We start from the raw sequence: 48,496 nt of genomic DNA on the forward strand, positions 1-48,496 counted from the left end.
CGGGCGCGGCTGCGGCCGGCTTGGCGGCGCCGGCGCCTTCATTGATCTGCCCGAGCAGCGCGCCGACGGCGACGGTCTCGCCGTCCTTGGCCGCGATCTCGCCGAGCACACCGGCGGATGGCGCCGGCACTTCGATGGTGACCTTGTCGGTCTCGAGCTCGACCAACGGTTCATCCACGGCCACTGCGTCGCCCGCCTTCTTGAACCAGCGGCCGATGGTGGCTTCCGTCACGGACTCACCCAGCGTCGGAACACGAATTTCAGTCATGATATGGTTTCCTTGGTATCCTTAAGCGTCATCAATTCCAAAGCGGTCATCGCCCGCCTTGTGCGCAATTGCGCACTTGGTGCGGGCGATCCAGTACGCCGGAACGGCCATGATTGAGTTCTAACGGCGCGGCGTACTGGATGCCTCGCCCGCGTGCGCAATTGCGCACAAGGCGAGGCACGACGGATTCTTAGTTCAGCGCCTCGTCCAGCATCGCCTTGAGCTGCGCCAGGTGCTTCGACATCAGACCGGTGGCGGTTGCTGCCGACGCCGCACGGCCGGCGTAACGCGGACGCCGGTTCGGCGCATGGATCTGGTTCAGCACCCATTCGAGATAGGGCTCGATGAAGTGCCACGCGCCCATGTTGCGCGGCTCTTCCTGGCACCACACGACTTCGGCGTTCTTGAAGCGTATCAGCTCCTGCACCAGCGCCTTCAGCGGCACCGGATAGAGCTGCTCGACGCGCAGGATGTAGATGTCGTCGATGCCGCGCTTCTCGCGCTCCTCGTAGAGATCGTAATAGACCTTGCCCGAGCACAGCACGACGCGGCGGATCTTGTCGTCCGGCGCCAGCTTGATCTTCTCGTCGGGCAGCATCTGCGCGTCATCGTACAGGATGCGGTGGAAGGTCGTGTCCTTGCCGAGCTCGTCGAGCCGCGAAATCGCGCGCTTGTGGCGCAACAGCGACTTCGGCGTCATCATGATCAGCGGCTTGCGGATCTCGCGATGCAGCTGGCGCCGCAGCACGTGGAAGTAATTCGCCGGCGTGGTCGGATACACCACCTGCATGTTGTCTTCGGCGCACATCTGCAGATAGCGCTCGAGCCTGGCCGAGGAATGTTCCGGCCCCTGCCCTTCATAGCCATGCGGCAGCAGGCAGACGAGACCGGACATGCGCAGCCATTTGCGCTCACCCGACGAGATGAACTGGTCGAACACCACCTGCGCACCATTGGCGAAGTCGCCGAACTGCGCTTCCCACATTGCGAGGGCATTCGGCTCGGCCAGCGAATAGCCGTACTCGAAGCCGAGCACCGCCTCTTCTGACAATAGCGAGTTGATGACCTCGTAGTGTCCCTGGTCGTGGCCGAGATGGTTGAACGGCGTGTAGCGGCTCTCGTCTTCCTGGTCGATCAGGACCGAATGGCGCTGCGAGAAGGTGCCGCGCTCACTGTCCTGTCCCGACAGGCGGACATGATGACCTTCCTGCATCAGCGTGCAGAACGCCAGCGCCTCGCCGGTCGCCCAGTCGATGCCGACGCCATTGTCGATCGCCTTGGCGCGGTTTTCCAGGAAACGCTGGATGGTGCGGTGAACCCGGAAACCATCAGGCACCGTGGTGATCTTGCGGCCGATATCCTTGAGGATGCCGATATCGACGCCGGTGACACCGCGCCGCGCATCCTCTTCCTGGTCGGCGACCTTGAAGCCGGCCCATTTGCCGTCGAGCCAGTCCGCCTTGTTGGGCTTGTAGCCGGAGCCTGCCTCAAGCTCGGCATCCAGCCGCGCGCGCCAATCGGCTTTGGCCTTGTCGACCTCGCCTTCGGTCAGCACACCCTCGGCGACCAGCCGCTTGGCATAGAGCGAGAGCGTGGACGGATGCGAACCGATCCGCTTGTACATCACCGGCTGGGTAAAGCCCGGCTCGTCGCCCTCGTTGTGGCCATATCGGCGGTAGCAGAACATGTCGATGACGACAGGCTTGTGGAATTTCTGCCGGAACTCGATCGCGACCTTGGCCGCGAACACGACGGCTTCCGGATCGTCGCCATTCACATGAAAGATTGGCGCGTCGATCATCTTGGCGACGTCGGACGGATAGGGCGAGGAGCGCGAATAGCGCGGATAGGTGGTGAAACCGATCTGGTTGTTGACGATGAAATGCAGCGAACCACCGGTGCGGTAGCCCTTCAGGTCCGAGAGGCCGAAGCATTCCGCCACCACGCCCTGGCCTGCGAACGCCGCGTCGCCGTGCAGCAGCAGCGGCAGCACCGAAATGCGCATGTCGGGCGGATCGCCGTGCTGGTCCTGCTTGGCGCGCACCTTGCCGAGCACGACCGGATCGACGATTTCCAGGTGCGACGGGTTGGCGGTCAGCGACAGATGGATCTTGTTGCCGTCGAACTCGCGGTCGGACGACGCGCCGAGGTGATATTTGACGTCGCCGGAGCCTTCGACGTCCTCGGGGTTGGCGGAGCCGCCCTTGAACTCGTGGAACAGCGCGCGGTGCGACTTGGCCATCACCTGGGTCAGCACGTTGAGGCGGCCGCGATGCGGCATGCCGAGCACGATCTCCTTCACGCCGAGATTGCCGCCGCGCTTGATAATCTGCTCCAGCGCCGGGATCAGCGACTCGGCGCCGTCAAGGCCGAAGCGCTTGGTGCCGGTGAATTTGACGTCGCAGAATTTCTCGAAGCCCTCGGCCTCGATCAGCTTGTTGAGGATGGCGCGACGGCCTTCGGGGGTGAAGCTGATTTCCTTGTCCGGCCCCTCGATGCGCTCCTGGATCCAGGCCTTTTGCGCCGCGTTCGAGATGTGCATGAATTCGACGCCGAGCGTCTGGCAATAGGTGCGCTCGCAGATCGCGACGATCTCGCGAAGGTTGCCGTATTCGAGGCCGAGCACGTGGTCGAGGAAGATCTTGCGGTCGAAATCGGCCTCGGTGAAGCCGTAGGTGCGCGGATCGAGTTCCTCGCGGTCGCGCGGCGCCTCGATGCCGAGCGGGTCGAGCTTGGCGTGGAAGTGACCGCGCATGCGATAGGCGCGGATCAGCATCAGGGCGCGGACGGAATCGCGCGTGGCCTGGTTGACGTCGGCAGGGGACAGCTCGGCACCCTTGGCCTGCGCCTTGGCGGCCAGCTTGGCGCCGACGGCCTTCTCGACGGTGATCCAGTTGCCGTCCAGCGCCGAGGTCAGCTCGTCCTGCGGGGTGAGGGGCCAGTTGTCGCGGCCCCAGGACGGGCCCTCGGCGTTCTTCTGGACGTCGGCCGGGGTGTCTTTCAGGCTCTTGAAGAATTCCTGCCATTCGCTGTCGACAGAGCCGGGGTTCTGCTCGTAGCGGGCATAGAGCTCGTCGATGTAGGTGGCGTTGGTGCCCTGCAAAAAAGAAGAGAGGGCAAATGCTGCGTTCGCGTCCTGGCGAGACATGTTGGCGTCCTGGTAATTGTCGCTTTGCGCATGGAAAACGGCGCTTTAGCCGGTCCGGAAGCCCGAACCAGCTCGGTAAGAAGCTGTACCCTATTTAGGCGGGATATTCCCGCCTAAAAGAACCAAGGACTGAATTAGGATTTCAACTTTTCGGCAAGGGTATGTCCGAGCCGTGCCGGCGACGGAGACACCGTAATTCCGGCGGCTTCCATGGCCGCCGTCTTGGATCCGGCGTCGCCCTTGCCGCCGGAGATGATGGCGCCGGCATGGCCCATGCGGCGGCCGGGAGGGGCGGTGACGCCGGCGATGAAGCCCACCATCGGCTTCTTCCGGCCACGCTTGGCCTCGTCCTTGATGAACTGGGCGGCGTCTTCCTCGGCGGAGCCGCCGATTTCACCGATCATGATGATCGAGGTGGTTTTCTCGTCCTTGAGGAACATCTCCAGCACGTCGATGAATTCGGTGCCCTTGACCGGGTCGCCGCCGATGCCGACCGCCGTGGTCTGGCCGAGGCCCTCCTGGGTGGTCTGGAACACGGCTTCATAGGTCAACGTGCCCGAGCGCGAAACGATCCCGACGCTGCCCGGCTTGAAGATGTTGGCCGGCATGATGCCGATCTTGCACTCGCCCGCGGTCATCACGCCCGGGCAGTTCGGCCCGATCAGGCGCGACTTCGATCCGGACAGCGAGCGCTTCACGCGCACCATGTCGAGCACCGGAATGCCCTCGGTGATGCAGACGATCAGCGGAATTTCCGCATCGATCGCTTCGCAGATCGCGTCCGCCGCGCCCGGCGGCGGAACGTAGATCACACTGGCGTCAGCGCCGGTCTTCTCGCGCGCCTCGCGAACGGTGTCGAACACCGGCAGGCCGAGATGCTGCGAACCGCCCTTACCGGGCGAGGTGCCGCCGACCATCTTGGTGCCGTAAGCGATCGCGGCTTCCGAATGGAAGGTGCCGTTCTTGCCCGTAAAACCCTGGCAGATGACTTTGGTATTCTTGTCGATCAGAACGGACATGGTTGAGCACGCTTTCGTGGGTGACCGGGAACGATGGGTTTAGTGAATGCGCCGGTAGATGCCGGTGAGCACGTCGGCCCATCCCTCGGCATCAGGCGAGAACTGAATCTTCATGGTGTAGCTGTTGTCGTCGACGACTTCGTAGACGTGGCGTGCATTGCCGCGCAGCGAGCCGCGCACCAGGGTCAGCTTGTTGCCGACCCAGGCGCCGGAGGCCGGCGCCGGCGAATAGTAGCCGAGCGAATCGTGCCAGAACAATTTGTAGGTCCGGTCCTCTCGGTCGTAGGTGAACACGCCGTGGGTGGCGAAGGTTTCCTTGCCGTCGCGCATCTGGCGGGTGTCCTGGATCAAATAGAAGCCATTGAGACCGATGCGCGCGATAACATGCGAGGTCGCCGGACCGCCCGCGGTCCAGCGCGACGGATAGACCATTTCCTCGCCGGCCCATTCGCCCGCGAGTGCCGCGAGCTTCTGATGCTCCGGAAGCGGTGTCGGTGCGGCGAGATGGTCAGCCATCGCTAGCCTCCCTTGACGGCTTTCACGATCTTCTGTGCGGCGTCGTCGAGATTGTCGGCCGACACCACGTTGAGGCCGGACTGGCTGATGATCTTCTTGCCGGCTTCGACATTGGTGCCTTCGAGCCGCACCACCAGCGGCACTTGCAGGCCGACCTGCTTCACCGCGGCGACCACGCCCTCGGCGATGATATCGCATTTCATGATGCCGCCGAAGATGTTGACCAGGATGCCCTTCACGTTCGGATCGGCGGTGATGATCTTGAAGGCGGCCGCCACCTTTTCCACGCTGGCGCCGCCGCCGACGTCGAGGAAGTTCGCCGGCTCCATGCCATAGAGCTTGATGATGTCCATGGTCGCCATGGCGAGGCCGGCGCCGTTGACCATGCAGCCGATGGTGCCGTCGAGCGCAACGTAATTGAGATCGTATTTCGACGCCTCGATTTCCTTGGCGTCCTCTTCGGTCTCGTCGCGCAGCGCGGCGACTTCGGGATGGCGGTACATGGCATTGTCGTCGAACGACACCTTGGCGTCGAGCACGCGCAACTGGCCCTGCTTGGTGACGACCAGCGGATTGATTTCCAGCATCGCCATGTCCTTGGCGGTGAAGGCGTTATAGAGCTGCGCCACCAGCTTCTCGGCTTGCTTGGCGAGATCGCCGGAGAGTTTGAGCGCCTTCGCCACCGTGCGGCCGTGATGGCCCATGATGCCGGTCGCCGGATCGACCGAGAAGGTCACGATCTTTTCCGGGTTGTTGTGCGCGACTTCCTCGATGTTGACGCCGCCCTCGGTCGAAACCACGAACGACACTTTGGAAGATTCGCGATCGACCAGGATCGAGAGGTAGAACTCCTTGTCGATGTCGGAACCTTCCTCGATGTAGAGGCGGTTGACCTGCTTGCCGTGCGCACCGGTCTGGATCGTGACGAGTGTCGCGCCCAGCATCTGCTTCGCGAATTCATTGACCTCGGCGACTGACTTGGCGATGCGGACGCCGCCCTTGTCGCCGGCGGAAGCTTCCTTGAACTTGCCCTTGCCGCGGCCGCCGGCGTGGATCTGGCTCTTCACCACCCAGATCGGGCCGGGGAGCTGCTTGGCGGCGGCTTCAGAATCCGAGGCCTTCAACACAGCCACGCCGCGCGAAATCGGCACGCCGAATTCATGCAGCAGAGCCTTGGCCTGGTATTCGTGGATATTCATCTTGGACGCTCCCCAAAACCCTTAAGCGGCGAGTTCTACAGTTCACCGGCATTGGTAGTTGGCATACCATATACCAAGATAACTGCAACCCTGAAAACGCTTTCGCCCCGTCAAGGGGCGAAAGCAGAGCAAAATCAACGACCGAGCAGGTCGGGCGCGATCTTCTTGCAGGCGTCGACCAGCCCCTGAACCGCGCCGACCGACTTGTCGAAGGCTTCGCGGTCCTTGCCGGCGAGTTCGATCTCGACGACGCGCTCGACGCCCTTCGACCCGATCACGACGGGAACGCCGACATACATGTCCTTCACGTTGTATTCGCCGTTGAGATAGGCGGCGCAGGGCAGCACGCGCTTCTTGTCCTTCAGATAGCTCTCGGCCATCGCGATCGCGGACGCGGCCGGGGCGTAGAAGGCCGAGCCGGTCTTCAGGAGGTTGACGATTTCGGCGCCGCCATTGCGGGTGCGGTCGACGATCTCGTCGATGCGCGCCTGCGACGTCCAGCCCATCTTGACGAGGTCGGGCAGCGGAATGCCGGCGACGGTGGAATAGCGGGTCAGCGGCACCATGGTGTCGCCGTGGCCGCCGAGCACGAAGGCGGTGACGTCCTCGACCGAGACGTTGAATTCATCGGCGAGGAAATAGCGGAAGCGTGCGGAATCGAGCACGCCGGCCATGCCGACCACCTTCTTGTGCGGCAGGCCGGAAGCCTTCTGCAGCGCCCACACCATCGCATCCAGCGGGTTGGTGATGCAGATGACGAAGGCGTCGGGGGCATATTTCTTGATGCCGGCGCCGACCTGCTCCATGACCTTCAGATTGATCGACAGAAGATCGTCGCGGCTCATGCCGGGCTTGCGCGGCACGCCGGCGGTGACGATGCACACCTTGGCGCCATCGAGCGCCTCATAGGAATTGGCGCCGGTGAGATTGGAGTCGAAACCGTCGACCGGGGACGACTGCGCGATGTCGAGCGCCTTGCCCTGGGGGACGCCTTCGGCGATGTCGAACAGCACGACGTCGCCGAGCTCCTTCAGGCCAATGAGGTGAGCCAGCGTTCCGCCGATCTGACCGGAGCCAATCAAAGCAATCTTGTCGCGCGCCATGGGAAATTTGTCCTTCTAAGACGAAGAGTGAGGGGGTGGATTAGTCAGCCGGATGGCTTGCTATCCCTTTCGATTGACCGGTTCAAGACGGGGCACGCCCAATTCTAAGGCCCTGCCTTGAATTCGGTCAGGTATGCCACGGGTGCCCTGCCCCCGTCGCCCACCACCGTCATTGCGAGGAGCGAAGCGACGACGCAATCTATCTATCCCCGCATGGAGAGGTGGATTGCTTCGCTTCGCTCGCAATGACGGCGGAGAGATTAGGTTTCCACTAAACCCGTGCTCGATCCGCTCGCTGCAGAATCCTTCCGCCCGTGCGGAAGCGCCAGGTACGATTCCGAGCTCATCTCGATCAGCCGCGAGGCGGTTCGCTTGAACTCCATGGCCTCAACGCCCTCGGTCGCCAAGTACAGCGACACCGGATCGGCTTCGGCTGAGGCCATCAGCTTCACGGCATTGTCATAGAGCGTGTCGATCAGCGAGATGAAGCGCTTGGCGGCGTTGCGCTCGGCGTAATCCATCACCGGAATGCGGTCGATCAGGATGGTGTGATAATCATGCGCGAGCCGCAGGTAATCCGATGCGGCCAGCGGCTTTTCGCAGATGTCGGCAAAGGAAAACCGCGCGACGCCATGCGCCGAACAGGGCACGCGCAGCACGCGGCCCTTGATCGCGATATCGCGCGGCCTGCAGGGCGCATTGCCGGTCATCCTGCGCCAGGCGCGGTCGAGCGCGGCGCCGGCTTCGTCATCCGGCGGCACCAGCCACATCTTCACGCCGGCGAGTTTTTCCAGGCGGAAATCGGTGCGGGCATCGAGCCGCAGCACGTCCATGCGATCCGAGATCTGCGTGATGAAGGGCAGAAACAGCGCGCGATTGAGGCCGCCTTTGTAGAGGTCTTCGGGCGCAACGTTCGAGGTCGCCACCACCACGGTGCCGAGATCGAACAGTTTTGAGAACAACCGACCCAGGATCATGGCATCGGCGATGTCGGTGACGTGAAATTCGTCGAAGCACAGCAGCCACGCCTCGTCGAAGATGGCGTTGGCCGTCAGCTCGATCACGTCGCCGTCGGCGATTTCGCCGCGCGCGATGTTCTGGCGATAGGCGTAGATCTTCTCATGCGCCTCGGCCATGAATTCGTGGAAATGGGCGCGGCGCTTGTGCTGGACCGGCGAGTGCTGAAAGAACAGATCCATCAGCATGGTCTTGCCGCGGCCGACCTCGCCATGAACGTAAAGCCCGCGCGGCGGCGCTTCGCTCTTGTCGCCGAAGAGACGGCCGAGCAGGCTGAGCTTCTTCGCCGGCTTGTAGCTGGAAAGCCGCTCTTCAAGCGCGGCGAACGCCTCGGCGGCGTCCGCTTGCGCGGGATCGGCCTCGATCGCGCCGGAGGAAACCAGCGCCTGATACTGTGCGTGGAACGAGGTGGGGTCGGTCGACAGCATGGCCCCCTTTCGGCCTCAAGCGGGCGGAAATTGCAAGCCGAGAATTGGTGCTGGGGGTATGCAAACACTGCTCGTCATGCCCGCGGAAGCGGGTATCCAGTACGCCGCGGCTTCTCGGTTCTATCGCAGGCGTCTCTGGCATACTGGATCGCCCGGTCAAGCGGGCGACGACATCTGGTCTCCTTCACGCACTGAGCGCGTAGGAATCCTCGACCACATAGGGCCCGCCGCCGGTGGACGCACGTGACGAGAACAGCACGAAGCGCGAGGCCATGAACGTCCGGCTCGGAAAGTAGCCCCGCACCGAAAGATAATCGGCGACGTCCTGGCTCGACGCATCGTGCAGCCGCGCCAGCGTCACATGCGGGGTGAATTTGCGCCCCTCGGGATCGAGACCGATCCGCTGCATCAGCCGTTCAAGCTCGGCCTGCAGCTCGATCAGCGGCCGGCTCGGCTCGACGGAGGCGACCACCGCACGCGGTTTCTTGCCGCCAAAGCTCTGCAGGCCCTGCACCTTGACCTCGAACGGCTTGCGGTTGACCCGAAACAGCATCGAGGCGATTTCATTCGCCGACATGCCGTCGATGTCGCCGATGAAGCGCAAGGTGACGTGGTAATTTTCGGGATCGATCCAGCGTGCGCCGGGAAGGCCGCCACGCAAATTGGAAAGGCTCTGGCCGATCTCGGCCGGAATTTCCAGTCCAGCAAACAAACGCGGCATCGCATGACTCCCGATGCTTGGGCATGACCTTGAAAAGGACCATGTCCTGTAACAGCGCCCGGTGACGAATCACCGATAGTTATTTTCTACCCGACTTATGTGACTCTGCGAAGCACGCGGGCCGCGCACACCGCATTGCTACGGGAAAACCTTTGGGTAACGTTATCAATTGCTGCTTTTTTCAACTCCGCTGCCCGGAGATCGTGCCTAGAAATGCTTCCACCATAGGCAGAATATTCTTCACGATGATATCGACACCCTCGGCGGTCGGATGGATTCCGTCGGCCTGGTTGAGCTTGGCGTCGGCAGCGACCCCCTCCAGGAAAAATGGGTAGAGCGGCACGCCGAACGATTTCGCAAGCTCTGGATAGATGGCGTTGAAGCGCGCCGCATAGTCGCTGCCGTAATTGGGCGGCGCCACCATTCCGCACAAGAGAACGGCGATGTTGCGCGCCTTCAGCCGGGTCAGGATGTCGGTCAGGGCGGCGCGGGTGACGGCGGGATCGATTCCACGAAGAGCGTCGTTGGCGCCGAGTTCGACGATCACCGCCTCGGTTCCTTCCGGGATCGACCAGTCCAGCCGGTCGCGGCCGCCGGAAGTCGTGTCGCCGGACACCCCGGCGTTGGTCACGTCGACCTTTATCCCCTTGTCAGTCAACGCTTTTTGCAGACGGGCCGGGAACGCCGCCGGCGCAGAAAGGCCAAGGCCGGCGCTCAGGGAATCGCCGAGAACGACCACTTTAACGGGTTTGGCGGGGGCTGTGGCCGGGGTCTGGGCCCAGACCGGCCCAGCCGTCATCAAAGCCATAATCAACACGCGTATGTGCGCAAACATCCATTTCAAGCCCTCGACCCGAGCGGCGGAAGTGCCATATGACCGAGCCATGGACAGTCTCATCGAACCCTCTTCGCTGACCGGCCTCGAGCCGGACACCATTTCCATTTCCAACGTCAACCTCTCGCTCGGCACCGGCGCCGCCCTCGTTCATATCCTGAAAGATATCAGCCTTCGTGTGGCATCGGGCGAGGCGATCGGCCTGATCGGACCTTCAGGCTCGGGCAAATCGACCTTGCTAATGGTGATGGCGGGGTTGGAACGTCCTGACAGCGGAGAGGTGGTGGTGAACGGCACGCCGTTCAATGCCCTCGACGAGGATGCGCTGGCCCGCTTCCGCGGCCGCCAGGTCGGCATCGTGTTCCAGTCGTTTCATCTGATCCCGACCATGACCGCGCTGGAAAACGTCGCGGTGCCGCTGGAGCTCGCCGGTAATCCCGACGCGGCGAAGCGCGCGGCGAAGGAGCTCGCATCCGTCGGCCTCGGCGAACGCCTGCATCACTATCCGACGCAACTCTCCGGCGGCGAACAGCAGCGCGTGGCGCTCGCCCGCGCGCTGGCGCCCGATCCCGCCATTCTCGTTGCCGACGAGCCAACCGGCAATCTCGATGAAGCCACCGGAAAGCAGATCGTCGACATGCTCTTCACCAAGCATGCCGAGCGCGGCATGACGCTGGTGCTGGTGACGCATGACAGCTCGCTGGCGCAGCGCTGCGACCGCGTGGTGCGGCTGCGCTCGGGCCGGATCGACAGCCACTCATGACCACCGTTTCCGAACCCGTCTATCGCAGCCGCGCGTCGTCGCTGGCTCTCCGTTACGCGCTGCGCGAATTGCGCGGGGGCTTGCGCGGCTTCTACGTCTTCATCGCCTGCATCGCGCTCGGCGTCATGGCGATTGCCGGCGTCGGCTCGGTCGCCGCGAGCCTCGGTGAAGGTTTGACGCGCGAGGGCCGTACGCTGCTGGGTGGCGACGTCGCTTTCTCGCTGATCCAGCGCGAGGCCAAGCCGGAGGAAATCGGCTTCCTGCGGGCGCGCGGCCAGGTGTCAGTGGCGGCCGCGCTGCGCGTCATGGCCCGCAGCAGTGACGGCAAGCTGGCGCTGGTCGAGCTCAAGGCCGTCGACGGCAACTACCCGATGCTCGGGGAAGTGACGCTCGAACCCAAAATGCCGATGGCGGATTTATTGGCTGAACGCGACGGCGCATTCGGGGCCGCGGTCGATTCCACGCTGCTGGCGCGACTCGATCTCAAGCTCGGCGACCGCATCACCATCGGCAACGCCACGTTCCAGATCCGCAGCGTCGTCGGCGCCGAGCCGGACAAGCTGGCCGGAAATGTCGGGCTGGGCCCGCGCGTTCTGGTCAGCGAGGCGAGCCTGCGCGCCTCCGGATTGCTGCAGCCCGGCAGCCTGGTGCGCTGGATCTACCGCGTGAAGCTGCCGAACAACGCGGCCGACGATCGTGCCGCGACCCAATTGATCGAGAGTGCGCGGAGCGCCCTCCCCGAGGCCGGCTGGTGGATCCGCAGCAGCAGCAACGCCTCCCCGCAACTCGAACGCACCATCAACCGCTTCAGTCAGTTCCTGACGCTGGTCGGCCTCGCCGCGCTCCTGGTGGGCGGCGTCGGCGTCGCCAACGCGGTCAAGAGCCATATCGATCGCCGACGCGACGTCATTGCCTCGTTCAAGGCGCTGGGCGCCACGGGACGCGACGTCTTCACGATCTATCTGACGCAGGTGGTCCTGCTCGCCGCGGTCGGTTCGGTGATTGGACTCGCGGCCGGCGCGGCTCTGCCGTTCCTCATCGTCGGCGTGTTCGGCAAGCTGCTGCCGCTGCCGGTGATCCCTGCTTTGCATCCGGACGAATTGGCGCTGTCGTTCGTCTACGGCCTGCTCACCGCACTAGCCTTCGGGTTATGGCCGCTCGGCCGGGTGCACGACGTGCCGGTTGCGGCGCTGTTTCGCGAGGAAGTGGCGCCCGAATGGCACCGGCCGCGCTGGAGCTATCTCGCGCTGATGGCCGCAGTGATCGTGCTGCTGGTCGCCGTCGCCATCGGGCTTTCCTACGACAAGCGGGTTGCCGCCGTGTTCGTCGTGTCCTCGGTTGCGGTATTCGCGCTGCTGCGCGGCGTTGCCGCCGGGCTGATGGCGCTGGCACGCCGGATGCCACGCAGCCGCATCACCATGCTGCGGCTGGCGATCGCCAACATCCACCGGCCCGGCGCGCTGACGCCCTCGGTCGTGATGTCGCTCGGGCTCGGGCTAGCCGTGCTCGTCACCATCACCCAGATCGACGGCAATCTGCGCCGGCAATTCCTGGCCGCGCTGCCGGAACGTGCGCCCTCGTTCTATTTCATCGACATCCCGACCGCCGACGCCGACCGCTTTGGCGCCTTCCTCAAGCAGGTCGCGCCGCAATCGACGGTTGAAGACGTGCCGATGTTGCGCGGGCGCATCGTCGCGGCCCGCGGCGTCAAGGCCGACGAACTCAATCCGTCGCAGGATTCCGAGTGGGTGCTGCAGAGCGACCGCGGCCTGACTTACACCAACGAAGTTCCCAAGGGCTCGAAGGTGGTCGAGGGCGAATGGTGGAGCGCGGACTATAAGGGGCCGCCGCTGGTCTCGCTGGAGAAGAAGATCGCCGACGGGCTGAAGCTCAGAATAGGCGACGAGATCGTGGTCAACGTGCTCGGCCGCGACATTCCGGCCCGGATCAGCAATCTCCGCAACGTCGACTGGCAGGGGCTCGGCATCAATTTCGTGCTGGTGTTCTCGCCCAACGCCTTCAAGGGCGCGCCGCACAGCCATGTCGCGACCCTGTCCGAGGTCCACCCGGACCCGGCAGGCGACGCCCGGATCATCAAGCAGGTGGCGGACGCCTTTCCGATGGTAACCAGCGTGCGGGTCCGCGAAGCGCTGGAAACCATCGGCACCGTCGTCACCAACCTCGTGCTCGCCATCCGCGGCGCCAGCGCCGTGACGCTGATCTCGGCGATCCTGGTGCTTGGCGGCGCGCTCGCCGCAGGCCATCGCCACCGGGTCTACGACGCGGTGATCCTGAAGACCCTGGGCGCAACCCGGGCGCGGCTGCTCGGCGCCTACGCACTGGAATACCTGATGATCGGCCTCGCCACCGCGGTGTTCGGCGTCATCGCAGGCTCGATCGCGGCGTGGCTGATCGTGACCCGGCTGATGACGCTGAGTTTCATCTGGCAGGCCGGCAGCGCGGCCGGCGTGGTCATCGCCGCCCTGATTGTCACGGTCGGGCTGGGGCTCGCCGGGACGTTGCTGGCTTTGAACCAGAAACCCGCCAGCGTGTTGCGGAATTTGTGACAATTTGTAGCGGCGGAAAGCCGGGTTAACACAGCCTTTACGCGCAAATGGCAGGCAGAAGCGACATTCAGCCGCGCGTGGAAGCTTGCGTCGAATGTGTTAGTTTCCCACATACCAGCCAAGATCAGTGGCCGGGTTCATGACGTGAAATTAACGTCGGCAGATCGGGACATCTGAGCTAAGAAATCTAACCGGCACCGCAAACCCCTTGCGCTCCGCCGGGCAACCAACGGGAATTCGACCATGTCGGACCTAGACCGTAACTACGTATCTCCTTTCGGCCGGGCCGCCGGACGCGTTGACGCAGCGGCCGTCGATGCCGGTCTGCGCGCCTACATGCTGCGCATCTACAACTACATGAGCATCGGCCTGGCCATCACCGGCCTTGCGGCGCTCGGCGTCTACATGGCCGCCGTGACCACCGACCAGGCCGGCGCCGCCGCCCGGTTCGGCAATGCCTTCCTGACTCCGTTCGGCTACGCGATGTATGTCAGCCCGCTGAAGTGGCTGTTCATCCTCGCGCCGCTGGTGATGGTGTTCGCGATCTCGGCCGGCATCAACCGGCTGCGGCCGGCGACGGCCCAGATGCTGTTCTGGGTGTTCTCGGCGCTGATGGGCATTTCGCTGTCGTCGATCTTCCTGGTGTACACGCACACCTCGATCGTGCGGGTGTTCTTCATCACCGCGGCGACCTTCGGCGCGCTGAGCCTCTATGGCTACACCACCAAGCGTGACATGAGCGGCATGGGGTCGTTCCTGTTCATGGGCCTGATCGGCATCATCATCGCGAGCCTGGTCAACCTGTTCCTGGCGAGCTCGATGCTGCAGTTCATCGTCTCGGTGGTCGGCGTGCTGGTGTTTGCGGGCCTCACCGCCTGGGATACCCAGCGGCTGAAGAACGACTACATCTACGGCTACGCCGCTGAAGGCGGCGAGATTGCGGAGAAGGCGGCGATCTCGGGTGCGCTGTCGCTCTACCTGAACTTCATCAACCTGTTCACGCTGCTCCTGCAGCTCCTCGGCCAGCGCGACTAGTCGTCGCCGACCAGGATCACAAGTTGAAGCCCCGGCCTCGCGCCGGGGCTTTTCTTTTGACCAATGCGCGTCATGCCCGGGCCTCACCCGGGCCATGACGGAAAGAGCGTTGATCCGGACCTGTCTGCTGGTATCTTTTTGCCATGCCCGCTCCTGAGAACGCCCGCTTCTGAAATGTCCGCTCCTGAAATCCGGCCCGCCACCGAGGCCGACCTCCCCGCCATCACCGACATCTACGAACACGCGGTGCGCTACGGCACCGCAACGTTCGAACTGGTCCCGCCCGACCTTGCCGAAATGACGCGGCGGTTCAGGACGCTGATGGACGGCGGCTTTCCCTATTTCGCCGCCGTCGTCGAAGGCGAGGTGATCGGTTACGCCTATGCCGGGCCGTACCGGCCGCGGCCGGCCTACCGCTTCTCGGTGGAGAACTCGGTCTATCTGAAGCCTTCGACCCACCGGCGCGGCGTCGGCTTTCAGCTAATGCAGCGGCTGATAGCCGAATGCGAGGCACGCGGTTTCCGGCAGATGATCGCCGTCATCGGCGATTCCGCCAATGCCGGCTCGATCGGCGTTCACACCAAATGCGGCTTCCAGATGGTGGGAACCTTCCAGAATGTCGGGCTCAAATTCGGCCGCTGGCTGGATACGGTGATGATGCAGCGCGCGCTGGGCGAAGGCGCGACGACGGTGCCGAAGGATTGAGAGTAGGTATTCGCTGCCGACCTCATGGTGAGGAGCGCGTCTTCGCACGTCTCGAACCATGAAGCCCCGATGCGGCCATCCTTCGAGACGGCGCTCCGCGCCTCCTCAGGATGAGGTCTGTGCTTCCTAAACCAGCGCCAGCTTGCGGTCGATCACCAGCAGCACGCGCTCGAGCTCGTGGCCGCGGCGCAGGATCAGCCCGGTCGCCGAGATCACGCTGTACATGCCCTGCTTGCGTGCGAGCCGCGGGTCCTTCTCGATGCGATAAAGCGGGACTTCGGAAGCGCGGCGGAACACCGAAAACACCGCACGATCTTTCGTGAAGTCGATGGCGTAGTCGCGCCACTCACCGTCGGCGACCATGCGGCCATACAGATTGAGGATACGGTTGAGTTCGAGACGATTGAAAGTGATCCGATTCGGCGGGGGAACTGCAGTGGCGGGGCGCGCCACTGCACGGCTCGCGCTTGGATCGGTGTCCTCCGATATCGGGTTCATGGAGCGCCTCCTGTCATCCGACCGACATGATCGCGCTAACCACGAAAAGCCGCAAGGGGGCCGGGAAATGCGAGGGGAACCGCATGGAACCGGAAATACCGATCCCCGGGGATTCACGGGATCGTTAGCGGAATCTTATTGCTGCCCCACTTCTGCCAACCGCCTGCCCCGCTGGATTGCGAAAAAACAATCCTGCGTTGGCCCGGTCCTTTCGGTTCCGGATTCCTCAGCCCCCAGCCCCCCGGGGCCGTCGGGATCGGGCCTGTTCGCAGAAGGGAGTTAATCCCGATACTGGGCCAACGAAAGTTGGTCCTTTTTCGTTTGTAGTGACCGATTCGACGAATGTCAGCCGTCACTCCCCCGCGCGAAAACAAGAGCTCTCACCTGCAATTGGGATATCAGCGAAGGCTCGTGGCCGGATCGAGCCAACGGGTCGCGCGAGCGCATGCCCGAAGACAGGCTCCGCATAATCCAGGAGTCTTAGCCGCGGCGACACTGGTCCCGGATTGCGCTTCGCTCCATCCGGGCTACACGAGTTGTGCGCTGATCAATGCAGCGCGGTGTAGGCGGCGCCGAGCATCGCGCCCGGCTTGTCGCGACTGCCGTCCTGGACATAGACGACCGCACCATCGACGCCGTCGCGGGAAATATTTTCCAGCGGCACCGTCCAGCTTCCCGAGCTGCCGTTCCAGTCGCCGACCTTCACGAGACTGCGCACCACGTTGTAATAGGTGATCTGCTGGCCGCGGTTCTCGCCGCGTCCGATCGAAATCGGCACCGCCTTCGAGACCGAGCAGAGCCAGATTTCGCCACGGCCCGGCGTCGGCACCTTGCTCGCATCGACCGAGACGTTGAGCGACTTGCCCGACAACGTCATCGTCACCGGCACCGACATCACGCCTTCGGTCTTGCTGGTGGTCTTGATGGCGCCGTCGATGGCGGCGCGATCGCTGCCGATCACTTGCGCGGAGCCATTGACGATCATCTGCGGCGTGTAGAGGTTGCGATCGCCGCGCACGTGCGAATAGGCTTTCTGACGCGCGCTGAACCGCGAGTCCGCCAGCGTGTCCTTCCAGCCGAGATAATCCCAGTAATCGACCGGCATGCTCAGCGCGATCACCGACGGATCCTTGGCCAGTTCGCCGACGATCTTGTCAGCCGGCGGACACGACGAACAGCCCTGCGAGGTGAACAGTTCAACGACGGCGCGCGGATCGGCATGAGCCGGGCGGATGACCGCGATGATCGCACAGACGCCTAGCGCGCCGGACCATCGCGAAATGTTGTAGGCCATTATCGCTGACATGCTGCGAACCGGCGGTAGTGTTTTTGATCCGTATTTATACGGGGCATGATGCGAACTCCTGAATGCGTGCCCCAGACGCGCGAAAGCGGCCTTTTCATAGGCCGCCTTCTTTCTTGTCGCCACTCACTTCGAAGTGAGGCACCGATCACAAATCCGCGTTTCAAAGCGTTTTCAAGCGAAGTGGTTACCGGTTCGCGAGAAGAAAACGCGTAAAGAGAACTCTACGCCGCGAGTTTGCGCAGCACATAATGCAGAATGCCGCCGTTTCGGTAGTACTCGAGCTCGTCGAGGGTATCGATGCGGCACAGCAGCGGCACGCGCTGCAGCGAACCGTCGCCGGACACGATCTCCGCCGTCAGCGTCTGACGCGGCTTCAGGTCGCCTTGCAGCCCCCGGATCGTCACCGTCTCGTCGCCCTTGAGGCCGAGCGATGTCCACGACGTGCCGTCCTCGAAGGTGAGCGGCAATACGCCCATGCCGACCAGGTTGGAGCGATGGATGCGCTCGAAGCTCTGGCAGATCACGGCGCGAACGCCGAGGAGGCGGGTGCCCTTCGCGGCCCAGTCGCGCGAGGAGCCGTTGCCGTATTCGGCGCCGGCGAACACCACCAGTGGCACGTTCTCCTGCTGGTACTTCATCGCGGCGTCGTAGATCGACATCTGCTCGCCGTCGGGCCAGTGCTTGGTGAGGCCGCCTTCCGGAATATTGCCGTCGGCGCCCTTGAGCATGAAGTTCTTGATGCGGATGTTGGCGAAGGTGCCGCGCATCATGATTTCGTGATTGCCGCGCCGCGTGCCGTACTGGTTGAAGTCGGCGGGACGCACCTGATGCTCTGAGAGGAATTTTCCGGCAGGCGAAGTCAGCTTGATCGAGCCGGCTGGCGAGATGTGGTCGGTGGTGATCTTGTCGCCGAACATCGCCAGAATCCGCGCATCGACCACGTCGACGACGGGATCGGGCTGCTTCTTCATGCCCTCGAAATAGGGCGGATTCTGCACATAGGTCGACGACATGTTCCAGCGATAGGTCTCGCTGTCGGTGGTCTTGATCTTGCGCCAGTTGGTGTCGCCCTTGAACACGTCGGCATAGCGCTTCTTGAAGATCGTGGCCGTCACGAACTTCTTCATGAAGGCGTTGATCTCCTTAGTCGTCGGCCAGATGTCCTTCAGGTAAACCGGCTTGCCGTCCTTGCCGGTGCCGATCGGCTCGACCGCGAGGTCCTTGGTCACGGTGCCCGCGAGCGCGTAAGCCACCACCAGCGGCGGCGAGGCCAGATAGTTCGCCTGCACGTCGGGCGAGACGCGGCCCTCGAAGTTGCGGTTGCCCGACAGCACGGCCGCGGCGACGATGCCGTTGTCGTTGATCGACTTCGAAATCTCCTCCGGCAGCGGGCCCGAATTGCCGATGCAGGTGGTGCAGCCGAAGCCGACCAGATTGAAGCCGACCTTGTCGAGATCCTTCTGCAGACCCGAATTGGCGAGATATTCCGCGACCACCTGGCTTCCGGGCGCCAGCGAAGTCTTGACCCACGGCTTGGCCGTCAGTCCCTTGGCGGCGGCGTTGCGCGCCAAGAGGCCCGCGCCGATCAACACGCTCGGGTTGGAAGTGTTGGTGCAGGAAGTGATCGCGGCGATCACGACGTCGCCATGGCCGAGATCGAAATTGCGGCCCTCGACCGCATAACGGTTCTCGGCCCCTTCGGGCTTCTTGTATTCGCCGGCAAGCGCGGTGGCGAAGCCGGTCGAAACCGCAGGCAGCGCGACGCGGCCTTCGGGACGCTTCGGGCCAGCCATCGACGGCACGACGTCCTTCAGGTCGAGCGTCAGCGTTTCCGTGAAGACCGGATCTGCGGACTTGGCGGTGCGGAACAGGCCCTGCGCCTTGGCGTAAGCCGAAACCAGCGCGACGCGGTCAGCCTTGCGGCCCGAGGTCTTGAGATAGTCGATGGTCGCAGCGTCGACCGGGAAGAAGCCGCAGGTCGCGCCGTATTCCGGCGCCATGTTGCCGATGGTCGCCTTGTCCGCGACCGAGAGATAATCAAGGCCGGGGCCGAAGAATTCGACGAACTTGCCGACCACGCCCTGCTTGCGCAGCATTTGCGTGACCGTCAGCACCAGGTCGGTCGCGGTGACGCCTTCCTTGAGCTGGCCCTTCAGCTTGAAGCCGACGACTTCCGGCAGCAGCATCGACAGCGGCTGGCCGAGCATGCAGGCTTCCGCCTCGATGCCGCCGACGCCCCAACCGAGCACGGCGAGGCCGTTCACCATCGTAGTGTGCGAGTCGGTACCAACAAGCGAATCCGGATAGGCGACCTCGAAGGTGCCGGTCTTCTTGCCGACCGTCATCTTCTCCTTCTTGGTCCAAACCGTCTGCGCGAGATATTCGAGATTGACCTGGTGGCAGATGCCGGNTGCCGGGCGGCACGACGGAGAAATTCGAAAACGCCTTCTGGCCCCACTTCAGNGAATTCGTAGCGTTCCTGGTTCTGCTTGTATTCCTCGACGACGTTCTTGCCGAACGCCTTGTTGTCACCGAAGAAGTTGACGATCACGGAGTGGTCGATGACGAGATCGACCGGCACCAGCGGGTTGATCTTCTCGGCATCGCCGCCGAGCGCCTGCATCGCGTTGCGCATCGCGGCGAGATCGACCACCGCCGGCACGCCGGTGAAATCCTGCATCAGCACGCGCGCCGGGCGGAACGCCACTTCATGCTCGAGCTTGCGCTTCCTGAGCCACTTCGACACCGCGACGATGTCTTCCTTCTTGACCGTGCGGTCGTCCTCGTTGCGCAGCAGGTTTTCCAGCAGCACCTTCATCGAATAGGGCAGCTTGGAAATTCCCTTCAGACCGTTCTTCTCGGCGGCGGGCAGGCTGTAATACACGTAGGTCTTGCTGCCGACCTTGAGGGTCTTGCGGCATTTGAAGCTGTCGAGCGAGGTCATGTCAGGAAATCCCAAATCCTAGTTATACCCGGCAAGGGTATTTAAACACCGTCGGCGTTAGGCTGGCTCTTGGCTTGCAGCCGCCGATTGTGTGCTGCATCAAGTTCCGGGCTTATAGAATCTTTCTAGAAGCGCCGCCACACCGACAAACGTGCTGCAGCAATGCGGTACCCACAAATTCTGACGCGGTACCCATCAATTTCAGAGGGCTGTGACGACGTAAAATGCGGCTCTCGGGACGCCAAATCGACTGTATCAGGGGCGGCCGCGGGGTGTTCTCCGGCCTCGATTTCGAGGCCTCGTCCGGCGAGGTGCTCGCCGTGGTGGGACCGAACGGCTCCGGCAAGACCTCGCTGTTGCGCCTGATCGCAGGGTTATTGGTCCCGGCGGGCGGATCGGTCGCGCTGGAAGGCGGCGACGCCGAGCTGACGCTGCCGGAACAGGCCCATTATCTCGGCCATCGCGACGCGCTGAAGCCGGCGCTGAGCGTGCACGAAAACCTCTCGTTCTGGCGGGATTTTCTCGGCGGAAAGACCGGCGATGTCGGCCAATGCCTCGCCGCCGTGGGCCTCGGCCACGCCACCCACCTGCCCGCGGCCTTTCTCTCGGCCGGCCAACGGCGCCGGCTGTCGATCGCCCGGCTCATGGTGGTGCGGCGGCCGGTGTGGCTGCTGGACGAGCCGACCTCGGCGCTCGATACTGCCGGCCAGGCCCTGTTCGTGGGCGTGATGCGGGATCATCTCGCCGGCGGCGGGATCGTCATCGCCGCGACCCATGCCCCGCTCGGGATCGAGACCAGGGAACTGCGGATGGGGAGCGCTACATGACCGCCCTCGCCGCGCTGATTCGACGGGACATCAAAATCGCGCTCCGCGTCGGCGGCGGGGCGCTGATCGGCGTGTTGTTCTTCCTCACCGTAACCGTGCTGATGCCGTTTGCGATCGGGCCCGACCTGCCGCTGCTGACGCGGCTCGGACCTGCGATCCTCTGGCTCGGCGCGCTGCTCGCCAGCCTGCTCACGCTCGATCGTCTGTTCACGGCCGATCATGAGGACGGCTCGCTCGACCTGATCGTGATGGGCCGGACGCCGCTGGAACTGGCCTGCGCGGCGAAGGCGCTGGCCCACTGGCTCGCGGCCGGCGTGCCGCTGATCGTGGCAACGCCCGTGCTCGGGCTGTTGCTCAATCTCGACGCCTCGGCGACGTCGGCCGTGGCGCTGACGCTTCTGGTGGGAACGCCGGCGCTGACTTTCACGGGCATGATCGGCGCGGCGCTCGCCGTGACATTGCACCGCGGCGGCCTGTTGCTGGCGGTGCTGGTGCTGCCGCTGTCGATCCCGGTACTGATCTTCGGCGTCGCGGCGTCGCAGGCGGCGATTACGGGTCCGCTGCCGTTTGGAACACCGTTTTCGATCCTGTGCGCGCTGTCGCTGGTCAGCCTGGTGGTAGGACCGTTCGCCGCAGCGGCCAGCCTGCGGCATGGCCTGGACTGACAATGACTTGACGCCGATCAACTCTCGCGGAGGCGACATGAAACAAAACAAGCCGCATTGCCTGCCCCGCCGCTGACGACTATCAGGATGCCATGACGCTGATCGACCTCGCCAATCCGACGAAATTTCTCGCGCTGACGGCGCGCGTGCTGCCATGGCTGGCGGGCGCGACCGCGATCCTGCTGCTGGTCGGTCTCTATCAGGCGGCGATGGCGCCCGATGACTACCAGCAGGGCGCCACCGTGAAGATCATGTTCATCCACGTTCCCAACGCGTGGCTTTCGATGTTCGTCTGGGGCGTGATGAGCCTGAGCGCGCTGGGCACGCTGGTGTGGCGGCACCCGCTCGCCGACGTCGCGGCCAAGGCCGCCGCCCCGATCGGCGCGGCGTTCACCTTTCTCGCGCTCGTCACCGGCTCGCTGTGGGGCCGGCCGATGTGGGGCACCTATTGGGAGTGGGACGCGCGGCTGACCTCGGTGCTGATCCTGTTCCTGATGTATCTCGGCCTGATGGCGCTGTGGCGCGCGGTCGACGATCCGTCGCGGGCGGCACGCGCCGCCGCTGTCCTGACGCTGGTCGGCGCGCTCAACCTGCCGATCATCAAGTTCTCGGTGGACTGGTGGAACACGCTGCATCAACCGGCCTCGGTGATGCGCATGGGCGGCACGTCGCTCGACAAGGCATTCCTGATTCCCCTGCTGGTGATGGCGGTCGGATTTTCTTTGCTGTTCGTCACGCTGCACCTGGCGGCGATGCGCAACGAGATCCTGCGTCGGCGGGTGCGCAGCTTGCAGATGATGCAAGCCAGCCAGCAGGCGGCGTGACGCGATGTCGCTCGGCCCCTATACGTCCTTTATCGTGACGTCCTACACACTGGTGGCGGCGGTCGTGCTGCTTCTCATCGTCTGGATCGCCATCGACTATCGTCATCAGAAGGAGCGCCTGCGCCAACTCGATGCCTCCGGCGTGACCCGGCGTTCCGGCCGCCAGGCGACGGACGTTCGATGAGCGCGCCCGCAACATCGGATCAACCGCGCCGCTGGCGCTGGGTGGTGGCGCTGCCGCTGATCGCCTTCATCGCCATCGCCGCACTGTTCCTGCTGCGGCTCTACGGCGGCGATCCCTCAAAAATCCCGTCTGCCCTGATCGGCCGTCCGGCGCCGCAAACCACGCTGCCGGCGCTCGAGGGCCTCGTCCATAACGGCGTTCCCGTGCCCGGGCTCGACCCTGCAATGTTCAGGGGCAAGGTTTCCGTGGTCAATGTCTGGGCCTCCTGGTGCGTGCCCTGCCACGACGAGGCGCCGCTATTCACCGCACTGGCCAAGGACACGCGGATACAGATCGTCGGCATCAACTACAAGGATTCGGCGGACAACGCCCGCCGCTTCCTCGGCCGCTACGGCAATCCATTCGCCGCCGTCGGCGTCGACGGCAACGGCCGGGCCTCGATCGAATGGGGCGTCTACGGCGTGCCGGAAACCTTCGTGGTCGGCCGCGACGGCACCATTCGCTACAAGCTGGTCGGGCCGGTGACGCCGGCCAATCTGGATAGCGTGCTCAAGGTCGAGATCGAGAAGGCGTTGAAGGCAGGATCGTAACCACGGGCCTCATGGCTCTCCCAGCGATGCGAAGCATCGTCCGAAGACGCGTTTTTTGTTCCTCACCCTGAGGGCTAAATATTTTTCCGCTTTTATCTGCCGTTCATTTCGCAGACATGGCGCCGCCACGAATTCGAAGCTAGCTTTTATAGCGTTACTTAAACCGTCCTTGGAGGGACACCCTATGCGTCATTTCACGCTCGCTTCTCTTCTCGCCACCGCGCTCACGCTCGGCCTGCTGACGGCAACGCCGTCGATGGCCCAGAGCACACAGCCCGCGGCCAAGTCCGAAAGCAAGATGGCTCCCGCGCCGAAGGCCTCGGAGTCGAAGATGGCGCCCGCGCCGAAGGCCGAACTGCTCGACATCAACTCCGCGACCGCCGACCAGCTCGACGCGCTGCCGGGCGTCGGCAAGGCCTATTCGGCAAAAATCATCGCGGGCCGTCCATACAAGGGCAAGGACGAGCTGGTGCAGAAGAGCATCGTCCCGCAGGCGACCTACGACAAGATCAAGGACAAGATCATCGCCAAGCAGAAGAGCTGAGGGCTCTTGCCTGAACCTCTCCCCGCTTGCGGGGAGAGGTCGGATCGCCTCGGCAATGCGAAGCATTGTCCGGTGCGATCCGGGTGAGGTGGTACAGGTCTATCGATAGAGCACAACTCGCGGAGAGGCCCCTCACCCCAACCCTCCAAGAGCGAGCTTCGCTCGTCTCGACCCCGCAAGAGCGGGGCGAGGGAGCAAAGCAGCGCAAGCGGTGGTACCTCACCCCTTGCTCACATCTCCTGCTTCCGCCTCGCTGGCTTCGAGCGAAGCCGGCTCCAGGTGATAGCGCTTGATGACCGGCATCTGGAAGATCGCAAAGACCATCGTGATCGGGATCGCGCCGAACACCTTGAAATTCACCCAGAAGTCGGTCGACTGCGTGCGCCAGATCAATTCGTTCATCATCGCCATGGCGAAAAAGAACAGCGCCCAGCGCATGGTCAGGATGCGCCAGCCCCGCGGCGTCAGGTTGAACACCTGATCGAACAGGATCGCGATGAACGAGCGGCCAAACAAAAGACCGCCGCCAAGGATCACCGCGAACAGGCCGTAGACCATGGTCGGCTTGACCTTGATGAAGGTCTCGTCGTGCAGCACCAGCGTCAGCGTGCCGAATACGAGCACGATGACCGCGGTGACGACAGCCATGATCGGCACGTGCCGCACCACCACATAGGAGGCGATCATCGCCGCCACAATCGCCACCATGAAGGCGCCGGTTGCGACGAACAGGTTGAACTTGGCATTGGCGACAAAGAACACGATCAGCGGACCGAGTTCGGTCGCGAGCTTGAACATCGGATGCGGCTGGGTCTTGTCCATATTAACTTTCAATTCCCGCAATCGCGTTGGCGAAATCCCGCGCGGTGAACGGCGCGAGATCGTCGACGCCTTCGCCGACGCCGATGAAGTGCACCGGCAGTTTGAACTTCTCCGCCAGCGCCACCAGGATGCCGCCGCGCGCGGTGCCGTCGAGCTTCGTCATCACGAGACCGGTGACGCCAGCCGTACGATGAAACGCCTCGACCTGCGACAGCGCATTTTGTCCCACCGTGGCATCGAGCACGAGCAGCACCGCATGCGGCGCTGACGCATCGACCTTCTTGATGACGCGAACGACCTTTTCCAGCTCGTTCATCAGTTCGGCCTTGTTCTGCAGCCGTCCCGCCGTATCGACCAGCAGCACGTCGATTTTTTGTTCCTTTGCCGCGCTCAGCGCGTTGAAGGCAAGGCTTGCCGAATCCGAACCCTGCGCGCCCGCAATGACCGGCGATTTGGTGCGCTCGCCCCAGACCTTCAATTGCTCGATCGCCGCGGCGCGAAATGTGTCGCCGGCCGCCATCATCACCTTGCGGCCCTCAGCGCTCAATTTCGCGGCAAGCTTGCCGATGGTGGTGGTCTTGCCGGAACCGTTGACGCCGACGACGAGAATGACGAACGGCTTTTGCGCGGCATCGATCTCCAGCGGCCTGGCCACCGGTGCCAGCACCTTCTCGACTTCGCTCGCGACGACCGTCTTTACTTCGTCGGCCGAAATCGCCTTGTCGTAGCGGCCGGCGCCGACCGCGTCCGCGATCCGGACCGCGACGGCGGTACCGAGATCGGCCCGCAGCAGCACATCCTCGATATCGTCGAGCATGGCGCGGTCGAGCTTGCGCTTGGTAACGAGGTCGGCAACGGCGTTCCCGAGCGAACTTGACGTCCGCTTCAGGCCGCTCGAAAGCCGCCGCCACCAGCTCAGTTTGGGGGTTCCGGGAGTGGTATCGCTCATGTCGGGGACGTGTTAGCGGTTTCGCGCCATGAGCGGAAGTCACAACAAATCGTTTGATAGTTCAGGGGCATCCTTTGATGTTCCAGGATTAACGGCGGAAGAAATCCAGGCCCGCGTGCTCCATCGCGACGGGTTGATGCTGGTCATCGACAAGCCGGCGGGGCTGCCGGTACATCGCGGTCCCAAGGGCGGCGCCAATCTGGAGGCGTCGTTCGATGCCTTGCGATTCGGCCTGCCGCGGCCGCCGGTGCTGGCCCACCGGCTCGACAAGGATACATCAGGCTGTCTGGTGCTGGGACGCCATCGCAAGGCCACCGCCTCGCTCGGCCTGTTGTTCAAGCACGGCAAGGTCGGAAAGACCTATTGGGCCGTCGTGGAGGGCGGGCCTGCCGAGGATGAAGGCACCATCGACATGCCGCTGGGCCGCCTCAATGCCGAGCGCGGCTGGTGGCAGAAGCCGGATCCCGAAGGTCAGAAAGCCATCACCACCTGGAAAGTGCTCGGCCGCGGCGATGGCCTCGCCTGGCTGGCACTGGAGCCCGTCACGGGCCGCACCCACCAATTGCGCGTGCACACGTCCGCGACAGGCTGGCCGATCGTCGGCGACAATATCTACGGCAACGGCCCGCGCTTCGGCGAGCCGATCCTGCATCTGCATTCCCGCGAGATCGTGATTCCGATTTCGAAGAACAAGGAGCCGGTGCGCGTGACAGCGCCGGCGCCGGAGCATATACGGGAGCGGCTCAGGAAGTGCGGGTGGAATGGGGAGTGATGGATTCGCAGGGGCGCCCCAATCAGCGCTGTCATCATCCGCGAACGCGGATGATCCAGTATTCCAGAGACGTCTGTGATTAGCCGAGAGGCCGCGGCGTACTGGATCGCCCGGTCAAGCCGGGCGACGACGGCGGAGTTTGCGGCTTACACCGTCAACCGCGCAGCATCGTGCCCCTTGATAGCGAGCGGCATCACCATGCCCGGTATTTCGCCACTAATCGCCACCGGCAGGAAATGCTCGGTTCGTCCCTGCGTCGCGCTCTCGATCAACACCTGACGCGTTGAACCGACGTCTTTCGCCAGCCGTCGCTGCAACGCTGCCTCACCCGCAACCCGTAGCCGCCTCGCGCGGCTCTTGATTGCTTCGCCCGCCACCTGCGGCATCCGCGCGGCCGGCGTCCCCGGCCGCTTCGAATACGGAAATACGTGCAGGAAGGTGAGATCGCACTCACCCACGAGGTCCTGCGAACGCGCGAACATTTCTTCGGTTTCCGTCGGGAATCCCGCGATGATATCGGCGCCGAGCGTGATGTCCGGGCGCAGCCGCCGCACCTGCGCGCAGAACTCGATCGCGTCTTGCCGAGAATGCCGGCGCTTCATCCGCTTCAGGATCATGTCGTCGCCCGATTGCAGCGACAAATGCAGGTGCGGCATCAGCCGCTCATCCGCGGCGATGACATCGAGCAGATCGCGATCGGCCTCGATGGAATCGATCGACGAAATCCGCAGGCGCTTCAATTCCGGCACGTGCCGCAATATCTGCCTGGTCAATTGCCCGAGCTTTGGGGCCCCCGGCAGATCGGAGCCATAGCTCGTCAGGTCGACGCCGGTCAGCACGATCTCGGCGTGGCCGCGCTCGACCAATGCACGCACCTGATCCACCACCGCGCCCATCGGCACCGAGCGCGAATTGCCGCGGCCGTAAGGAATAATGCAAAACGTGCAGCGATGGTCGCAGCCGTTCTGCACCTGTACGAAGACGCGCGGCAGGCCGGCCTTGAAGCCGTCAAGCAGATGCGGCGCCATTTCCCTGACCGCCATGATGTCGGCGACCGCGATTTTCTCGCTCGTCCCGATACCGAAGCCACCATCGAACGCCGCCCGCGCATCGCGCCAGGCCTCACCGCGCATCTTCTCGTCATTGCCGACGACGCGATCGACTTCGGCCATTTCGGCGAACATTTCGGCTTGCGTCTGCGCCGCGCAGCCGGTGACGACGATGCGCAGATGCGGCCGCTCGCGCTTCAGCCGGCGGATCGATTGCCGCGCCTGCGCCACCGCCTCGTTGGTGACAGCGCAGCTATTGATGACGATGGTATCGGAAAGGCCCGCACGCTCCGCCTCGCGAGCGATCACCTCGGATTCGAACGCGTTGAGACGGCAGCCAAACGTGAGGACGTCGACGCTCATGATCCCTAAGCGACGCTGGCGAACAGTGCCGGATCGAAGCGGCCTTCATATTCGAAATCGGCCGTGCCGGTCATCAGCACATGATCGTCGCGCTCGCGCCATTCAAGCGAAAGCTTGCCGCCGGGCAACGTGATCTCGACGGTGCGATTGGCGCGCTTCAGCCGGGCGGCGGCGACCGCGGTGGCACAAGCCGCCGAGCCGCAGGCCCTGGTCAATCCGGCGCCGCGCTCCCAGGTGCGGATCGTGATGTGATCGCGATCGACGATATGGGCGAGCGTGATGTTGGCGCGATCGGGAAAGATCGGATGGTTTTCCAGCAACGGCCCGAAGCGCTCGAGATCGTAGGCGTTGACGTCGTCGACCCAGAAGATCGCGTGCGGATTGCCCATCGAGACCACCGAGGGCGAGTGCAGCACCGGTGCGTCGATCGGCCCGACTTGCAACTCGATATAGCGGGTGTCGCGAAATTCTTCCGCCAGCGGAATATCCTGCCAGCCGAACTTCGGCGTGCCCATGTCCACGGTATAGAGGTCCGGCGCCGGGCCCTGCCAGCAGTTCAATAGCCCGGCGCGGGTCTCGAAAGTCACGGCGGTCTGGCCGGTCTTCTCGAACAGCCGGCGCACCACACAGCGCATGCCGTTACCGCAAGCGCCGGCTTCCGAGCCGTCGCTGTTGTAGATACGGATGAAGGCCTCGGTGCCCGAGAGCCGCGGCGGCTGCAATACCATCAACTGGTCATAGGGCACGCCTGCCGGCGAGGCCACGGCGCGGGCGTCTTCCGGCGTCACGGCGGCCTTCGAACCCGCCTTGGAATCGCGCAGGTCGACCACGACGATTTCGTTGCCGATACCGTTCATCTTGGCAAATGCGTGGTTGGCCAGCGCGCTCATGGAATTTCCCAATTTATGCCGCCCTTATATGGCGAATGATGGTCAATTGCCTAGTACGCGGGGGCATATGACGCATCTGTCATGGGACGAATGCGGACCTTGCGTGTTAGGGAAATGACACATTCTGGCTGACGCGGACCGGGGACATGCCGCCGCCAGGTGGGGGTGGATGGAGAATACCTGAAATGAAGCTTACAAGCACTTTCCGTGCGGCCGTGGCCGCGCTCTCCATGGTTGCATTGTCCGGGGCCGCCGTGGCGCAATCGCCGGCGCCTTCGGCCTCCCCGACCGCAAGCCCGTCGGCTGTGCCGAGCCCCGCACCATCAGCCGTGCCGGTCCCACCGCCGGCCGAAACCAAGTCCCCGGCAGATGCGCCCACGGCCGAAAAAGCCCCGACGCCCGCGCCGCCCCCGCCTGCCGCCAGCGTCCAGACCGCCGACCCCTTTGGCGAGGAATTCACCCTCGAGCCCAAGAAGGTCGTGGTGATGAAGGGCACCGCCAACTGGGATTCGGCATTCGACACCCTGATCGATTCGTTCAAGGCGCTGACCGCCCTGCTCGACAAGCAGGGCATCAAGGCCACGGGCAATTCGATGATCGTCTACACCTCGACCGACGATACCGGCTTTACCTTTCTGGCGCAGATTCCGGTCGATCAGGACGTCAAGAACCTGACCAAGGACATGAGCATGGGCAAATCGCCCGAGGGCAAGGCGCTGAAATTCGTCCATCGCGGCTCCTACGACAACATGGACAACACCTACGAGGCGATCACCAACCACCTCGACGACAAGAAACTCGAGGCCAAAGACACCTTCATCGAGGAATACATCACCAATCCGCTGAAGACGGCGGAGGACAAGCTGGTGATCAACGTCTATGTGCCGCTGAGGTAATGGGCATGAAGCATGCACTCGCCCTTGCCGCCGTAGCCGCCACCTGGCTCGCCGCCCCCGCGCTGGCGCAAACGACGCTGCCGCCCGCGATTTCCGTGACCGGCGAAGCGAACGTGTCGGTGGCGCCCGATCAGGCGCAGATCGACAGCGGTGTGACGTCGGACGCCAAAACCGCACGCGAGGCGTCGGAAGCCAACAATGCCGCGATGGGCAAGGTCCTGCTGGCGCTGAAGGGCGCCGGCATCGAGGAGAAGGACTACCAGACTTCGCGGCTGTCGCTGCAGCCGCAATTTGCGACGTCGCCCAGAACCGCGGAGCGCACGGCGGGGATCGTGAGCTTCCGCGCCAGCAACCGCGTCACGGTCAAGATCCGCGATGTCACCAAGGTCGCGAACGTGATCGACGTGCTGGTCAGCGCCGGCGCCAACGATATCGGCGGCATCAGCTTCACGGTGACGCAGGCCTCAAAACACCTGGACGAGGCCCGCGAGAAGGCGATCGCAGATGCCCGCCGCAAAGCCGAGATCTATGCCAAGGCCGCCGGCGTCACGCTCGGCGAACCCATCAGCATTTCCGAGGAAAGCGGAGCACCCGGCCCGGTATTCCGCAGCAAGGTGGCAGCCCCGATGGCCGCGGGCGCGCCGGTGGCGCAGGGCGAAGAGACGCTGTCGGTGACGGTGAGCGTGTCCTGGGCGATCAAGCCGAAGGAGTAGTTCTCCGTCATTGCGAGGAGCGAAGCGACGAAGTAATCCATCCATCCGCTATGCGGGCGCGATGGATTGCTTCGCTTCGCTCGCAATGACGGAGTTAAATCTCGTAAACCTGCCCCGGCTTCAGCGCGGCGAACCGCTCCGGCGGGATCTTCGCCTCTTTCAGCGCGTCGGCCAAGGCATTCACCGGCGCGTCGATCGCCTCATCGGTGAGCTGGAACGTGCCGTGGTGATGCGCGAGCGCTTCCCTTGCACCGCAATCGGCCAGCGCCTTCACTGCATCCGACGGGTTCATGTGCTGGTCCTTCATGAACCAGCGCGGCTCATAGGCCCCGATCGGCAGGATCGCCAGCCGCAGCGGCCCGTGCTGCTCGGCGACGCGACGAAAGTGCTTGCCCTCGCCGTAGCCGGAATCGCAGACGATGTAGAGCTTGCCCGCCGGCGTCTCCAGCACGAAACTCGCCCACAGCGCCTTGTTGCGGTCGAACAGGCCGCGCGCCGACCAGTGCCGCGTCGGCACCAGCGTCACCGCGATGCCATTGCCGAGCTCGACGCGGTCCTGCCAGTCGAACCCCTCGGCTTTGATCGCGGCGTCCGTATCGCGCATGGTCACGTCATTGCCGAGCGGCGTGATGACGCGCGGCGAGAATTTTTCCGTAAGCTTCGACAGCGTCGCGATGTCGAGATGGTCGTAATGGCCGTGGCTGACCAGCACGACGTCGATCTTGGGCAGTGCATCGAACGCAATGCCGGGATCGTTGTGCCGCTTCGGCCCGGCAAAGGAAAGCGGCGAGGCGCGCAGCGACCACACGGGATCGACGAGGATGTTGAGGTCCCGGGTCTGGATCAGCCAGGAGACATGGCCGACGAATGACAGCCGCACCTTGTCGCCGGAAACACGCGGCGGCGGCGTATCGCTGTGCGCATTGGGCACCCAGTCCGGCCAGCTCGCGCGCTTGCGGTCGCTGCCGAACTGCCAGCGCAGCACCTCCGCCAATGATTTCGGCGGCACGCCGTCGGGATCGAAGAAGCGCATGCCGTCGAAATGATCGGAGGTGGGACCGTCATAGGTTTTCATCTTGCTGATCCAGACAGACGGCACGCCGACGGCCGTGGCGGCCCCGGCGAGCAATGCAAAGACACGGCGGCGGGTGACGGGCATCACGGCAGGGAGGAGAGAGCAGGAGACATGGGGCGTTATATGGCGTCGGTCGCCGCAACATGGAACCTGTCGCGGATTTTCCGAGCTCGATTATCGCGCGATTTTTTTCACGCAAATGGGGTCGCCCTGCGGGACGCTCTTGCAGTCCCAATCCGGACCAAACCCCGTTGTCTGGGCTGTGAAGCCCGGAAATCGAATGTAGGTGAAGATCAGGAGACAGAGCCCCGCCAGAACGAACAAGCCGCCCAGCACGTCCCCGCGCGTCAGATACCAGGGAAAAAATCTCATGGTGTCGTTATACCATATCCGCCGATCCGCGCTGGCCTAACCGTGCACTGGTTAACTACCTACCAAAGCTCACGAAAATACCGCTTTCGACAAGTTTCCTTGACTTTCGCCCCAGCCGGGCGTTTAAACCGCGCACTTTCTCGGAAAGACGTTCTTTTCGACCCGCCGCCCGGCCCATGAGACCGGAGGCCAACGCCCGACAGCGCGATGCGCCCTCGGGCGCGAAAGTGTTTGGAACATCGTCCTGGCGACGATGACGAGTTGAGGCAGCGCCCGCAAGGGCACAGAGGACAACGGCATTGTTCGACAATCTGTCGGAAAAGCTTGGCGGGATACTCGATCGTCTGACGGGGCGCGGTGCGCTGTCCGAAAAGGACGTCGATGCCGCGATGCGCGAGGTGCGCCGCGCGCTGCTGGAGGCCGACGTCTCGCTCGACGTCGTCAGAAGTTTTATCGACCGAGTCCGCGAGCAGGCGATCGGCGCCACCGTTGTCAAGTCGGTCACGCCCGGCCAGATGGTGGTCAAGATCGTCCATGACGAACTGGTCGCCACGCTGGGCGCTGACGGCCAGACCATCGACCTCAATGCGGTGCCGCCGGTCGCGATCATGATGGTCGGTCTGCAGGGCTCCGGAAAAACCACGACCACCGCCAAACTCGCCCGCCGCATGACCCAGCGCGACAAGCGCAAGGTGCTGATGGCCTCGCTCGACATCTACCGCCCCGCGGCGATGGAGCAGTTGGCCGTGCTGGGGCGCGATCTCGACATCCCGACGCTGCCGATCGTCGCCGGCCAGAAGCCGGCGCAAATCGCCAAGCGCGCGCTCGAAGCCGGCAAGCTCGGCGGCTACGACGTCGTGCTGCTCGACACCGCCGGCCGCACCACGCTCGACGAAGAGATGATGAGCGAGGCGGCCGAGATCAAATCAACCGCCAATCCGCATGAAGTGCTGCTGGTCGCGGACTCCCTGACTGGTCAGGACGCCGTGAATCTCGCGCGCTCCTTCGACCAGCGCGTCGGCCTCACCGGCATCGTGCTGACCCGCGTCGACGGCGACGGCCGCGGCGGCGCGGCGCTGTCGATGCGCGCAGTCACCGGAAAGCCGATCAAGCTGATCGGCACCGGCGAAAAGACCGACGCGCTGGAGGATTTCCATCCCTCCCGCATCGCCGGCCGCATCCTCGGCATGGGCGACGTGGTGTCGCTGGTCGAGCGGGCCGCGGCGAATATCGACGCTGAAAAGGCCGCACGTACCGCCGAGCGGATGCGCAAGGGTCAGTTCGACCTCAACGACATGCGCGAGCAATTGCTGCAGATGGCGAACATGGGCGGCATCAGCGGCTTGATGGGCATGATGCCCGGCATCGCCAAGATGAAGAACCAGATCGCCGCCGCCGGCATCGACGACAAGATCCTCAAGCGCCAGGTCGCGATCATCGATTCGATGACGCGGGCCGAGCGCAAGAGCCCCGACATTCTCAAAGCCAGCCGCAAGAAGCGCATCGCCGCCGGCGCCGGCCAGAATGTCGAGCAGGTCAACAAACTGCTGAAGATGCACCGGAATATGGCCGACATGATGAAGGCCATGGGTTCGGGCAAGCGCGGCCCGCTGGCCGGCATCGCGCAGGCGATGGGCTTTGGCGGCGGCATGAAGCCGCCCTCGCCGGAAGAGATGAAGGCGCTGGCCGACAAGATGCAGGGCGGCGCAGGCGGCCTGCCGAATTTGCCGAAGGATCTTCCCGTCGGCCTGCGTCAGGGATTGCCGAATGTGCCGGGGCTTACCGGTCTCAGCGGCAAGCCGACACTGCCGGGCCTCGGCGGCTTCCCCGGCAAGAAGAAATGACGACCCAACAACCAACAGACTTTCAATTAACCCACACTCAGGAGAACTAGATGTCAGTCGTTATCCGCCTCGCTCGCGCAGGCACCAAGAAGCGTCCGGTCTATCACGTCGTCGTCGCCGACTCGCGCTTTCCCCGCGACGGCCGCTTCATCGAGCGTCTCGGCCATTTCAATCCGCTGCTGCCGAAGGACAATGAATCGCGCCTGAAGCTCGACATGGACAAGGTGAAGGCCTGGCTCGCCAAGGGCGCGCAGCCGTCGGATCGCGTCACCCGCTTCCTGGATGCTGCCGGCATCGTCAAGCGCGCCGCGCGCAACAACCCGGAAAAGGCCGTGCCGCGCAAGGAGCGCAAGGCCGCCGAAGCCGCCGCGAAGGCGTAAGTCTTAGCGACGCATGGTGGCAGCACCGATTTGCGTCGCCCGTATCGGCGCCGCGCATGGCGTGCGCGGCGCGGTGAAGCTGTGGACGTTCACCGAAGATCCGCTGGCCGTAAAGCATTACGGCCCGCTGATGACCAGGGACGGCGCGCGCCAGTTCGAGGTCGCGCATGTTCGCGAGGCCAAAGACCATCTGGTGGCGACGTTCAAGGGCATCGCCACCCGTGAGGACGCCGAACGGCTCAACGGCATCGAGCTCTATGTCGCGCGCGACAAATTGCCCGAGACCGACGACGACGAATATTACCACGCCGACCTGATCGGGCTTGCCGCGGTCAACGCCGCCAACGATCCGCTCGGTCGTGTCGTTGCGATCCACAATTTCGGCGCCGGCGACATCATCGAGATCGCGCCGCCGCGGGGCGCTACCATGCTATTGCCTTTCACCAATGCGGTGGTGCCGACGGTCGATCTCGCCGGCGGCCGTGTGGTGATCGAGCTGCCGCAGGAAATCGAAGGCGACGAAGTCCCGACGCTCACGTGATGGGTTTGACATGACCTGGCGCGCCACGGTTCTCACCTTATTCCCGGACATGTTTCCCGGGCCGCTCGGCGTCAGCCTGGCGGGCAAGGCGCTGGCGTCGGGCCTGTGGTCGCTGGAGGCGCGGGATATTCGCGATTCCGCGACCGACCGCCATCGCAGCGTCGATGACACCCCGGCGGGCGGCGGCCCGGGCATGGTGCTCCGCGCCGACGTGCTGGCGGCTGCGATCGATGCCGCGGATGCCGGTCAAGACCGGCCGCATCTCTTGATGAGCCCGCGGGGTCGGCCATTGACCCAGTCGCTGGTGGCGGAACTCGCCGTCGGCCCCGGACCGCTGATCGTCTGCGGCCGGTTCGAGGGGGTCGATCAGCGGGTCATCGAAGCCCGGAACCTCGAAGAAGTCTCGATCGGGGACTATGTGCTGTCGGGTGGCGAAATCGCCGCGATGGCCCTGATCGACGCCTGCGTGCGGCTTTTGCCGGGGGTGATGGGCAAACAGGCCTCGGGGGAGGACGAAAGCTTCTCCGAAGGACTACTGGAATACCCCCAATTTACCCGCCCGCAGGAGTTTGAGGGCCGCGGTATCCCCGAAATCCTGATTTCCGGGGACCATGCCAAAGTGGCGGCCTGGCGAAAGGCCGAGGCCGAGGCCCTGACCCGGGTGCGGCGTCCGGACCTGTGGGCTGCCAGGCCCGGCCAAAACGCCACAAAAAACAAGACAGACGGGTGACAAGCGCGGCCCGATGCCTTATACGAGCGCCAAATCCGCGCAATGGCAGGATAGATGGACGTCGCGCAGCCCGCTGCCGGGCGCGCCGCCGATGGAGATTTCAATGAACCTCATTCAACAGCTCGAAAAAGAGCAATTCGAAAAACTGTCGGCCAGCAAGTCGATTCCGGAGTTCGGCCCCGGCGACACCGTGATCGTCAACGTCAAGGTGGTCGAAGGCGAGCGGACCCGCGTGCAGGCCTATGAAGGCGTCTGCATCGGCCGTTCCGGCGGCGGGCTCAACGAGAGCTTCACCGTCCGCAAGATTTCCTACGGCGAAGGCGTCGAGCGCGTATTCCCCGTGATGTCGCCGATGATCGACTCGATCAAGGTGGTGCGCCGCGGCAAGGTGCGTCGCGCCAAGCTGTATTACCTGCGCAACCTGCGCGGCAAGTCGGCCCGCATCGTCGAGAAGCAGGACCGCGCCGCTGCCGTCGGCGAGTAATTTTTCCCGAGAGGGATGTGGCGAAAAGCGCGGGGTTTTGCCCCGCGCTTTTTTGTTGCGCTATGCCTATCTAGGCAATGCCCCCTGCCGCATCGATTGATTGTGGCGGCCGAGGAGCCTGTGTTAGAAATTCAGAATGGTTCTAGATCGCACCAGCGCCGCCTTCGGCACCATCAGGAGGATCGTCATCGACGATCGCTCGCGCCTGCCCGGCCGGTTCTTCGGACGGTTCGCGACTTCGGCGACGTCAGAGCTTACGCCCGCAGCTTGATGCTGCGCTGACGTCCATTGCTGGCGCGCGTTCCGCACTCAACCGCTCACACAGAATTTCCTTTGGAGCTGACGCTCATGTCCAAACCGACCACGCTGTACGACAAGATCTGGAACGACCATCTGGTGCACGAAGCCGAGGACGGCACCTGCCTGCTCTATATCGATCGCCACCTGGTGCACGAGGTGACCTCGCCGCAGGCGTTCGAAGGCCTGCGCGCCAGTGGCCGCAAGGTTCACGCGCCGGAGAAGACGCTGGCCGTCGTCGATCACAACATCCCGACCACCGACCGTTCGAAGCCGAATCCCGATCCTGAGAGCATCGAGCAGATGCGCGTGATGGCGGAAAACGCCAAGGAATTCGGCATCGAATATTACAACGAGTTCGACAAGCGCCAGGGCATCGTGCACGTGATCGGCCCCGAGCAGGGCTTTACCCTGCCCGGCACCACCATCGTCTGCGGTGACAGCCACACCTCCACCCATGGCGCGTTCGGCGCGCTGGCGCACGGCATCGGCACCTCCGAAGTCGAGCACGTGCTGGCGACGCAGACGCTGATCCAGAAGAAAGCCAAGAACATGCGCGCGGTGGTCGACGGCAAGTTGCCCGACGGCGTCACCGGCAAGGACATCATCCTCGCGATCATCGGCGAGATCGGCACCGCCGGCGGCACCGGCTATGTGCTGGAATATGCCGGCGACGCGATCCGTTCGCTGACGATGGAAGGCCGCATGACGGTCTGCAACATGTCGATCGAAGGCGGCGCCCGCGCTGGCCTGGTCGCGCCCGATGAGAAGGCGTTCGAATTCCTCAAGGGCCGCCCGAAGTCGCCGAAGGGCGCCGATTGGGATGCCGCGATGCGCTATTGGGAAAAGCTGCGTTCGGATGAAGGCGCGCATTTCGACCATGAGATCCGGCTCGACGCGGCAAAACTGCCGCCGATCGTGACCTGGGGCACCTCGCCCGAGGACGTCATTTCGATCACCGGCTTCGTGCCCGACCCTGATAAGATCGAGGACGAGGCCAAGCGGCTGTCAAAACACCGCGCGTTGAAATATATGGGCCTGACCGCGGGCACGAAGATCACCGACATCAAGCTCGACCGCGTCTTCATCGGCTCCTGCACCAACGGCCGCATCGAGGATCTGCGCGCCGCCGCAAAGATCGCCGAGGGCAAGACGGTGAACGCCCACGTCAACGCGATGATCGTGCCGGGCTCCGGCATCGTGAAGGAGCAGGCGGAAGCCGAGGGGCTGGACAAGATCTTCATCAAGGCCGGCTTCGAGTGGCGCGAACCGGGCTGCTCGATGTGCCTTGCCATGAACCCGGACAAGCTGGCGCCGGAAGAGCGCTGCGCCTCGACCTCGAACCGCAACTTCGAGGGCCGCCAGGGCTTCAAGGGCCGCACCCATCTGGTGTCGCCCGCCATGGCCGCGGCCGCGGCGATCGCCGGGCACTTCGTCGACGTCCGCGACTGGCGTTAACGCTTTCTTTGTCTAGATTGCGAGGCGTTCCCGCAACGCTGCGTTAACAGGCAGAGCGCAGACTGGTCCCTTGCGAAGAGGCTTTCGCGAGGGACCAGACGTGACGAACAAGTATGAATTTGTCGATATGATCAGCGAGGCGACGAAGCAGGTGCGTCGCCGCACGCCGCGTATCGTCGACCTTCAGACCACCGCCACCAAGGAAACCTCGCGCCTTGGCCACTGGCCGCCGGAGCATTGGCACCAGTGGCGGATGGAGAAACTCACGCCGTGGAAGATCAAGCCTTGGGAAACCTAGGCTTGGGAAACCCAGGCTTGGCTTGGATGGAGTGATCCTCCACTCGAAAAATCAGGCGCCCGTTTGGGCGCCTGTTTCGTTTCAGCCCGTCTCACCAATAGCCGTACGGGTATCCGTAGTGGTGCCGCCACCATGGACGATACCTGCAGATCTTGCGCGGCCCGTAATAGGTCCAGATGATCCGGCAGTAGCGATGCCGGTAGCCGTAATAGTATCCCGGATAGCCGTAATAGCGCGGCGCGTAGAACCGGCGGTGAAAATGATGCCGGTGGCGGAAGTACGGCCGGTGATAGACGTGGCGATATCCGTAGCGATAACCGCCACCACGAAATACGGGCGCGGCGCGAAAGCCGCCGCCACGGTGAATCGCAAACCCGCCGCCCCTGAACCCGCCGCCATGGAAGGCAGCGCCGCCACCGCGGAATCCGCCACCGTGAAATCCGCCGCCGCCGCGGAAGCCACCGCCTCCACCGCCACGCATGCCACCGCCGCCACCATGGCCGCCGTGGCGGACTTCGGTCGTCAGTCCGTCGGTTGCAAATTTAGCTGAGGGTGCCGTGCCGGGACTTGCAAGCGAGAGCGCCTCGGCGCGCTGTTGTGATGCCGCCGCGAGCGCAAAAAGAGTCGCAGCTGTAACGCCCAGACGGCGGACCAGGCCGCGTCCGGGATCGGATATCGACATGGATGAAACCTCCCTAACCGGCGACAGCGCGCCTTGTGCAGCTCCGCGGCTGGCCCCCGTCGCTTTTTCTTGTGCGGTCGCTCCCAACGTGAAGTTAGAGACAGCCACGTGAACGCGCCATGAATGCGCTCTGCATCAAGATGAACGCATCGAAAGAACTTTCGCTTCCGTGCCTCACCACCAGAACGGTCCAAAGCCGATGCCGAAGGTGAACGGCGCCGGTGTGTCATAGGGATATGGCCGATAGTAGACCGGCCGCGCGTAATAATATGGCCGATAGTAGTGCGCGCGATGATAGCCGTAGTGTCTGTTGTAGCGCCTGACATGGCGGTGCGCGCTGAAATCCGTGGCGCCGGAAGTGCCGATCCTTTGCGCTTTCGTTCGTGGCGCCGCGGCGGCCGCATCGATCGCGACCGGTGCAGCAATTACGAGCGCACCTGCGACAAAGGCTGCCCCGACCAAGCTCTTCATGACGGATTTCTCCCTGCCAATACCGATGTCGGAGATATCGGGCAGCAATCTCGCCGGTTTCAAGGCGACGGCAAAAATCGAAACAGGCCCGCACTGAACGGGCCTGCTCGATCGCTGCGTCTGGCTGTCGCGCTTACCAGCGATGCCAGTGGCGATGATGGTGGTGATGGCGATGATGCCAGCGGTGCCACCGATGATGATGGTGGTGGCGATGGTGCCGCCAATGAACTTCCGTCGTCGCCAGCCTGGCGTCCTCCTGAACCGCCGCGGCGGCGCCGGGATTGCTGAGCGACAGCGCATTGGCGCGTTCGACTGGCGCGGCGAGCGCAAGCAACGTGCCAACGGCAGCAAGTCCCAGAATTTTCGTGAACTGCATAAATCCTCTCCTTGGATCGGGTGTCACGTCTGCGTCGAATCGCTCGCCGCAACGCTGCACACAATCTGGGGCTCGCGACTTGAATAGCCGCTGAATGAATGCGCCACGAAGATGAATGGATGCCGCCGCTTTCGTTGTGATATGCGCGCGCAGATCACACACCGATCGTCGTCATGAATTCACGACGATCGCGAAGGACAACGCATCAACGACGGATGGAAGGGTTCAGCCGCGCCGCCAGTAGCAGTTCATGCGAGGGGTGATCACCGTGCCGCTCGGCCGGTACTCCTGCACGTAATGCGCGGTGCAATCGCGCACGGCATTGGGGCCGGGGTTGTAGCGCGGCCAGACGTCGGGCGCCCATTCCTCCTGCCGATAGATCGGCACCCGCCGCAACGGGCGACGGCGCTGGGCGGACATGTCCGTGACCACCGCGCCCGGTGCCGTCGCGACCCGCAGTTCCGGCAAAGCCGTCTGGGCCTGCGCCATGGCGCCGGGTAGCAAGAGCCCGGAAAAAGCAGCCCATGCTGCAACCGTCACAATCCGCTTCATCTTAAGCCCACCCAAGCCTGATAACGCCCGCACGGTCTCCGATTGGAGCTCCAAGGTCAACTCCGCAAAACCATTATGCGCCGGGACATAACACACGCTAAATACGTCCTGATGTGGACCGAAGCAAAAGCCCCCTCGCTCGCCGAAATGGAAGCCATGGCGCATGAGGTGTTCGAGCGCCTACCAAAGACGTTTCGAAGCCTGTGCCAGGGCGTGATCATCCGCGTCGACGACTTTCCGACCGACGAGGTCCTCGACGAGTTGCAGGCGCAAAGCGAATTCGACCTGCTCGGCCTGTTCCAGGGGGTCGGCCTGCCGCAGCAGAGCAACCAGGACGTCGCCCGCCTGCCCAACATGATCTGGCTCTACCGCCGGCCGATCCTGGATTACTGGGCCGAGCACGAGGAAACGCTGGGCCATATCATCCGCCATGTCCTGATCCACGAGATCGGGCACCATTTCGGGCTTTCGGACGCCGATATGGAGGCGATCGAGGCCAGCGCGGGCTAGGGCGTCTTCTCTCGGGCAGGCGACCTGTTTGTCCGAAACGCGCCAGAACAGGCGGCCTATGCGCAAATTGGCCTTTTGCCGGGGCCATATTCGCGATAAATCAACGGCCCGTCCCACCTTTTCAACCGGGAAGTGCGATCGATGGAAAAGTTCACCACACTGGAAGGCGTAGCTGCCCCCCTGAAGATCATCAATGTCGACACCGACATGATCATTCCGAAGCAGTACCTGAAGACCATCAAGCGCACCGGCCTTGGCAAGGGCCTTTTCTCGGAACAGCGCTACAAGGATGACGGCAGCGAGAACCCGGACTTCGTCCTCAACCAGACGGCCTATCGCAACGCCAAGGTGCTGGTCGCCGGCGACAATTTCGGCTGCGGCTCGAGCCGCGAGCACGCGCCGTGGGCGCTCTTGGATTTCGGCATCCGCTGCGTGATCTCGACCTCGTTCGGCGACATCTTCTACAACAACTGTTTCAAGAACGGCATTTTGCCGATCCGCGTCACCCAGGAAGACCTCGACAAGCTGTTCGACGACGCCGAGCGCGGCGCCAACGCCACCCTGACCATCGATCTCGCCAACCAGGAAATCCGCGGTCCCGACGGCGGCAAGGTGAAGTTCGAGATCGATCCGTTCCGCAAGCACTGCCTGATGAACGGCCTCGACGACATCGGCCTGACCATGGAAAAGAAGTCGTCGATCGACGACTACGAGGCGAAGCTGAAGAAAGAGCGCGCCTGGGCCTGATTGTGCTACGAGAGCCCCGACCAAATCGGGGCTCTTTTTCTAGAGCACGATGACGTTTCTTCGAATCGTCATCCCGCTCTATCTTTTTGACTTGAGCATGATCTTTTCGGAAAACCGGTTCCCACTTTTCCGGATCATGCTCCATGTGCGGAGGCGACGCGAATGCGGCCTGACGTCGTCACCTTCTGGCACGGCCGGCTCGACGGATTGCGGCTCACCTGCCTCCGGTCGCAGGTCGCCGCCGGCCACAAAGTCACCGTCTACAGTTTCGATCCAATACCTGGCCTGCCCGACGGCGTCGGCAATGCCGAGGCGGAAGCGATCCTGCCGCATTCCTTTTCAGAGCGGTTGCGCCCGCCCGAGCCGGACGGCGGCTGGCGAGACTGGACCATCCTGCAGTTCAGCGACTTCTTCCGCATGCGGCTGATGGCCGAGCGCGCCGGGCTGTGGCTCGACGCCGACGTGCTGCTGCTCAAACCGATCGAGATCGATCCGGCAAAGCCCTACTTCGCGTGGGAGCGCCGACGCCAGCTCGGCAACTCGGTGTTGTACCTGCCTGCGAACGATCCGATCGTGCGGGCGTTCGAGGACCTGATGGAGCAGGAGGACCTGACGCCGGACTGGCTGGCGCTGCGCCATCGCCTCACCTTCATGCTGCGCCAGTTGCGCCACCGCTCGAGCCGCCTCTCCGACATCCGCGTCGCGATCTATGGCCCCGCCGCCCTCACCGCGCTGGCGCGCCGCTCGAACGAATTGCAGCACGCGCTGCCGAAACGGTCGTTCTACGCGGTGCACGCCGAACCGAAGCTGTTCTTTGAGCCGACGGATTTTGCGGGCCTGCTGGCTGACCAAGAGATCGTCGGATTGCATATCTCGCCAAAAGGGCGCGGCGGCGAGAAGCCGATGCCGGGCAGTCTCTATGCCTGGGCGGCGGAAAGGTTTGGAAAATAGTGGCGCGCGCCCCTTCCTTCTCCCCCTGTGGGAGAAGGTGGATCGCTGGCGCGAAGCGGCAGCGAGACGGATGAGGGGTTCTTTCCGCGGAGACAGACCCCTCATNCCTTGCCTGCGGCAAGGCACCTTCTCCCACAAGGGGAGAAGGAAAAGTGCGGGCTGCCCGATTCGCTCCCAAATTTGATCCAGCGCAATGACGGGCGCAGGCTTTGCGCTCACCTTGGAACATCAGAGCGACCCAAGGGAGCCGTGCCATGACCGTTCAGGAAAAGCCCTATCCCACCGTCAGCCGCATGGTCGATGTCTTCGGCGAATGGCTGAAGCACCGGCGCGAGCTCAGGGAAATGCGCGAATTGGACGCCGCCAATTTCGGCCAGATCGCAAGTGATCTGCGGATGTCGTCCGCCGATCTCGAGGCGCTGGTCCGCCAGGGACCGCACGCGGCAGACGAGCTGCCGAAAATGCTCACGGCACTCGGTATCGATCAGGACGATCTCGCCCGCACCGAGCCGCTCGTACTCCGCGACATGGAGCGCGTCTGCTCGATGTGCATCCACAAGCGCCAGTGTGACAAAGATCTCGCTGCCGGCACTGCCGCTGCGCATTATGAAGAATATTGCGCCAACGCGCCGACGATCGACGGTCTCGGCCCGCAGGTGAATTCATAGGAAAGGAATACCCTCTCCCCTTGTGGGAGAGGGTGGCGCCGAACGAAGTTCGGCGACGGGTNACGAGCAGTGCGCGCGGAGAGAACCCCTCATCCGCCTTCGCTATCGCGAAGGCACCTTCTCCCACAAGGGGAGAAGGAAAAACTCAATGTCCCATCGCAGCGATTGCATCGGCAATCGCGATCGTCCGCCGCGCCATGTCGGCGTGCAGCCGTTCCACCATCCGCCCGTCGAGCTGGATCGCGCCGCGCGAGGCGTTTTCCGGCTGTTCGAACGCCGCGATGATCTTGCGCGCCTGCTCGACCTCCTCGGCCGGCGGCGTGAAGATGGCGTTGCAGGCCTCAATGTGGCTCGGATGGATCAGCGTCTTGCCGTCGAAGCCGAGATCGCGGCCCTGCGCGCATTCGGTGGCGAAACCGTCGATATTGCTGATGTCGCTATAGGGACCGTCGAGAATTTCCAGCCCGTGCGCGCGCGTCGCCAGGATGCAATGCGTGATCATCGGGATCATCGCCGCGCGGCCCGGCTGCATCCGGATCCGCGTCTCCCGCGAGATATCATTGGGCCCGAACACGAAACCGGCGAGCCTTGTTTCGGAATCCTTCGATGCCGCCGCCAGCTTGTCCGCATCGAGCACGGCACGCGCGGTTTCGATCATCGCCCAGACCCGGATCGACATGTCGGCGTTGATATCGCTCAGGCGGTTCGCAATGGCGTTGAGATCGGCCACGGTGGAAATCTTGGGAACCAGAATGCCGTCGGGCCGGGCCTTGCCGGCCATGGTGACGTCCTCGACCCACCAGGGCGTATCGAGACTGTTGACGCGGATCAGCACCTCGCGCTTGCCGAAGCCGCCGGCCGCGATCGCCTTGGCGATCTGGTCGCGCGCGACAGCCTTGGCGTCCGGCGCCACCGAATCCTCAAGATCCAGAATGATGCCGTCGGCGGGCAGGCTGCGCGCCTTTTCCAGCGCCCGCGCGTTCGATCCCGGCATGAACAACAGGCTGCGGCGTGGACGGGTCATGGACGGGTTTCCTCCGGGGCGTTCTGAGCCCCACGCCCTAACATTTCAAACCCGGGTCCGAAAGCCTTGTTCCGGTCATCGGTCTATGGTTAGGCAGGGCTAACGACAGGCACAGGCAACATGACAACGTCATTCCCGCAACATCTGCTCGACGGCTACCGGGCCTTTACCTCGCAGCGGCTGCCCACCGAGCAGACCCGCTACCGGGAACTCTCCGAGCGCGGCCAGTCGCCCGCCGTGATGGTGATCGGCTGCTGCGATTCCCGCGTCTCGCCGGAAGTGATTTTCGACGCCGGCCCCGGCGAATTGTTCGTGGTACGTAACGTCGCCAACCTGGTGCCGGTCTATCAGCCCGACGGCGGCGCCCATGGCGTCTCGGCGGCGCTGGAATATGCCGTCAACGTGCTCCGTATCAGGCACATCGTCGTGCTCGGCCACGCCCAGTGCGGCGGTATCCGCGCCTTCATCGACAAGATCGACCCGCTGTCGCCGGGCGATTTCATCGGTCGCTGGATGGCGATGTTCATCAAGCCGGGCGAAATCGTCGAGCAGCGCGAGCGCGAGTCGATGCAGGATTTCACCGTCCGGATCGAAAAGGCCGCAATCTTCCGCTCAATCGAAAACCTGATGACGTTCCCGTTCGTGCGCACCCGCGTCGAGCGCGGCGAGATGGAATTGCACGGCGCCTATTTCGGCGTCGCCGAGGGCTCGCTGTTCGTGCTCGACAAGCAGGCGAAGGAGTTTCAGAGCGTGCGGGACGCAACCTAGCCCGCTGCTATTCCCCGCCGTGGTCTCCGCCGCCCCAGCGGTCGGAGAGCGCCAGCATCAAGGCCGACACCACGAATGCCAGGTGCACGCCGACCAGCCAGGCGAGCTTGGTCGGATCGAAGGCGGTATCGATGTTCATGAACGCCTTCAGCACCTGGATCGCGGAGATCGCGACGATCGAGGCCAGCAGCTTCTGCTTCAGCCCGCCAAAATGGATTTTTGTCATCCAGTCCGGCCAGTCCGGGTGGCCGCCCGGATCGATCTTCGACACGAAATTCTCGTAACCGGAGAACACCACGATCAGGATCAGATTGCCGGTCAGCGAGATGTCGATCAGGCCCAGCGCGCCGAGAATGATGTCGGATTCCTTGGACCCCGGCGCGTGGACGATGAATTCCCACAGCACCATGCAGAATTTCAGCAACAGCACAGCGAGGCTGACGACGAGGCCGAAGTAGAACGGCGCCATCAGCCAGCGGCTGTTGAAGATCACGGTTTCGAGGCCGCGTTCGACACGCTTCGCAGTCGGATTGGGCCGATAAGGAGCCGGCTGTTCCGTCATCTGGTCCGGCTCCATGCCACTTACCTGCTTGCGCCGCCTGCTTACGCCGCCTTCTTCTTCGCGCTGATCAGCTTGCGGTTGATCAGACATTCGGCGATCTGCACGGCATTGAGCGCAGCGCCCTTGCGCAGGTTGTCGGAGACGCACCACAGCGCCAGCCCATTCTCCACCGTCGCGTCCTCGCGGATGCGGCTGATATAGGTGGCATCCTCGCCGGCCGATTCATAGGGCGTGACGTAGCCGCCGGGCTCCTGCTTGTCGATGACGAGGCAGCCCGGCGCATTGCGCAGGATGTTGCGCGCTTCATCGGCGGTGATCGGATTCTCGAACTCGATGTTGACGGCCTCGGAATGGCCGACGAACACCGGCACCCGCACGCAGGTGGCGGAGAGCTTGATCTTGGGATCAAGAATCTTCTTGGTCTCCGCCATCATCTTCCACTCTTCCTTGGTGTAGCCGTCCTCCATGAAGACGTCGATGTGGGGAATGACGTTGAAGGCGATGCGCTTGGGGAATTTCTTGTTGACCAGCTCGTCGTTGGTGTAGACGGCCTTGGTCTGCGAGAACAGTTCGTCCATCGCATCCTTGCCGGCACCCGACACCGACTGATAGGTCGCGACCACGACGCGCTTGATGGTGGCCTTGTCGTGCAGCGGCTTCAGCGCCACGACGAGCTGCGCGGTCGAGCAGTTCGGATTGGCGATGATGTTCTTCTTGGCAAAATCCTTTGCCGCGTCCGCGTTCACTTCCGGCACGATCAGCGGCACGTCCGGGTCCATGCGCCAGGCCGACGAATTGTCGATCACCACCGCCCCGGCAGCGCCGATCTTGGGCGACCATTCCTTCGACACCGAGCCGCCGGCCGACATCAGGCAGATATCGACGTCGGAAAAGTCATAGTGCTCGAGCGCTTTGACCTTGAGGGTGCGGTCGCCATAGGACACCTCGACGCCGACGCTGCGGCGTGAGGCCAGCACCACGACCTCGTCGGCGGGGAATTTACGCTCGTCGAGAATGTTGAGCATTTCGCGCCCGACATTGCCGGTCGCACCGACGACAGCGACTTTGTAACCCATCGTTCACTCTCCGAGGAAAAATGCCGCCCCGCCGCCTCAGGCGGAAAGGGAGAAGGCAGCGCTTCTATGCGAGAAACGCCCTTATGACAACGTGTGACGGTTGCGTTTGGGCGTTTGATGCGTTCGTTTCCGGCCAGAACGGCCAATTTCCAATATAGGGCGAGAATTCACCCGGCGCTGGCGAACTTCGCGGACGAAGTCTGCGGCACGCTGGCACGGCTCTGCGCTTATCTGATGACGCTGGCGTTGATGGCCATTGGCGGTATCGCGCTATGGCAGCATCTGCCCGAAGTCACGGCGATGGAGACCGCGCCCAAGACCTGGAGCCAGGCTGGGCGCACGGCGCCGGCATTCGCCGTGAGTCACTTTATTTTCCCAGGCAAGACAGAGACTTACGAGATTTTCAGGCACCCGGAAGGCGGCCGGAAGGACGTGTTCCATTGGAGCGGCGCCGGTGGCACGCCGGTCGCTGAACTCGAGATCTATCGTCCGGGTGAAGAGCTCGACCAGGTTGGCTCGGCGGCCGGATACCTCGCCGCCCGGATGGATCCTGCGGGCGCGCGGGAGTTGGAGGCCGCCGGAATCATCGACAGCAAGTTCGGCGCCGTGACCCTGTTTCGCCGGATCGGCGGCGCCGAGGCCGCCCGCTCCTGCCTGCGGTTCTTTAGACATGTCGACGAGCCGAAACTCCGCCTCTCGGGCTGGTCATGCTTGGGCGAGGATCTGCCGGCCCGACGCGCCGCGATCGGCTGCATGCTGAACCGGCTGGTCCTGCTGACGGCCGGCAGCGATACCAGACTGGCGCAGTTGTTCGCCCGTGCCGAGGTCAGACGCAGCGATTGCGCTGTAACGGGGGCGCCGGCCTTGTCCGCGGACTGGGTGATGGGCGCGGATAACCCGAGGCTGCGCGGCGCCTTGTAGCCCGGAGTCGGCGTGGCCGACCTTCCCGCCCCTGATAATTGTGGCAACAAGCGGCCAAGACACTGGTTTTCATGAAACTTTTTGGCTTCGCCCCGCATTATTCCGGCGCGGTGTGGCGCAATTGACCTAGCGACGAGAGTCCCGCCGTGACTACAATGCCGGCAGACAGATTTGGCGATCCGCCAGGCCCCCTCGGGGGTAGCTAATGACGAGGATGCAATGACCCCGAAATTTCCAGCTGCGACGAAGTTCGCGGTATTTTGTGCTGCCGCCGCCGTCGTGGTCGGCCTCGTCGCGAGCCCGGCAAACGCTCAGACCAAGCGTCAGCAGCAGCCGCAGTATGATCGCGACGGCCGGATCACTTACGGACCGCAGGGGCCGAACCGGGTTTATCAGCAGGGGCCGCGCACCCGCGTCTTCGTTACCACGCGCTCCTGGCTCGACGCCGGCACCGAGGTTTTGCCAGGCGACCGCAAGTTCTTGGACTACGCGTTTCCATCGCCGTACGGATACCCAACGTTCGCGCGCGAAAACCTCAACCGCCCGATCGACCGCCAGCCGCTTAACCCGCCATCGGATCTGGGCGGCCAGCCGACCGGGTTCCCGCTGTATTGAGAGCGACAACCATCTGACGAAAAATGCCCGGTCTCGACCGGGCATTTTTTATGACGTCGCTCGGCTTTTGCCTAACCGGCAACTATTGGACCCTCATGGTGAGGAGGCGCTTCAGCGCCGTCTCGAACCATGAAGGCCACGCTGCTACAGCTCGGCCTTCATCCTTCGAGACGCGCGAAGACGCGCTCCTCAGGATGAGGTCTGGCGGGAGTACGCCGGGTCATAGCGTTCGCAAAACTGCTCGATCGCCTCAGAACGAAAATCCTGCAGGCGCTCGAAGATCAACTCGTCCGGCCAATCCCACCAAGCGATACGACGCAGGCTTTCAGCTACCGGATCGGAAAAACGTTGCCGGATCGGGCGGGCCGGAACGCCGCCGACGACCGTGTAGGGCGGCACGTCGCGGCTGACGACCGCGCCGGCAGCGATGACCGCGCCATCGCCGACCCTCACGCCCGGCAGTAGGATGGCGGCGTGGCCGATCCAGCAATCATTGCCGACGATCACCCGGTCGCTGCGGCGCTCCGCGAAGAAATCGCGATCGCGGGTTGCCGTGGCCTCATAATATTCCGGCACATAGGTGAAACGATGCTGGGACGGGCGGCCCATCGGGTGGTTCGGCGCGCCGATCCGGACCGAATTGGCGATCGCCGTGAATTCTCCGATCGCAGCTTCCGCGACCTCGCAATTCTCGCCGAGATAGGAGTAGTCGCCGAGCGACGCATATTCGATGCGGGTGTTTTGCAAGACCTCGCAGCGCCGGCCGATGTCGGCCTCGCGCAGCCGCACCGTTTCATGGACGACAGTTTCCCCAATCTTCGGCCGATGCGATCCGTCCATGTAACGGCTCTAATAATTCTTGATGTCACCTGGATGACGCGGAGGCCGTAGCAACCATTAAGCGCTGAGCGGTGTTTCGGTCCAGGGGGTGCCG

General features: G+C 63.6%; 53 protein-coding genes and 1 pseudogene. 29 read left to right on the top strand and 25 right to left on the bottom strand.

The window, feature by feature from the left end:
• The 9 genes from CQ14_RS30590 to CQ14_RS30630 all read right to left on the bottom strand — a co-directional run.
• Window positions 1-268 (bottom strand): biotin/lipoyl-containing protein (locus CQ14_RS30590; RefSeq protein ID WP_283807287.1); only part of this gene is annotated, 268 nt, incomplete at its 3' end.
• Between the two features lie 190 nt (window positions 269-458).
• Window positions 459-3,416, bottom strand: a complete 2,958-nt coding sequence (locus CQ14_RS30595; protein WP_057861530.1) for a 2-oxoglutarate dehydrogenase E1 component — start codon at window positions 3,414-3,416, stop codon at window positions 459-461.
• A 134-nt stretch (window positions 3,417-3,550) separates the two neighbouring features.
• Complete coding sequence (gene sucD / locus CQ14_RS30600) at window positions 3,551-4,435, bottom strand: succinate--CoA ligase subunit alpha (RefSeq protein ID WP_057861531.1); 885 nt, start codon at window positions 4,433-4,435, stop codon at window positions 3,551-3,553.
• Between the two features lie 39 nt (window positions 4,436-4,474).
• Window positions 4,475-4,951, bottom strand: a complete 477-nt coding sequence (locus tag CQ14_RS30605; protein WP_057861532.1) for a DUF1579 family protein — start codon at window positions 4,949-4,951, stop codon at window positions 4,475-4,477.
• 2 nt (window positions 4,952-4,953) lie between these two features.
• A complete protein-coding gene (gene sucC / locus CQ14_RS30610; protein ID WP_057861533.1) occupies window positions 4,954-6,150 on the bottom strand; it encodes an ADP-forming succinate--CoA ligase subunit beta in 1,197 nt (398 codons plus the stop codon).
• 134 nt (window positions 6,151-6,284) lie between these two features.
• On the bottom strand, window positions 6,285-7,253 hold the full coding sequence (mdh, locus tag CQ14_RS30615) for a malate dehydrogenase (protein ID WP_057861534.1): 969 nt from the start codon (window positions 7,251-7,253) through the stop codon (window positions 6,285-6,287).
• Between the two features lie 260 nt (window positions 7,254-7,513).
• Window positions 7,514-8,698, bottom strand: coding sequence for a cell division protein ZapE (gene zapE, locus CQ14_RS30620; RefSeq protein ID WP_057861535.1), 1,185 nt, complete (start codon window positions 8,696-8,698; stop codon window positions 7,514-7,516).
• Between the two features lie 184 nt (window positions 8,699-8,882).
• Window positions 8,883-9,419, bottom strand: coding sequence for an RNA 2',3'-cyclic phosphodiesterase (gene thpR, locus CQ14_RS30625; RefSeq protein WP_057861536.1), 537 nt, complete (start codon window positions 9,417-9,419; stop codon window positions 8,883-8,885).
• Window positions 9,420-9,600: 181 nt separating this feature from the next.
• Window positions 9,601-10,254 carry an arylesterase gene (locus CQ14_RS30630; protein ID WP_057861537.1) on the bottom strand — a complete coding sequence of 218 codons (654 nt, stop codon included), beginning with the start codon at window positions 10,252-10,254 and terminating at the stop codon, window positions 9,601-9,603.
• A gap of 49 nt (window positions 10,255-10,303) precedes the next feature.
• Between CQ14_RS30630 and CQ14_RS30635 the strand changes: the two genes are divergently transcribed.
• The 4 genes from CQ14_RS30635 to CQ14_RS30650 all read left to right on the top strand — a co-directional run bounded on the left by CQ14_RS30635 (window position 10,304) and on the right by CQ14_RS30650 (window position 15,324).
• Window positions 10,304-11,017 (top strand): ABC transporter ATP-binding protein, encoded by a 714-nt coding sequence (locus CQ14_RS30635; protein ID WP_057861538.1) that lies wholly within the window; start codon window positions 10,304-10,306, stop codon window positions 11,015-11,017.
• Window positions 11,014-13,584 (top strand): ABC transporter permease, encoded by a 2,571-nt coding sequence (locus CQ14_RS30640; RefSeq protein WP_057861539.1) that lies wholly within the window; start codon window positions 11,014-11,016, stop codon window positions 13,582-13,584. The genes CQ14_RS30635 and CQ14_RS30640 overlap by 4 nt, the downstream gene beginning before the upstream one ends.
• A gap of 243 nt (window positions 13,585-13,827) precedes the next feature.
• Window positions 13,828-14,619: a Bax inhibitor-1/YccA family protein gene (locus tag CQ14_RS30645; protein ID WP_057861540.1), complete on the top strand. Its 792-nt coding sequence runs from the start codon at window positions 13,828-13,830 to the stop codon at window positions 14,617-14,619.
• Window positions 14,620-14,793: 174 nt separating this feature from the next.
• Window positions 14,794-15,324, top strand: coding sequence for a GNAT family N-acetyltransferase (locus CQ14_RS30650; RefSeq protein ID WP_057861541.1), 531 nt, complete (start codon window positions 14,794-14,796; stop codon window positions 15,322-15,324).
• A gap of 126 nt (window positions 15,325-15,450) precedes the next feature.
• Here CQ14_RS30650 and CQ14_RS30655 read toward each other — a convergent pair whose 3' ends face one another.
• The 4 genes and pseudogenes from CQ14_RS30655 to CQ14_RS47030 form a co-directional block, all read right to left on the bottom strand.
• The gene (locus tag CQ14_RS30655) at window positions 15,451-15,822 is read right to left on the bottom strand and encodes a DUF2794 domain-containing protein (RefSeq protein ID WP_057861542.1); all 372 of its coding nucleotides are present in this window, start codon (window positions 15,820-15,822) and stop codon (window positions 15,451-15,453) included.
• Between the two features lie 547 nt (window positions 15,823-16,369).
• On the bottom strand, window positions 16,370-17,128 hold the full coding sequence (locus tag CQ14_RS30660) for a DUF1223 domain-containing protein (RefSeq protein ID WP_057861543.1): 759 nt from the start codon (window positions 17,126-17,128) through the stop codon (window positions 16,370-16,372).
• Window positions 17,129-17,349: 221 nt separating this feature from the next.
• A partial coding sequence (acnA, locus tag CQ14_RS30665; RefSeq protein ID WP_245320634.1) for an aconitate hydratase AcnA occupies window positions 17,350-19,538 on the bottom strand: 2,189 nt, incomplete at its 5' end.
• A gap of 54 nt (window positions 19,539-19,592) precedes the next feature.
• A pseudogene (locus tag CQ14_RS47030) lies at window positions 19,593-20,072 on the bottom strand (aconitase family protein); the annotation flags it as partial.
• 224 nt (window positions 20,073-20,296) lie between these two features.
• On the opposite strand from CQ14_RS47030, the gene ccmA reads away from it, so the two are divergent.
• From ccmA to CQ14_RS30695, 6 genes are all read left to right on the top strand, one after another.
• A complete protein-coding gene (ccmA, locus tag CQ14_RS30670; protein WP_057861544.1) occupies window positions 20,297-20,899 on the top strand; it encodes a heme ABC exporter ATP-binding protein CcmA in 603 nt (200 codons plus the stop codon).
• On the top strand, window positions 20,896-21,564 hold the full coding sequence (gene ccmB / locus CQ14_RS30675; protein ID WP_057861545.1) for a heme exporter protein CcmB: 669 nt from the start codon (window positions 20,896-20,898) through the stop codon (window positions 21,562-21,564). The genes ccmA and ccmB overlap by 4 nt, the downstream gene beginning before the upstream one ends.
• Before the next feature lie 92 nt (window positions 21,565-21,656).
• Complete coding sequence (locus CQ14_RS30680) at window positions 21,657-22,388, top strand: heme ABC transporter permease (RefSeq protein WP_057861546.1); 732 nt, start codon at window positions 21,657-21,659, stop codon at window positions 22,386-22,388.
• A 4-nt stretch (window positions 22,389-22,392) separates the two neighbouring features.
• Window positions 22,393-22,572 (top strand): heme exporter protein CcmD, encoded by a 180-nt coding sequence (ccmD, locus tag CQ14_RS30685; protein WP_057861547.1) that lies wholly within the window; start codon window positions 22,393-22,395, stop codon window positions 22,570-22,572.
• A complete protein-coding gene (locus CQ14_RS30690) occupies window positions 22,569-23,162 on the top strand; it encodes a DsbE family thiol:disulfide interchange protein (RefSeq protein WP_057861548.1) in 594 nt (197 codons plus the stop codon). Before ccmD ends, CQ14_RS30690 begins: the two co-directional genes overlap by 4 nt.
• Window positions 23,163-23,346: 184 nt before the next feature.
• Complete coding sequence (locus tag CQ14_RS30695; protein WP_057861549.1) at window positions 23,347-23,706, top strand: ComEA family DNA-binding protein; 360 nt, start codon at window positions 23,347-23,349, stop codon at window positions 23,704-23,706.
• Window positions 23,707-23,925: 219 nt separating this feature from the next.
• On the opposite strand, the gene CQ14_RS30700 is transcribed toward CQ14_RS30695, so the two are convergent.
• Together CQ14_RS30700 and ftsY are read right to left on the bottom strand one after the other, a co-directional pair.
• Window positions 23,926-24,528, bottom strand: a complete 603-nt coding sequence (locus CQ14_RS30700) for a septation protein A (protein ID WP_057861550.1) — start codon at window positions 24,526-24,528, stop codon at window positions 23,926-23,928.
• 1 nt (window position 24,529) lies between these two features.
• A complete protein-coding gene (gene ftsY / locus CQ14_RS30705; RefSeq protein ID WP_057861551.1) occupies window positions 24,530-25,477 on the bottom strand; it encodes a signal recognition particle-docking protein FtsY in 948 nt (315 codons plus the stop codon).
• Between the two features lie 136 nt (window positions 25,478-25,613).
• On the opposite strand from ftsY, the gene CQ14_RS30710 reads away from it, so the two are divergent.
• Window positions 25,614-26,249 carry an RluA family pseudouridine synthase gene (locus tag CQ14_RS30710; RefSeq protein WP_245320636.1) on the top strand — a complete coding sequence of 212 codons (636 nt, stop codon included), beginning with the start codon at window positions 25,614-25,616 and terminating at the stop codon, window positions 26,247-26,249.
• Window positions 26,250-26,395: 146 nt separating this feature from the next.
• Here CQ14_RS30710 and mtaB read toward each other — a convergent pair whose 3' ends face one another.
• Window positions 26,396-27,661 carry a tRNA (N(6)-L-threonylcarbamoyladenosine(37)-C(2))-methylthiotransferase MtaB gene (mtaB, locus tag CQ14_RS30715; RefSeq protein ID WP_057861553.1) on the bottom strand — a complete coding sequence of 422 codons (1,266 nt, stop codon included), beginning with the start codon at window positions 27,659-27,661 and terminating at the stop codon, window positions 26,396-26,398.
• 5 nt (window positions 27,662-27,666) lie between these two features.
• The gene (gene dapF, locus CQ14_RS30720; protein ID WP_057861554.1) at window positions 27,667-28,551 is read right to left on the bottom strand and encodes a diaminopimelate epimerase; all 885 of its coding nucleotides are present in this window, start codon (window positions 28,549-28,551) and stop codon (window positions 27,667-27,669) included.
• Window positions 28,552-28,736: 185 nt separating this feature from the next.
• On the opposite strand from dapF, the gene CQ14_RS30725 reads away from it, so the two are divergent.
• Both CQ14_RS30725 and CQ14_RS30730 read left to right on the top strand, forming a co-directional pair.
• Window positions 28,737-29,447 carry a GyrI-like domain-containing protein gene (locus CQ14_RS30725; RefSeq protein ID WP_057861555.1) on the top strand — a complete coding sequence of 237 codons (711 nt, stop codon included), beginning with the start codon at window positions 28,737-28,739 and terminating at the stop codon, window positions 29,445-29,447.
• 5 nt (window positions 29,448-29,452) lie between these two features.
• On the top strand, window positions 29,453-30,160 hold the full coding sequence (locus CQ14_RS30730) for an SIMPL domain-containing protein (RefSeq protein ID WP_057861577.1): 708 nt from the start codon (window positions 29,453-29,455) through the stop codon (window positions 30,158-30,160).
• A 94-nt stretch (window positions 30,161-30,254) separates the two neighbouring features.
• On the opposite strand, the gene CQ14_RS30735 is transcribed toward CQ14_RS30730, so the two are convergent.
• Complete coding sequence (locus CQ14_RS30735) at window positions 30,255-31,319, bottom strand: MBL fold metallo-hydrolase (protein WP_057861556.1); 1,065 nt, start codon at window positions 31,317-31,319, stop codon at window positions 30,255-30,257.
• A 587-nt stretch (window positions 31,320-31,906) separates the two neighbouring features.
• Between CQ14_RS30735 and ffh the strand changes: the two genes are divergently transcribed.
• From ffh to CQ14_RS30780, 8 genes are all read left to right on the top strand, one after another.
• On the top strand, window positions 31,907-33,451 hold the full coding sequence (ffh, locus tag CQ14_RS30745; RefSeq protein WP_057861558.1) for a signal recognition particle protein: 1,545 nt from the start codon (window positions 31,907-31,909) through the stop codon (window positions 33,449-33,451).
• A gap of 50 nt (window positions 33,452-33,501) precedes the next feature.
• Window positions 33,502-33,831, top strand: coding sequence for a 30S ribosomal protein S16 (gene rpsP, locus CQ14_RS30750; RefSeq protein ID WP_057861559.1), 330 nt, complete (start codon window positions 33,502-33,504; stop codon window positions 33,829-33,831).
• Window positions 33,832-33,847: 16 nt separating this feature from the next.
• Window positions 33,848-34,372 (top strand): ribosome maturation factor RimM, encoded by a 525-nt coding sequence (gene rimM / locus CQ14_RS30755; RefSeq protein WP_057861578.1) that lies wholly within the window; start codon window positions 33,848-33,850, stop codon window positions 34,370-34,372.
• 10 nt (window positions 34,373-34,382) lie between these two features.
• Window positions 34,383-35,102, top strand: coding sequence for a tRNA (guanosine(37)-N1)-methyltransferase TrmD (gene trmD, locus CQ14_RS30760; protein ID WP_057861560.1), 720 nt, complete (start codon window positions 34,383-34,385; stop codon window positions 35,100-35,102).
• Window positions 35,103-35,205: 103 nt separating this feature from the next.
• Window positions 35,206-35,586, top strand: coding sequence for a 50S ribosomal protein L19 (gene rplS / locus CQ14_RS30765; protein ID WP_057861579.1), 381 nt, complete (start codon window positions 35,206-35,208; stop codon window positions 35,584-35,586).
• A gap of 136 nt (window positions 35,587-35,722) precedes the next feature.
• The gene (locus CQ14_RS47700; RefSeq protein ID WP_283807288.1) at window positions 35,723-35,857 is read left to right on the top strand and encodes a hypothetical protein; all 135 of its coding nucleotides are present in this window, start codon (window positions 35,723-35,725) and stop codon (window positions 35,855-35,857) included.
• A gap of 77 nt (window positions 35,858-35,934) precedes the next feature.
• Window positions 35,935-37,341, top strand: coding sequence for a 3-isopropylmalate dehydratase large subunit (leuC, locus tag CQ14_RS30775; protein ID WP_057861580.1), 1,407 nt, complete (start codon window positions 35,935-35,937; stop codon window positions 37,339-37,341).
• Window positions 37,342-37,441: 100 nt separating this feature from the next.
• On the top strand, window positions 37,442-37,639 hold the full coding sequence (locus CQ14_RS30780; protein WP_057861562.1) for a hypothetical protein: 198 nt from the start codon (window positions 37,442-37,444) through the stop codon (window positions 37,637-37,639).
• A 91-nt stretch (window positions 37,640-37,730) separates the two neighbouring features.
• On the opposite strand, the gene CQ14_RS30785 is transcribed toward CQ14_RS30780, so the two are convergent.
• Together CQ14_RS30785 and CQ14_RS30790 are read right to left on the bottom strand one after the other, a co-directional pair.
• Window positions 37,731-38,321 (bottom strand): hypothetical protein, encoded by a 591-nt coding sequence (locus CQ14_RS30785; RefSeq protein ID WP_057861563.1) that lies wholly within the window; start codon window positions 38,319-38,321, stop codon window positions 37,731-37,733.
• Between the two features lie 174 nt (window positions 38,322-38,495).
• Window positions 38,496-38,792, bottom strand: a complete 297-nt coding sequence (locus tag CQ14_RS30790) for a hypothetical protein (RefSeq protein ID WP_057861564.1) — start codon at window positions 38,790-38,792, stop codon at window positions 38,496-38,498.
• A gap of 148 nt (window positions 38,793-38,940) precedes the next feature.
• Here CQ14_RS30790 and CQ14_RS47925 point away from each other — a divergent pair, with 148 nt between their 5' ends.
• Window positions 38,941-39,255, top strand: a complete 315-nt coding sequence (locus CQ14_RS47925; RefSeq protein ID WP_156435628.1) for a hypothetical protein — start codon at window positions 38,941-38,943, stop codon at window positions 39,253-39,255.
• 138 nt (window positions 39,256-39,393) lie between these two features.
• Here CQ14_RS47925 and CQ14_RS30800 read toward each other — a convergent pair whose 3' ends face one another.
• Complete coding sequence (locus CQ14_RS30800; RefSeq protein ID WP_057861566.1) at window positions 39,394-39,720, bottom strand: hypothetical protein; 327 nt, start codon at window positions 39,718-39,720, stop codon at window positions 39,394-39,396.
• 111 nt (window positions 39,721-39,831) lie between these two features.
• Between CQ14_RS30800 and CQ14_RS30805 the strand changes: the two genes are divergently transcribed.
• The 4 genes from CQ14_RS30805 to CQ14_RS30820 all read left to right on the top strand — a co-directional run bounded on the left by CQ14_RS30805 (window position 39,832) and on the right by CQ14_RS30820 (window position 42,596).
• Window positions 39,832-40,230, top strand: a complete 399-nt coding sequence (locus CQ14_RS30805) for a metallopeptidase family protein (protein ID WP_057861567.1) — start codon at window positions 39,832-39,834, stop codon at window positions 40,228-40,230.
• A gap of 141 nt (window positions 40,231-40,371) precedes the next feature.
• On the top strand, window positions 40,372-40,977 hold the full coding sequence (leuD, locus tag CQ14_RS30810; RefSeq protein ID WP_057861568.1) for a 3-isopropylmalate dehydratase small subunit: 606 nt from the start codon (window positions 40,372-40,374) through the stop codon (window positions 40,975-40,977).
• Between the two features lie 162 nt (window positions 40,978-41,139).
• Window positions 41,140-41,928, top strand: coding sequence for a hypothetical protein (locus CQ14_RS30815; RefSeq protein WP_057861569.1), 789 nt, complete (start codon window positions 41,140-41,142; stop codon window positions 41,926-41,928).
• Between the two features lie 254 nt (window positions 41,929-42,182).
• Window positions 42,183-42,596 carry a hypothetical protein gene (locus CQ14_RS30820; RefSeq protein WP_057861570.1) on the top strand — a complete coding sequence of 138 codons (414 nt, stop codon included), beginning with the start codon at window positions 42,183-42,185 and terminating at the stop codon, window positions 42,594-42,596.
• Window positions 42,597-42,741: 145 nt separating this feature from the next.
• On the opposite strand, the gene CQ14_RS30825 is transcribed toward CQ14_RS30820, so the two are convergent.
• Window positions 42,742-43,620 (bottom strand): HpcH/HpaI aldolase/citrate lyase family protein, encoded by an 879-nt coding sequence (locus CQ14_RS30825; RefSeq protein ID WP_057861571.1) that lies wholly within the window; start codon window positions 43,618-43,620, stop codon window positions 42,742-42,744.
• A 120-nt stretch (window positions 43,621-43,740) separates the two neighbouring features.
• On the opposite strand from CQ14_RS30825, the gene CQ14_RS30830 reads away from it, so the two are divergent.
• A complete protein-coding gene (locus CQ14_RS30830) occupies window positions 43,741-44,388 on the top strand; it encodes a carbonic anhydrase (RefSeq protein ID WP_057861572.1) in 648 nt (215 codons plus the stop codon).
• A gap of 7 nt (window positions 44,389-44,395) precedes the next feature.
• Here CQ14_RS30830 and CQ14_RS30835 read toward each other — a convergent pair whose 3' ends face one another.
• Window positions 44,396-44,950 carry a TIGR00645 family protein gene (locus CQ14_RS30835; protein WP_057861581.1) on the bottom strand — a complete coding sequence of 185 codons (555 nt, stop codon included), beginning with the start codon at window positions 44,948-44,950 and terminating at the stop codon, window positions 44,396-44,398.
• Window positions 44,951-44,991: 41 nt separating this feature from the next.
• The gene (locus CQ14_RS30840) at window positions 44,992-46,026 is read right to left on the bottom strand and encodes an aspartate-semialdehyde dehydrogenase (RefSeq protein WP_057861573.1); all 1,035 of its coding nucleotides are present in this window, start codon (window positions 46,024-46,026) and stop codon (window positions 44,992-44,994) included.
• A gap of 117 nt (window positions 46,027-46,143) precedes the next feature.
• Here CQ14_RS30840 and CQ14_RS30845 point away from each other — a divergent pair, with 117 nt between their 5' ends.
• Together CQ14_RS30845 and CQ14_RS30850 are read left to right on the top strand one after the other, a co-directional pair.
• On the top strand, window positions 46,144-46,947 hold the full coding sequence (locus CQ14_RS30845; protein WP_057861574.1) for a hypothetical protein: 804 nt from the start codon (window positions 46,144-46,146) through the stop codon (window positions 46,945-46,947).
• 219 nt (window positions 46,948-47,166) lie between these two features.
• Window positions 47,167-47,562 carry a hypothetical protein gene (locus CQ14_RS30850; protein ID WP_057861575.1) on the top strand — a complete coding sequence of 132 codons (396 nt, stop codon included), beginning with the start codon at window positions 47,167-47,169 and terminating at the stop codon, window positions 47,560-47,562.
• Window positions 47,563-47,751: 189 nt separating this feature from the next.
• On the opposite strand, the gene CQ14_RS30855 is transcribed toward CQ14_RS30850, so the two are convergent.
• A complete protein-coding gene (locus CQ14_RS30855) occupies window positions 47,752-48,402 on the bottom strand; it encodes a DapH/DapD/GlmU-related protein (RefSeq protein WP_057861576.1) in 651 nt (216 codons plus the stop codon).
• Between the last annotated feature and the right edge of the window lie 94 nt (window positions 48,403-48,496).

The organism is Bradyrhizobium lablabi (genome assembly GCF_001440475.1).
Classification (GTDB): domain Bacteria; phylum Pseudomonadota; class Alphaproteobacteria; order Rhizobiales; family Xanthobacteraceae; genus Bradyrhizobium; species Bradyrhizobium lablabi.

Coding starts and splice junctions, on each gene's coding strand:
- sucD (WP_057861531.1), bottom strand. CDS start 4,435: ATGTCCGTTCTGATCGACAAGAATACCAAAGTCATCTGCCAGGGTTTT.
- CQ14_RS30680 (WP_057861546.1), top strand. CDS start 21,657: ATGACGCTGATCGACCTCGCCAATCCGACGAAATTTCTCGCGCTGACG.
- CQ14_RS30645 (WP_057861540.1), top strand. CDS start 13,828: ATGTCGGACCTAGACCGTAACTACGTATCTCCTTTCGGCCGGGCCGCC.
- ftsY (WP_057861551.1), bottom strand. CDS start 25,477: ATGAGCGATACCACTCCCGGAACCCCCAAACTGAGCTGGTGGCGGCGG.
- CQ14_RS30635 (WP_057861538.1), top strand. CDS start 10,304: ATGGACAGTCTCATCGAACCCTCTTCGCTGACCGGCCTCGAGCCGGAC.
- CQ14_RS30605 (WP_057861532.1), bottom strand. CDS start 4,951: ATGGCTGACCATCTCGCCGCACCGACACCGCTTCCGGAGCATCAGAAG.
- CQ14_RS30710 (WP_245320636.1), top strand. CDS start 25,614: ATGCTGGTCATCGACAAGCCGGCGGGGCTGCCGGTACATCGCGGTCCC.
- mdh (WP_057861534.1), bottom strand. CDS start 7,253: ATGGCGCGCGACAAGATTGCTTTGATTGGCTCCGGTCAGATCGGCGGA.
- sucC (WP_057861533.1), bottom strand. CDS start 6,150: ATGAATATCCACGAATACCAGGCCAAGGCTCTGCTGCATGAATTCGGC.
- CQ14_RS30700 (WP_057861550.1), bottom strand. CDS start 24,528: ATGGACAAGACCCAGCCGCATCCGATGTTCAAGCTCGCGACCGAACTC.
- ccmD (WP_057861547.1), top strand. CDS start 22,393: ATGTCGCTCGGCCCCTATACGTCCTTTATCGTGACGTCCTACACACTG.
- CQ14_RS30650 (WP_057861541.1), top strand. CDS start 14,794: ATGTCCGCTCCTGAAATCCGGCCCGCCACCGAGGCCGACCTCCCCGCC.
- CQ14_RS30790 (WP_057861564.1), bottom strand. CDS start 38,792: ATGAAGAGCTTGGTCGGGGCAGCCTTTGTCGCAGGTGCGCTCGTAATT.
- dapF (WP_057861554.1), bottom strand. CDS start 28,551: ATGAGCGCGCTGGCCAACCACGCATTTGCCAAGATGAACGGTATCGGC.
- CQ14_RS30825 (WP_057861571.1), bottom strand. CDS start 43,620: ATGACCCGTCCACGCCGCAGCCTGTTGTTCATGCCGGGATCGAACGCG.
- CQ14_RS30840 (WP_057861573.1), bottom strand. CDS start 46,026: ATGGGTTACAAAGTCGCTGTCGTCGGTGCGACCGGCAATGTCGGGCGC.
- CQ14_RS30725 (WP_057861555.1), top strand. CDS start 28,737: ATGAAGCTTACAAGCACTTTCCGTGCGGCCGTGGCCGCGCTCTCCATG.
- CQ14_RS30855 (WP_057861576.1), bottom strand. CDS start 48,402: ATGGACGGATCGCATCGGCCGAAGATTGGGGAAACTGTCGTCCATGAA.
- CQ14_RS30815 (WP_057861569.1), top strand. CDS start 41,140: ATGCGGCCTGACGTCGTCACCTTCTGGCACGGCCGGCTCGACGGATTG.
- CQ14_RS30850 (WP_057861575.1), top strand. CDS start 47,167: ATGACCCCGAAATTTCCAGCTGCGACGAAGTTCGCGGTATTTTGTGCT.
- mtaB (WP_057861553.1), bottom strand. CDS start 27,661: ATGAGCGTCGACGTCCTCACGTTTGGCTGCCGTCTCAACGCGTTCGAA.
- CQ14_RS30660 (WP_057861543.1), bottom strand. CDS start 17,128: ATGTCAGCGATAATGGCCTACAACATTTCGCGATGGTCCGGCGCGCTA.
- CQ14_RS30835 (WP_057861581.1), bottom strand. CDS start 44,950: ATGACGGAACAGCCGGCTCCTTATCGGCCCAATCCGACTGCGAAGCGT.
- rpsP (WP_057861559.1), top strand. CDS start 33,502: ATGTCAGTCGTTATCCGCCTCGCTCGCGCAGGCACCAAGAAGCGTCCG.
- CQ14_RS30820 (WP_057861570.1), top strand. CDS start 42,183: ATGACCGTTCAGGAAAAGCCCTATCCCACCGTCAGCCGCATGGTCGAT.
- CQ14_RS30695 (WP_057861549.1), top strand. CDS start 23,347: ATGCGTCATTTCACGCTCGCTTCTCTTCTCGCCACCGCGCTCACGCTC.
- CQ14_RS30845 (WP_057861574.1), top strand. CDS start 46,144: ATGCGTTCGTTTCCGGCCAGAACGGCCAATTTCCAATATAGGGCGAGA.
- leuC (WP_057861580.1), top strand. CDS start 35,935: ATGTCCAAACCGACCACGCTGTACGACAAGATCTGGAACGACCATCTG.
- thpR (WP_057861536.1), bottom strand. CDS start 9,419: ATGCCGCGTTTGTTTGCTGGACTGGAAATTCCGGCCGAGATCGGCCAG.
- CQ14_RS30655 (WP_057861542.1), bottom strand. CDS start 15,822: ATGAACCCGATATCGGAGGACACCGATCCAAGCGCGAGCCGTGCAGTG.
- CQ14_RS30730 (WP_057861577.1), top strand. CDS start 29,453: ATGAAGCATGCACTCGCCCTTGCCGCCGTAGCCGCCACCTGGCTCGCC.
- CQ14_RS30830 (WP_057861572.1), top strand. CDS start 43,741: ATGACAACGTCATTCCCGCAACATCTGCTCGACGGCTACCGGGCCTTT.
- CQ14_RS47700 (WP_283807288.1), top strand. CDS start 35,723: ATGGTTCTAGATCGCACCAGCGCCGCCTTCGGCACCATCAGGAGGATC.
- CQ14_RS30630 (WP_057861537.1), bottom strand. CDS start 10,254: ATGTTTGCGCACATACGCGTGTTGATTATGGCTTTGATGACGGCTGGG.
- ccmA (WP_057861544.1), top strand. CDS start 20,297: ATGCGGCTCTCGGGACGCCAAATCGACTGTATCAGGGGCGGCCGCGGG.
- CQ14_RS30735 (WP_057861556.1), bottom strand. CDS start 31,319: ATGCCCGTCACCCGCCGCCGTGTCTTTGCATTGCTCGCCGGGGCCGCC.
- CQ14_RS30595 (WP_057861530.1), bottom strand. CDS start 3,416: ATGTCTCGCCAGGACGCGAACGCAGCATTTGCCCTCTCTTCTTTTTTG.
- CQ14_RS30690 (WP_057861548.1), top strand. CDS start 22,569: ATGAGCGCGCCCGCAACATCGGATCAACCGCGCCGCTGGCGCTGGGTG.
- CQ14_RS30800 (WP_057861566.1), bottom strand. CDS start 39,720: ATGAAGCGGATTGTGACGGTTGCAGCATGGGCTGCTTTTTCCGGGCTC.
- CQ14_RS30640 (WP_057861539.1), top strand. CDS start 11,014: ATGACCACCGTTTCCGAACCCGTCTATCGCAGCCGCGCGTCGTCGCTG.
- trmD (WP_057861560.1), top strand. CDS start 34,383: ATGACCTGGCGCGCCACGGTTCTCACCTTATTCCCGGACATGTTTCCC.
- CQ14_RS30805 (WP_057861567.1), top strand. CDS start 39,832: ATGTGGACCGAAGCAAAAGCCCCCTCGCTCGCCGAAATGGAAGCCATG.
- leuD (WP_057861568.1), top strand. CDS start 40,372: ATGGAAAAGTTCACCACACTGGAAGGCGTAGCTGCCCCCCTGAAGATC.
- CQ14_RS30785 (WP_057861563.1), bottom strand. CDS start 38,321: ATGTCGATATCCGATCCCGGACGCGGCCTGGTCCGCCGTCTGGGCGTT.
- ccmB (WP_057861545.1), top strand. CDS start 20,896: ATGACCGCCCTCGCCGCGCTGATTCGACGGGACATCAAAATCGCGCTC.
- rplS (WP_057861579.1), top strand. CDS start 35,206: ATGAACCTCATTCAACAGCTCGAAAAAGAGCAATTCGAAAAACTGTCG.
- zapE (WP_057861535.1), bottom strand. CDS start 8,698: ATGCTGTCGACCGACCCCACCTCGTTCCACGCACAGTATCAGGCGCTG.